The 47,761-nt window shown below is 42.7% G+C and carries 29 protein-coding genes and 2 pseudogenes; 10 read left to right on the top strand and 21 right to left on the bottom strand.

The window, feature by feature from the left end; all coding sequences use genetic code 11:
* Positions 1-455 precede the first annotated feature (455 nt).
* The 6 genes from NG821_RS07530 (at position 456) to NG821_RS07505 (ending at position 13,297) form a co-directional block, all read left to right on the top strand.
* Positions 456-923 carry a hypothetical protein gene (locus tag NG821_RS07530; RefSeq protein ID WP_252761043.1) on the top strand — a complete coding sequence of 156 codons (468 nt, stop codon included), beginning with the start codon at positions 456-458 and terminating at the stop codon, positions 921-923.
* A 904-nt stretch (positions 924-1,827) separates the two neighbouring features.
* A complete protein-coding gene (locus tag NG821_RS07525) occupies positions 1,828-5,016 on the top strand; it encodes a SusC/RagA family TonB-linked outer membrane protein (RefSeq protein ID WP_252761048.1) in 3,189 nt (1,062 codons plus the stop codon).
* Positions 5,017-5,046: 30 nt separating this feature from the next.
* The gene (locus NG821_RS07520; protein ID WP_252761047.1) at positions 5,047-6,669 is read left to right on the top strand and encodes a RagB/SusD family nutrient uptake outer membrane protein; all 1,623 of its coding nucleotides are present in this window, start codon (positions 5,047-5,049) and stop codon (positions 6,667-6,669) included.
* A gap of 312 nt (positions 6,670-6,981) precedes the next feature.
* The gene (locus NG821_RS07515; RefSeq protein ID WP_252761042.1) at positions 6,982-8,220 is read left to right on the top strand and encodes a GDSL-type esterase/lipase family protein; all 1,239 of its coding nucleotides are present in this window, start codon (positions 6,982-6,984) and stop codon (positions 8,218-8,220) included.
* A gap of 480 nt (positions 8,221-8,700) precedes the next feature.
* Positions 8,701-11,754, top strand: a complete 3,054-nt coding sequence (locus NG821_RS07510; protein WP_252761041.1) for a SusC/RagA family TonB-linked outer membrane protein — start codon at positions 8,701-8,703, stop codon at positions 11,752-11,754.
* 19 nt (positions 11,755-11,773) lie between these two features.
* On the top strand, positions 11,774-13,297 hold the full coding sequence (locus NG821_RS07505) for a RagB/SusD family nutrient uptake outer membrane protein (protein ID WP_252761040.1): 1,524 nt from the start codon (positions 11,774-11,776) through the stop codon (positions 13,295-13,297).
* 683 nt (positions 13,298-13,980) lie between these two features.
* Here the strand turns inward: NG821_RS07505 and NG821_RS07500 are convergent.
* The 14 genes from NG821_RS07500 to efp form a co-directional block, all read right to left on the bottom strand.
* Complete coding sequence (locus NG821_RS07500) at positions 13,981-14,709, bottom strand: thiamine diphosphokinase (protein ID WP_252761039.1); 729 nt, start codon at positions 14,707-14,709, stop codon at positions 13,981-13,983.
* Between the two features lie 24 nt (positions 14,710-14,733).
* Positions 14,734-15,348: a nicotinamide riboside transporter PnuC gene (pnuC, locus tag NG821_RS07495; protein ID WP_252761038.1), complete on the bottom strand. Its 615-nt coding sequence runs from the start codon at positions 15,346-15,348 to the stop codon at positions 14,734-14,736.
* 3 nt (positions 15,349-15,351) lie between these two features.
* On the bottom strand, positions 15,352-17,724 hold the full coding sequence (locus NG821_RS07490; protein ID WP_252761037.1) for a TonB-dependent receptor: 2,373 nt from the start codon (positions 17,722-17,724) through the stop codon (positions 15,352-15,354).
* Positions 17,725-18,044: 320 nt separating this feature from the next.
* Complete coding sequence (locus NG821_RS07485) at positions 18,045-19,703, bottom strand: fumarate hydratase (protein WP_252761036.1); 1,659 nt, start codon at positions 19,701-19,703, stop codon at positions 18,045-18,047.
* 117 nt (positions 19,704-19,820) lie between these two features.
* Positions 19,821-22,730, bottom strand: coding sequence for a M16 family metallopeptidase (locus NG821_RS07480; RefSeq protein ID WP_252761035.1), 2,910 nt, complete (start codon positions 22,728-22,730; stop codon positions 19,821-19,823).
* Positions 22,731-22,796: 66 nt separating this feature from the next.
* Entirely contained in the window at positions 22,797-24,623 is a 1,827-nt protein-coding gene (locus NG821_RS07475; protein WP_252761034.1) for a DUF4954 family protein, read from the bottom strand.
* 90 nt (positions 24,624-24,713) lie between these two features.
* Positions 24,714-25,970: a GTPase HflX gene (hflX, locus tag NG821_RS07470; RefSeq protein WP_252761033.1), complete on the bottom strand. Its 1,257-nt coding sequence runs from the start codon at positions 25,968-25,970 to the stop codon at positions 24,714-24,716.
* 102 nt (positions 25,971-26,072) lie between these two features.
* Entirely contained in the window at positions 26,073-26,324 is a 252-nt protein-coding gene (locus NG821_RS07465; protein WP_252761032.1) for a hypothetical protein, read from the bottom strand.
* 1,042 nt (positions 26,325-27,366) lie between these two features.
* The gene (locus NG821_RS07460) at positions 27,367-29,346 is read right to left on the bottom strand and encodes a glycoside hydrolase family 97 protein (RefSeq protein WP_252761031.1); all 1,980 of its coding nucleotides are present in this window, start codon (positions 29,344-29,346) and stop codon (positions 27,367-27,369) included.
* A 122-nt stretch (positions 29,347-29,468) separates the two neighbouring features.
* On the bottom strand, positions 29,469-30,236 hold the full coding sequence (locus tag NG821_RS07455) for a UDP-2,3-diacylglucosamine diphosphatase (protein WP_252761030.1): 768 nt from the start codon (positions 30,234-30,236) through the stop codon (positions 29,469-29,471).
* A gap of 91 nt (positions 30,237-30,327) precedes the next feature.
* On the bottom strand, positions 30,328-30,648 hold the full coding sequence (locus NG821_RS07450; RefSeq protein ID WP_252761029.1) for a metal-sulfur cluster assembly factor: 321 nt from the start codon (positions 30,646-30,648) through the stop codon (positions 30,328-30,330).
* Between the two features lie 179 nt (positions 30,649-30,827).
* Positions 30,828-31,514: a RadC family protein gene (gene radC / locus NG821_RS07445; RefSeq protein ID WP_252761028.1), complete on the bottom strand. Its 687-nt coding sequence runs from the start codon at positions 31,512-31,514 to the stop codon at positions 30,828-30,830.
* A gap of 62 nt (positions 31,515-31,576) precedes the next feature.
* A complete protein-coding gene (locus NG821_RS07440) occupies positions 31,577-32,614 on the bottom strand; it encodes a glycosyltransferase (protein ID WP_252761027.1) in 1,038 nt (345 codons plus the stop codon).
* Positions 32,615-32,790: 176 nt separating this feature from the next.
* Positions 32,791-33,357, bottom strand: coding sequence for an elongation factor P (efp, locus tag NG821_RS07435; RefSeq protein WP_252761026.1), 567 nt, complete (start codon positions 33,355-33,357; stop codon positions 32,791-32,793).
* A 238-nt stretch (positions 33,358-33,595) separates the two neighbouring features.
* Between efp and rpmH the strand changes: the two genes are divergently transcribed.
* The 4 genes from rpmH to NG821_RS07415 all read left to right on the top strand — a co-directional run bounded on the left by rpmH (position 33,596) and on the right by NG821_RS07415 (position 36,857).
* Entirely contained in the window at positions 33,596-33,751 is a 156-nt protein-coding gene (gene rpmH / locus NG821_RS07430; protein ID WP_016665496.1) for a 50S ribosomal protein L34, read from the top strand.
* 182 nt (positions 33,752-33,933) lie between these two features.
* The gene (locus tag NG821_RS07425; protein WP_252761025.1) at positions 33,934-34,650 is read left to right on the top strand and encodes a PASTA domain-containing protein; all 717 of its coding nucleotides are present in this window, start codon (positions 33,934-33,936) and stop codon (positions 34,648-34,650) included.
* 47 nt (positions 34,651-34,697) lie between these two features.
* Entirely contained in the window at positions 34,698-35,747 is a 1,050-nt protein-coding gene (locus tag NG821_RS07420) for an RluA family pseudouridine synthase (protein ID WP_252761046.1), read from the top strand.
* A gap of 114 nt (positions 35,748-35,861) precedes the next feature.
* Entirely contained in the window at positions 35,862-36,857 is a 996-nt protein-coding gene (locus NG821_RS07415; RefSeq protein ID WP_252761024.1) for a D-alanine--D-alanine ligase, read from the top strand.
* 297 nt (positions 36,858-37,154) lie between these two features.
* Here NG821_RS07415 and NG821_RS07410 read toward each other — a convergent pair.
* From NG821_RS07410 to NG821_RS07380, 7 genes and pseudogenes are all read right to left on the bottom strand, one after another.
* Positions 37,155-37,568 (bottom strand): annotated as a pseudogene (locus tag NG821_RS07410) (transposase); the annotation flags it as partial.
* Positions 37,569-37,678: 110 nt separating this feature from the next.
* Positions 37,679-38,443: a glycerophosphodiester phosphodiesterase gene (locus tag NG821_RS07405; RefSeq protein ID WP_252761023.1), complete on the bottom strand. Its 765-nt coding sequence runs from the start codon at positions 38,441-38,443 to the stop codon at positions 37,679-37,681.
* 558 nt (positions 38,444-39,001) lie between these two features.
* A complete protein-coding gene (locus NG821_RS07400) occupies positions 39,002-41,275 on the bottom strand; it encodes a TIM-barrel domain-containing protein (protein ID WP_252761022.1) in 2,274 nt (757 codons plus the stop codon).
* A 22-nt stretch (positions 41,276-41,297) separates the two neighbouring features.
* Positions 41,298-43,010 carry a RagB/SusD family nutrient uptake outer membrane protein gene (locus tag NG821_RS07395; RefSeq protein ID WP_252761021.1) on the bottom strand — a complete coding sequence of 571 codons (1,713 nt, stop codon included), beginning with the start codon at positions 43,008-43,010 and terminating at the stop codon, positions 41,298-41,300.
* 12 nt (positions 43,011-43,022) lie between these two features.
* Positions 43,023-45,983, bottom strand: a complete 2,961-nt coding sequence (locus tag NG821_RS07390) for a SusC/RagA family TonB-linked outer membrane protein (RefSeq protein WP_252761020.1) — start codon at positions 45,981-45,983, stop codon at positions 43,023-43,025.
* An 85-nt stretch (positions 45,984-46,068) separates the two neighbouring features.
* Positions 46,069-46,995, bottom strand: a complete 927-nt coding sequence (locus tag NG821_RS07385; protein ID WP_252761044.1) for an HAD family hydrolase — start codon at positions 46,993-46,995, stop codon at positions 46,069-46,071.
* A 53-nt stretch (positions 46,996-47,048) separates the two neighbouring features.
* Positions 47,049-47,633: pseudogene (locus NG821_RS07380) on the bottom strand (hypothetical protein); the annotation flags it as partial.
* Positions 47,634-47,761 lie beyond the last annotated feature (128 nt).

Here is a 47,761-nt window from a genome sequence, read left to right as displayed (position 1 = left end):
TTATTGAAATGATGGAAATCATCAGAATAATCCCGGAAAATACCGGGATCTTTAGAAATCAAAGCCTGGTGGCTGAGAAAACTCCCGTTCTCGCCATCGGCTGATGAAAATAAATCAGCGGACCCTATTTAATTTTGTCTTGTCTTATATGAATTAAAGTTGCATATAGATTATATTTTATCTAAAATGTTAACTTTTTGAAAGAATTATTTGGAAATTTGATAAATGTTCCTTAATTTTACATCCGAAATAAGAATTTAACCTAATTTCTTTTAGAGAAATTTAATTTTAAGGATAATTCAGGAACTGAAGAATTAAGATTTTTGTGAATACTGTTGATAAGCTCAAAGAAGTATTAGCGAGAATTTCGAATAAATAGTCTGAAAAATCTTTGGATTCTTATAGCAGTTTCAGTAGTATCCTCTAAGGCTACCCAGCAAGCATTTGATGCCAAGTTGGTTAAAGATAATGGTCAAGTACGTATTGAACTTCCGGATTTGGGACTTAGTATTCCTGCAAAGTTGGATGAATCTACTCTTTCCTTGCATATTTATGGGGGGCAGTACATGGGGCCTTTTGTAGATGAAACCTCTTCGACTGATGCAACACCTGTCACTCGTTATGTGTGGACGATGTTATGGGATGAGAACGATGGATACTACACCTGGTCGTCTGATTATGGACTGGTAGGTCAGTTCAATTATGATGAAACTGATAACCTGATTTATACAACCGTATTAAAGGATGATGGCGCATGGGGTGATCATAGTGCAACAAGTCTTATAATGGGTTATTTTACATCATCCTCAGTTTGCTCAGAATCTACTCTGGTTACAACAGATAAGACAGATCTCACTTCAATAGCCTATCCCAGACTTCTAAAAATTGCTGGTTCAGATGCAAAAAGTTTGAAGGCTAATTGAAATTCTTAAATTAGAATTTTATAGAAATTATAAGACCTGACCAGTACTTTGGCCAGGTCTTTTTCTATCCTTTTAATCTAACCTTTAAGAAGGATAGATTTTATGTCACTTTACATTTTCGGCAAACATTTATGTTTGCTTTTTCTTATTAATAACGGTCAGTCTTTACTAAATGCGATTATTAAAAAACTATCGTAGAAGATGGCTAACTATTGTTGTTGTCTTGATATATATTCTTTTTGTGGTTCAGATTCTTCAATTTTTTTTTCTAAAAAACTTTAAACTTAAGTTATATTTAGGAAAAGAATGCTTCTTTATGCGAAGCTAATGGGCTTGATTTAACGTTAGATGGGAGATTCTAAGAAATCTTTGGCCTGACAAACTGGTATTAATTGAGTCCATTATAGTTTCTTTTTGATTATTATATTGTTTGATATCATGACATATAGATTCGTTCTAATCGGTTATTCTTCTGTTCTGATTTCTTGTAAGATAGTTTTATCTTTTGTATTTACGTAAATCATGTTTTAATTTTATGCTTTTGTTAACCTGAATATGAATTAAAGCTGCATAAAACATACATTTTTGTGTTAAATCTTAACTTTTTGCAAGAAATATTTGGAAGTATACTGAATATTTCTTAATTTTGCTTCCTCAAACAGAAATTTACTTTAATTTCTTTTAGAGAGATTTAATAATAGAAAAGGGTAATTTCTGAATGAATATTCTGATGGTTTTGAGAGAGGCTGTCAGAGGTTTGAGAAAGCATTTCAGGTATATCAGAATTGAGCATTAAAAAGAGGGAGATGTTTTGGAGATGCGAAGATTCTGTGTTTGGAAATGAGTAACAAAAAAATTTGATAATTGTAAATTTTAGGTATTTAATCTTCTAATGAAAAAGATTATGGGAAAAAGACTAATGATGTTTTTAGCCTGCTTGTTCCTGAGCTTTGGAATGGCAATGGCACAAACCAATGTATCCGGTACAGTTTTGTCTCAGGAAGATGGGGGACCAATTGTGGGTGCCGCTGTCGTGGCTGTAGGTACCAAGATAGGAACAGTTACCGATGTTAATGGTAATTTTTCTTTATCAGTTCCTGCTAATTCAAGATTGGAGATTTCCTATATTGGTATGGTATCTCAGAAAGTAATAGCAAAAGGCAAATCGATTAATGTGGTTTTACAACCAGATAATAAAAATCTGGATGAAGTCGTTGTTGTCGCTTATGGAACTGCAAAGCGTCAGTCTATTACAGGTTCTGTAGCTGTAGTTGATTCTAAAAAAATTGAGGATCGTATTAGTACATCTGTAACAAGTGCTTTGGAAGGATCCGCTCCTGGCGTTCAGGTTAATAATTCTTATGGTGAACCGGGTACAGAGCCAACTATTCATATTCGAGGTGTTGGAACTTTGGTAAAGGATGCTGACCAACCTCTTTATGTAGTTGACGGAGTTCCGTATGAAGGAAATATCTCCGAGTTGAATCCTAACGATATTGAGAGTATGTCTGTCTTGAAGGATGCATCTTCTGCAGCCCTTTATGGTAACCGTGCTGCTAACGGCGTTATTCTGATTACTACAAAGCGTGCCAGGTATGCTTCCAAGCCTATTCTTACTTTGAATATTAACCAAGGTGTTTATGAACGTGGTATCGGGGAGTATGAGCGTCTTGGCGCGAACCAATGGATGGAAGCTTCTTGGAAAGCTATGAAGAATTATGCATTAAGCGGAGGCATTGTTTCAACAGAGTCAGATGCTGCCACTTATGCTACTCAGCATCTTATAGGTGACTATGCTCGTAAGAATATCTATAATGAGGCAGATAATCAGTTGTTTGATTCAAATGGTAACTTGACTGGTACTATGAATCCTAATTATAATGACCTTGATTGGGAAAAGGCTGTTGAGCGGACAGGTTATCGCCAGGAGTACAATGCTTCTGCAGGTGTATCTGGAGAAAAGTTTAATGTATATACTTCTGCTGGTTATTTGAAAGAGGATGGATATGCTGTAAATTCTGGCTTTGAGCGCTTTACGGGTCGTATTAACAGTAAGTTTAATGCTACCAATTGGCTGGAAGTAGGCTTGAACTTGTCAGGTGCATCTTCGGATTGTAACTTCAATTCAGATGCCAATGGTAGTCATTATTCTAATCCGTTCTATGTTACCCGTTATATGGCTCCTGTTTATTCTTATTACCTGCATAATGCTGACGGTACTTATGCTCTTGATACAAATGGTAACAAACAGTATGATACAACTTCTTCTTATTTGGACAATCGTAATATTGCTTATGAGATGCGTACAGATAAGGATAAGAACAGAAGAAATGTGTTAGATGGAATCGCTTATGCTAAAATTACTTTACCTTACGGTTTTGGCGTTACCTTGAATACAGATTTAAGCAATTCTACTTCAAATCGCGAACAATACAATAATCCCAATATTGGTGATGGTGCTACCAATAATGGTCGTCTTTCTGAATATAATTACCGGTATACAAACATTACAGGGCAGGAACTTCTTACTTGGAACCATAGTTTTGGACAGAATAATATTGATGTCCTGGCAGGTCATGAGAATCATAGTTGGAAACGTAAGTACTATTTTGTCCTGAATACGGATGCTACTGTTGATGGACTTCTGGCTTTAAGTAACTTTATCACAAATTCTGAGACGGAAGGTTACGACTATGATTACAAGACAGAGTCTTATCTTGGTCGTGTGCGTTATAATTATGCGGATAAATATTATGCAGATTTTTCTTATCGTCGTGATGGTTCTTCTAAGTTTAGTAAGGATAACCGTTGGGGTGATTTCTACTCTTTCGGTTTAAACTGGAATATCAAAAAGGAAAATTTTCTAAAGGATGTAAATTGGATTGATGCTCTTCGTGCACGTGCTTCTTATGGTGAAGTTGGTAATGACATGGCTGTAGACTATTATGGTTATCAGGCTTTGTATTATATTACAAAGAATGGAGGCAATCCTGCTTTAATAAAGGAAAAATTGGCTGCCAATGATATTAAATGGGAGACAACCCAGACACTGGACTTTGGTATTGAAGGTTCTCTTTTTAATCGTTTAAACTTTAGCATTGGCTATTTTGATAAACGTTCAAAGGATCTTTTGTTTCAGGTTCGTCTACCTTTATCCGCAGGTTCTTTCCCTAATGATGCCGATATTGCGAATCTGACTCAATATAAGAATATTGGTACAATTTCCAACCGTGGCTTTGAGTTTTCCTTTAATGGTGATGTTGTGCGTAGCAAAGATTGGACATGGAACCTTTCTCTTGATGCAACGACTTTAAGCAACAAGGTTATTAAGTTGCCTGATCATGCCGATATTCTTCATGGACAGCAGAACTATTCAGAAGGTCACTCTGCTTATGAGTGGTATACTTATCATTTTGCTGGTGTTGATCAAATGACAGGACGTTCTCTTTATGATTTAGATGAAACTAAAGAAAGTTCAGCATCATCTGCGGGTGACCTTGTAGAAATCAATGGAAAGAAGTATACGATGTCAACTTCTTATGCTAAGCGTGAATGGGCAGGTTCTGCTCTTCCTTCAGTATATGGTGCATTTGGCTCTAACCTCCGTTGGAAGGATCTTTCTTTGAATCTGTTATTTACCTATAGTTTGGGAGGTAAGACGTATGATGCATCTTATCAAAATCTAATGTCTACAGCTTCAGCTTCATCAGCTTCAGCTCTTCATAAAGATGTTTTAAAGTCATGGTCAAATGCTCCTGAAGGAATGACAGAAACTTCTACTAATCGCATTGATCCAAATGGTATTCCTATACTTGATTTCAATTTAAGTGATGATAACAATGCTGTTAGTGACCGTTGGCTGACGAGTTCTTCCTATTTGATTATGAAGAATATTACCTTGGGTTATAACCTTCCAAAAGCGTTAGTATCAAAATGGGGTCTTGGTGGTATCCGTGTGAAGGCTGGTGTGGAGAATCTCTTCACAATAACTTCTCGTAAAGGCCTGAATCCACAGTATAATTTTGCTGGTGGTAGTGATGATACTTATGTATCAGCTCGTGTCTTCAATTTCGGACTTCAATTTGATTTTTAAAAGGTCACAGGAAAATTAAAAATGAAAAATATGAAAAGTTATATAAATAAAATATTTTCTGGTGTTCTGTTTGTTTCTTTGGTGTCTCTGACCGCATGTAGCAGTGATTATCTGAATACATCACCTTCAGAATCTATAGAGACGAAGCAGGTCTTTGCAACAACTTCAAATGCTTATAATGCATTGAACGGTATCGCTAAGGAAATGACGACTCAGCAAGCATATTATGGTCAGGGATTCGCAGGAGAGAATGCTATTATGCGTCTCTATGAGAATCTACCAAGTCAGAATTATAATTATAATTATTATGCATCTGGTTGGGCTCCTATTCATAATCAGACATTTCACTTGCGCAATACTTCCGTTTATGATTCTTATGCATGGGCTTATTATTATCAGCTTATTGGTAGTGCAAACTCTATTATCTTGCATGTAGATCAAGCATCTGGTGCAGATGCTGATAAACAGTTTATTAAGGCTTCGGCTTTGACTTTTAGAGCTTATGCCTATGAAAAGTTGGTCCATTATTATTGCTATCGTTGGCAGGATAGCAACAATGGCGCATCTCGTGGTCTTCCGTTACGTTTAGATGAATCTACTGATAGTATTCCTGCCGCTACATTAGCAGGCACTTATAAACAGATTTATCAGGATTGCGATTCTGCAATTTTTTATTTTAATAAGAGTGGTAAGGATAGAAATAGTGGAGATGTTTGGATTCCTAATGTCAATGTTGCTCATGCTGTTTATGCTCGTGCAGCTCTTACTAAAGAGGACTATACCACAGCTTTATCCCAGGCTCAACTGGCACGTAATGGTTACCCTTTAATGAGTAATTCAGATTATCAGGCAGGTTTTTGTGATCCTACAAATGAGTGGCTTTTTGGTAGTTATGGTAGTGATGCAGAAAATAATTGGTATTGGTCTTATGGCGTCCAAGGGGCTTGCAATGGCTATTATGCCACTAATATGCCGACTGGTGCCGGTACTATTGGGCATGAATTGATTCAACGTATCCCTAATAATGATGTTCGTAAGCAATTGTTTATTACGGAAGATAAGTTTCCTGAGATTGATATTACAGATTCTAAACAGGTAGATCAGACTTATGGTATTTTAGGATTAGCTGATAAAACAATCCGCAATGAGGCTGATTCTATTATCAAGGCTCATACGGCAAATGGCAAAACAGCCGCTTATCAGTCTGGCTATTATTATCTTGATGGACAGTTGAAATTCTGGGTTAATGGCCAGCCAGGTGTTGGCTATATTCCATTTATCCGTTCTAGCGAAATGGTTCTTATCGAGGCAGAGGCTAATTATTTCTTAGGCAATACTTCTGCAGCTCAAGCCAATTTGGTAGAATTGAATAAGACTTCAGGTCGTAACCCTAATTATGAGTGTTCAAAAACCGGTACTTCTCTCTTTGACGAGATTAAAGATTATCGTGAACTTGAACTTTGGGGTGAAGGCTTTGCTTGGAGTGATTACAAGCGATGGGATATTCCTGTAGTTCGTCATAGTTTTGCTCAAGGTGGTAATGCGCATGCTTCTGTTGCTAAGACTATAGCACCGGCAGATGGAAATAAATGGACTTGGGTTATTCCTAATGATGAGGTTGATTACAATTCATATCTTACTAACCAAGAATAATAAGCAGCTTTTATGTTATATAAGAAGGGGTTTCCTTTATTGGAAACCTCTTTTTTTATCTTCTATGCCCATACGCTTGCGGACGGTTACTAATTTCCGTTAATTGACCAAATATTATATATCTCTTTGATGGATCAATGAAATAAATTCGGCGCTCCCTGTTTATGTTTTTTTGTCTTTGAAAAAACAATATCATTTTTTTTGTTATCTTTGCAAGGAGTATTTTTTTGATGTCAGTTTTTCGGTAAGAAGATTTCCTCTTTATGGAAATTTGTTTTAGTGTTTTTTGATGTATAGTAATAGTGTAAAGAGATGAAAAGATATTTGTTATTATTAATGTTCTTAGGTTGTTTGTCCATAAATCTGCAAGCGCAGCCGAAACAACCGGTAAAACTTTTGACAACTCATCATTGGGTGGGTACATGGGTCACCGCTCAACAGGTTCCTGTAAAGAGATTCATGCCCTATGATAATAATCTGACTAACCGCTCTATACGCCAAGTTGTGAAAGTCTCTATTGGAGGGAATACCCTTCGCCTGAAAATTTCCAATGAGTTGAGTTCTCAACCTCTTTATATCCGTTCTGTTTATATTGCATACACTACGGATGCCTTCGCCATTTACACTAAATCTGCTAAGTATCTTCAATTTAGTAAACAATATGCGGTTAAGATTCCTGCGGGTAAAGCTGTCTGGAGTGATGCCTTGCTCTTTGACTTAAGACCTCTTTCTCGCTTATCCATTACGATTAATTACTTGAAGGCTCCACGGATACCGACCGTTCACATGGGCTCCCGTACAACTTCTTATATCCTGCAGGGGGTCACAGATGCTCATACTGATTTTGCAAAGTCATTCAAAGAAAATCACTGGTTTAATATCGCCGGGATTGATGTCTGGGATGACAGTGCGCGATGCATTGCCATCATAGGTAATTCTATTACTGATGGGAAATGTTCTACAAATAATGCTCAGAACCGTTGGCCGGATATTATGGCTGAAACGTTACAGGATAAATATAAGGTTAAGGATCTGGGGGTATTGAATCTGGGCATCGGAAATAACCGTGTCGCGCTTCCGGGCGGTTTCGGCTATATGGCCAAGGAGCGTTTTGATCATGATATTCTTGGGCAGAACGGTGTGAAGTCTGTGATTATTTTCGAGGGGGTGAATGATATTGCTGCATCGAAAGGCAATGGCGAAACGGTTGTCCGTAAGCTCATAGAGGCTTATGGGGAAATGATAAAGAAAGCTAAAGATCGTCATCTGGAAGTGTATCTGGGGACGATAACTCCATTTCTGGGTTCCGGTGTATATTCAGTCCCTCATGAAGCTGCCCGGGAAAAGGTAAATGACTGGATCCGCTTGCAGAAAGATAAGGTAAATGGTATATTGGATTTCGACAAACTCCTCAGTAATCCTCTTGACCCTCACCGGATGAAAGAGAATGTGCAGGGAGGTGATTGGTTGCATCCAAATCCAGAGGGTTACTTGCAGATGGGTGAATATGCGGCTGAGATAATCTATGGTGATAATCATAAGAAAAAGTGAAGTATTTAATTCTATTTGAAGTATTTTTAATAGTTTTTCTTGTAAAAGGTAGGCGTTGAGATATATGTAATTTCTTGTTGCTTTCGTTTTTTTGTAATTATACTATTTTTATTTACTTTTTTCTATAAAATAATGAATTAAAGTCGCATATAGATTACTTTTTGATGTTAAATATTAACTTTTTGCAATAAATATTTGGAAATATGCTAAATGTTTCTTATTTTTGCTGTCCAATTAGAATTTACTTTAATTTCTTTTAGAGAGATTTAATAATAGAAAAGGGTAATTTCTGAATGAATATTCTGATGGTTTTGAGAGACGCTGTCAGAACTTAAATAAAGCATTTCAGGTATATCAGAATTGAACGTTAAAAAGAGGGAGATGTTTTGGAGATGTGAAGATTCTGGGTTTAGAAATGATTGACAAAAAAAATTTGATAATTGTAAATTTTAGGTATTTAATCTTCAAATGAAAAAGATTATGGGAAAAAGACTAATGATGTTTTTAGCCTGCGTCTTCCTTTTTGTAGGTATGGCAATGGCTCAAACTCAAGTCACGGGTACGGTCGTGTCCTCAGATGACGGGCAGCCTGTGATTGGAGCTTCAGTTCAAGTTCTAGGAACACAAGACGGTACAGTAACGGATACCGAAGGAAAATTTACTTTGTCTGTTCCAACTGGTAAAAAGTTAAAGGTTGATTATATTGGGATGAACTCTCAGATTGTTACTGCAAAACCTAATTTGAAAGTTATTCTCAAATCTGACAATAAATCTCTTGACGAGGTTATCGTAACCGGTTACGGTAACTTTAAGAAATCCACTTTTACAGGATCCGCTGCTACAATGGACGCAACACACTTGCAGGATGTTCCTGTCATGTCCGTTGAAGACAAGTTGGCAGGCGGAGTGTCTGGTGTCAGCGTCACTTCTTCATCGAGCTCTCCGGGTGCTGTATCTTCAATAAGGATCCGTGGTATGGGATCCATCAATGCCGGCAATGACCCATTGATCGTCATTGACGGCACACCTGTCAGTTCTGGGAATATGAGCGGATTTGCCGATGCTGCTTATAACTCTGCCGGTACGAATATTCTGTCTACAATAAATTCTGACGATATTGCGAGCATGACAGTCATAAAGGATGCCGCCGCAGCTTCCCTGTATGGATCAAGAGCCGCAAACGGTGTCATTGTCATTACGACAAAGAGCGGCAGCAAAGGTAAGACCCAAGTCAACTACCGCAGTGACTGGGGCTTTTCCAATATGGCCATTAACTACCGTCCTCAGCTGAACGGCGATGACCGCCGCGCCCTTTTGGAGACCGGACTTAAAAACTATTATGTATACGGTGAGAATATGTCCGCAAGCGATGCGGAAAAACAGGCTGCAAGCCAAATAGATGATTACGCAGCAAAGCCCAGTACGGGTTGGACGGATTGGAAGGACCTGCTGTTCCGGACCGGCCACCACTCCGACTATCAGGTTGACGTATCGGGAGGCGGAGAGACCACGAAGTTCTATACTTCCCTGGCCTATGCCAAACAAGATGGTATTATCGCCAATGAAGGCCTAAAGAGATATACGGGCAATGTCAACGTTACCCATACCTTCGGTCCGTTCACCTTGAATGTGACCACCTTGATTTCCAAGATGCGCCAGCAAATGGCCAATGAGGGTACGTCGTACGACGGAGCCGTAGCCAACTATGCCTTCTTCCAAAATCCATCAACGACAGCCTATAATTCTGACGGTTCCTTTACCCAGGGACCTGGCTATGCCAGTGTCAACCCGTTGTTCGAACGCCAGCATTCCAGCGATGTCAATACGGTGCACCGTTCCTACAGTACAATGAAACTCTCCTGGAACATCTGGGACGGTTTGGACCTGAGCGAAAAACTGGCCTATGATTATACGGACGGTACCGAGGACGTACTTTGGGACAGATATTCCAATAACGGCAGCCCTTCGGGTGTAATGCAGAGGGTGAAAAATAGTATAGAGCAAATCAATGCCCAGACCCAGCTCACATACGAGAAGAGCTTCGGCCTCCACAACATCGATGCCCTGTTGGGCTTTGAGACGGAGGATTACCGTTATGATTATAACTATATGAGTGGTCAGGATTATCCCGGTGACCTGTATGAATTTGAAAATGCCGGAACGACTTCTGCCGCCAGTGATAAGCAGAATTCCAAATTGGTATCCTATTTAGGGCGCATCAATTACAACTATAACAATACGTACTATCTGGGGGCAAGTTTCCGTACTGACGGCAGTTCCCGCCTTGCGCGCGATAACCGCTGGGGCAATTTCTGGTCCGTTTCCGGTGCGTGGCGTTTTACGAATGAGGGTTTCATGAAATCCATTAAGAGCATTCTTTCTGACGGTAAACTGCGTGTATCTTACGGTGTGAACGGTACTCAGCCTAATAATTATTATTCCTACATGGATCTTTATAGATACGGAGAGTATTATAATGGTCAGTCAGGCATGGGCATTGTCGGCGTTGGAAATAAGGATTTGAAATGGGAGAAAAACTATGCCTTCAATGTCGGCTTGGATTTGACCTTCCTGAACCGTTACAGTGCAGTATTTGATTTCTATACCCGTAAGACCAAAGACCTGATTTATGATATGCCGATCTCTGGCATCCCGGGTTATTACAACGATCTTACTCCTTTTATGCCGACAATTGCCAAGAACATCGGCTCTCTCCGGAATACGGGTTATGAGTTGACGCTTACAGCTAACTGGATTGAGAACAATGACTTCTCTTGGACAACATCTGTAAATATGGCCCATAACCATAATAAGGTCATCAAATTAAACGGAAGTTCGGATGTTATTATGGATGCGACATATAGTTATGTTCTGGCCCATAAAGTAGGTGAATCATACAATTCATACTATTGCTACGAGTATGCAGGCGTAGACCCCCAAACGGGAAATGAACTCTACTACATCAATGACGGGACTGCCAATGCACGTAAGACAACGACTGATGTGAATAAAGCACATAAGGTCATTGTCGGAAGTCCTGAAGCAAAACTTGAAGGGGGTATTTCTAATACGCTGAAATGGAAATTCATTGATTTCGGATTTAATTTCACCTATCAGATCGGTGGGCATGCCTACGATTATCCCCGCTGGCAGCATTCCAACGGTGGTACAGACTTGTACCAGGGTGCTACTCCTTCTTACTATAAACTTGCAGACATGTGGACAGGCCCTGGTGACACGAATGCCAAGTTGCCTAAGTTCCAATACGGGAATACTTTCGTCTATTCTTCCCGTTGGCTGATGCCATTGCATTATCTTCGCTTGAAGAGCCTCACTATCGGTTTCTCCGTGCCACGGCAATATCTGCAGAAACTGAACCTGAGTAAGGCGCGCATTTATTTCTCCGGCTTCAATCTGCTGACATGTAAATCTTCTAAGCTGTATGTTGATCCGGAGGTCCCTGTTAACGGTATCAGTAGCTTTGAGACACCGGCTATACGTACATTTACGTTCGGTGTGGAATTGGTTTTTTAATGAATAAAGAACTGTGAATATGAAAATATTTAAAAATATATATTTACTGGCTTTTGGAGCCTTTGTGTTGTCAGCAATGACTTCTTGTGGTGATAGCTGGCTTGACGTCTCTCCGGCTAATGGAGAGGATGCCGGTTCTGCGCTGTCTAAAACATCAGACCTTGGCACTGCACGTGTTGGTATGTATAAGGCACTGAAGGGCACCTCGGATTTTGTCGATTACTACGGCCGGAATATGTTCGTGTATGGAGATGTCCGCGGTGAGGACATACAGTATAACGCTAATTATGGAAGCAGCCGTGGCCAATTCTATTATACTATGGAGTATACGACAGCCGATGACTTTACACAGAGTACAGGCATCTGGCAGTCCCCATTGATTACCATAGGCCGTGCCAACCGCATTATAGCAGCCGTAGACAGTGGAAAGATCACAGATGCTGCAGCCAATGCGAGTACGGTTGCCCAATATAAGAATGAGGCCAAAGTCGTACGTGCCCTGTGTCTTTTTGACCTGACCCGTATTTACGGCAAGCCTTACCGGGAGGACAATGGCGCTTCCCTGGGGGCACCTATTGATACTATGGTTTATGACAATAATGTACAGGTAGGCAGAAATACGGTAGCCGAATGTTATACCCAGGTGATCAAAGACCTTACCGAGGCCATTGCCTCCGGTGCGCTGCCTGAAGACCAGACCCCCGGCTACGTCAACAAGTGGGCTGCAGAAGCTCTGCTTTCCCGTGTGTATCTGACCAAAGGGGATTATAAGGATGCGCTTTCGGTTTCGGAAGATGTCATTAACAAGTCTCCGTATAAGTTATGGACAAGGGACCAGTATGTTGGCGCCTGGTCCAATAATGACGCCAACCATAACAACGAGATGATCTTCGAATTCGTCATCACGAATACGAATGACTGGGTCGACCGTGAGGGATATGCCTATCTGACGATAGAAAATTCCACGGCTTTGGCTGATCCGGGATATGGAGACATTGTTATAACCAAATCTTTCTCAGACTTATTGCTGACGGATGCTTCGGATATCCGTAATGATATTGTCACTGAAGCAACTGCCGACGACAATAAGGTTTTCGGTGGGAGAAAGGTCTATTTGAAGAAGTTCCCTCTGGGACGTTATAACAATATTCCTATACTTCGCCTTTCAGAAGTTTATCTGAATGCTGCCGAAGCTGCTTTCGATGCGGGGGATAAAGCCACAGCAGCTACCTATCTGAATGCAATTGTCAAGAACAGGACGACAAATGCAAGTGAGTTGGTCACTGCAGCTAATATCACAGCTGACCGCATTTATATCGAGCGCCGCAAAGAGCTTGTAGGTGAGGGACACCGTTATTTCGATGCCTTGCGTCGGGGTGAGACGATTACTCGTTACACTTCTTCCGCTAACCAGGGCTGGCATTCTATCTTAAATAAGGATGCACAGGTTATCAATACATGGACATCCAAGAAGGCCCTTCCTTTGATCCCTGCTTATGAGATGAATGCTAATCCTGCCATGCAGCAAAATCCTCTCTATTAAACAGCGTATTTTAATCGTAAAAAAGGCAGCATCAATTTTTTGATGCCGCCTTTTTTCGTATCTTTTTTGTTAGAAGTGATTTTGTGATGTTTTGATATAATAAATATTGGCTTGGAGAAAATCAGTGTCTCTTTGCCTGAGAAATAGAGTGAAGATTAGAAACGGACGATGTCAATGAAATCAGCATGGGTTAATCTATTGTGTTCGGTTAATCTGCATGATCTAGGGGAATGTGTCTACAGATTTTAGGTTTAGTCATTCCGTAAAATAGCCCACTTTATAGTTTCTCGAAAGTCGGCGTCTTGTTTCTCGAAAGTCGAGGCTCTCTATCGAGAAACTATGACTTGCTCTTCCCGATGGGGGCAAAAGGTGTTTGTCATTACTGATTGACAATCATTTTTTACTGTTGACATAGACAGTTTTACTGGCTTTTCTTTTTGACGTGCAATCCCCCTTATCTTTTCTTTTTGGAGTGTAGCTGGAATTGGGAAAAAGGATCATTTGCAGAGAGAATATCATGGATGATCTAACGATGATTAGATAGTGAATTCTTCGGAATCAGATCATTATATTTTATTTTGGAATAAATTGCAGATGAAATGGCATCTGCCACTATCCGTCAGGTTGGAAAATAGTAAAATGGTGGAAAAACTTCCGACAAAAATGTTCGGATATGGAGGTTATTATGGTCTGTTCTTTTTAATCTCGAATGTACGATAGACCAAATAGTAGCCGTCTCCATTGAGTTCTATTTGTTTTCCGATGGCTTCATTCAAACTGCCCTGCCAGAGTTCTTTATAAGGATAAGCTGACCAGACGAGCCCTTTACTGTCCAAGCGTTTACAACTGAAATTGAAGATGCTGACTTGTTGTCTGGGCATGGTCCCGAAAGTGCAGTCTCCTTGTGCCGGCACAAACCAGCCATAGTCTGTAACCATAACGGGGTGAATATTCAGATGCTCTAAATAATGTATCATCAATCCTATATTGGAGAAGGTGTGGTCTTCACGTTTGCCTGTGGCTCCAAGATAGGCAAAAAGAGTCGGCTTTTCAGAAGAGTGCTGCCTGATGCCGTTGGATGCTTTATCAGGATTCTTGTCCTGGGTATTTCTTTCTAGCGATAGTGCATATTTCGTTGCCTTTGTCAGGTCGTTATCTTCTTGCTCTTTTATGTGATGGAAAAGTTGAGGGTATTGTTTCTTGAAATCTTCCGACAATGAATCACCGTCACCTACGATTGCGGCAGGGAGTCGTTTCAGCCGTTCCATAAATTGCGCTCCTGCACCGTCACAGCAAATGACAGACTTCGCATTCCCGAGGATTCCCAAAGGAATCTGATGACTCGGAAAATCTCCGTCAGCAAGGATAATATAGTCAAATCTGCTCTCGGCAGTTATCAGGGGATAGTTCATGAATTATGTATTTTTTCGTTCCTGTCAGGAATTTGTTCTTGCAGGATGTTGTGCTTCTTCCATCATTTTCTTCCATTTGAATAATCCGGCTATGCTGACGATGGTATAGAGAACGTTCAGTCCTGCCATGAACGGGATGCCTTTATAGACATAGAGTACGGCACTGACAGAGTCGACAGCCATCCATACGAACCATTGCTCGAGGTATTTCCTCGCCAATGCCCACAGTCCGATAAAACTCAGGGAATTGATGAATGAATCACATATAGGCACGTTGGAATTGGTAAAGCGGATGAGGATCCAGTAGATCCCAGCCCAGGCAATCAACCAGATGATAATGGAGGGAATGATCAACCGGACTTTATAATGCGTGATCGGCATTTCCTGTTCATCAGTTTGCTGTTTCTTCTTTCCGAATTTCCAGACCGCATAACCGTAGATTGCCGCCAGCGTATAATAGATATTCATACCGAAATCAGCGTACAGCCCGTGTTGCCAATAGAGCACGATACACATCACCGGCATGATGATACCGACAATCCAAAGCCAGATGCTTGCCTTATATTCAAGCCAGACATAGACGACCCCTACGAGGGTCGTCAGGATGTCCAGCCAGTGTACAGAGAAAAATTGTTCCATGCTTTAGAAACAGATGGTGAGATGTCCCATCATGTTGAATCCTGCCATAGGATTGAATCCGATCTGATAGTAGCGTTTGTCGAGTGTGTACCCACTTGATTTGCCTACTGCGGAGTAGACCCAACCCATGGGTGCATAGTGACGGTCGAAGATATTGTTCAGGTCCAGTCCCAAAATGATTTTCTTTATCGGTTTCCATATCTCCTGAAATTTCCAGGTATAGTTGAGCGATATGTCAGTTTGAGAATAGCAGGGCAGAGACCGGTCCTTGTTTTCCGTATTGTCCAGGTATTGCCGGCTCACGAAATTGGTGTGCCAGGTGCCCTCGAATCCTGCAAAGTGAGCAGTCAGGAATCCGTTCAGGATAGCGGAAGGAGAATAACTCAAAGTCGATTTGCTGTAATGGACATGCACAGGGTTGTCTTCATCGTCCCAGTTGTCTACCACTTCGGTAAAGTCTTTGATGCGGTTCTTGCTCAAAGCGGCATTTCCTTCGAGTGTCAGGAAGTTGAAGGGAGCGTAACCTGCAGTCAGTTCTGCACCGACACGATAGGATTTCTTGATGTTCGTCGTCAGGTTCTCACCGATGTCACTGAGTTCTCCGGTTTGGACGAACTGATTGTGATAGGCCATGTCATAGAGGTTGACACCTGCATGCCAGTTGGAACCCGTATATTCATAGCCGACTTCCCAGTCTGTGACTTTCTCGGCTTTAGGTGCAGGGTATTTGCCGTTGTCGGTGAAGTTGTTGCGCTCAGGTTCACGATGGCTGATGGCCACTGAAGCATAGGCGCGTTGCGTATCCCAGTGCAGGTTGATACCGGCCTTCGGATTGAAGAAGTTATAGTGCTTGTTGATGTCGAGGACCTGATTGTTATATTTCCCTTTCTGGTCATAGAAGTAATCATTGATACCATCCGTCTTATAGTCAATGTGACGGTATTGCAGATCCAAGAAAAGATCAAACCAGTTAGTCAACTTGCCCGTTGCCTTGATGAACCCGCTGTAATCTCCCTTGTGGGCGTCGGAGTCATAATAAGGGTAGTTGCTGCCGTTAGGCATGTATTTTGCAGCCAACTCCGGGTCTGCCATGTACGTCAGTCTGCCCCAGTGATTACAGGTAAAATACTGGAGGGCAAGTCCGCCTGTCACGTCCAGGTATTGACTTTTATAGTCTGTATCCCAGATGAACCCATACGTATTCTGGGTCAAACCTTTCTTCCGGATAAAGTCAGTCTTCTGAAGAACGGTACCGTCAGACTTCGTAAAGTCGGATATGCCGAACTTGGCGAGTTTGTTCTGATACCTGAATTCATTGTAATAGCCATAGCCATAGGTGTAGCGCAGGGATGCATTGGTCGTCCAATTGGGGTTGATTTGCCAAGCTGCAGAGAGGATATTGTGGTTCTGGTAGAAGTTGTCCGTTGTCCTTTTCCATAGAGAACCGTCTGAGAGTTGGTAGCGTTGGGTCATATAGTTCCCGTTCTTGTCTTTCTGGAAGGTCCAGTCCTTGCTGTCGAAAAGCAGGTATTCATAGAGGTTGTTGAACTTCCCCAGTCCGGCACGGTACATATCTTTGTACGTCCTGATGCCTTCATCCATCAGTGTCGCATCATCATTGCCGGCGACAACACCATTCCAGGCCTGACCGGTCTTCTCAAAGTTACCGATGTTCTTGTATTTGAGGATAAAGTTGTTTCCCAAATAGGTCAGTCCGCCGTAATAGGATCCGGAACGTCCGTCAGTGCCATGGATGTATCCGTCAGTGCGGGTCTCATGATATGCCCCGTCGAAGATAAAGTGCTTTCCCAACAGTCCTGTAGAGAAATTGGCTCCGATGTTGTAAGCATTGAAAAAGCCGTAGGAACCTGTCAGATCGAAATAAGGATGATAGGACGGATTGAGGGTGTTCAGGGAGACAGACCCTCCGAAAGCACCGTCACCATTTGTGGAAGTTCCTACACCCCGCTGAATCTGGGCTGACTGCAGAATAGCTGCATAAGAGTTCATGTTCACCCAGAAAACCGACTCATCTTCAGGGGAATTGAGAGGGACACCGTCGATGGTGACGTTGATCCTGCTGCCTGCAGCTCCACGAAGGCGCATGGAAACAGGTCCTGTACCGGTCCCGTTCTCACCCCATGCCAAAACACCCGGTGTATGGGAGAAAAGGAACGGAAGTTCCTGTCCTGTCTTGGAGAAAGTTGCCAGTTCGTTCTTGTCGATGTTAGCTACTGCAAATGGCGCGTCTTTCTTGGCACGGATAGCGTTGACGACTACCTCAGAAAGGTGTTGCGTCTTGGTCGTGTCAAGTTGTTGCGCTTGGATTGTGTTTATCCCAGCTAAGGCCAGAGACAACAATACAATCTTTTTCATTATACCTATAATATTAAAAAAATAATAAAGGGAGTCGTATTCCCTACGCCGGCATTGCCCGGATCAGGTTAATGGGTATATTCTCAGCTCCGTCAAATGCATTCTTTTCTTTCTGTCAGGAATGGAAAGAATACGACGGGCACCCCCTAAACGGCAGTTTGCCGTTCGTTTGCAAAGGTATAATAAAATATTGAATACGCCAAAAATACCCTTAAAATTATATAAAGACTTCAAAAAGGGGGTTGGCGGAGAGACATAAAAAAGTCCTTTTCCCCTGAGAGAAAAGGACTTGATAGTGGTTGATATAATCAGTATCTTAATTATTTCCCGCACTGATTGCAGGGGCTCCACGGCTTCAGTTGTTTGAAGAAGTCATTGCCTTTGTCATCCACGAGGATAAAGGCAGGGAAGTCCTTTACGACAATCTTCCAGATGGCTTCCATCCCTAACTCAGGGAAAGCGACACAGTCGATACTCTTGATGCATTCCTTGGACAGCAATGCAGCGATACCGCCGATCGTGCCGAGGTAGAAACCTCCGTATTTCTTGCAGGCATCAGTGACGACCTGAGTACGGTTGCCCTTGGCGATCATCACGAGGGATGCGCCGTGTGACTGGAATTCATCGACATAAGGATCCATACGGTTGGCTGTCGTCGGGCCCATGGAACCACAGGAATAACCTTCAGGTGTCTTGGCAGGCCCTGCATAAAGGATAGGATGATCCTTGAAATACTGTGGCAGATCCTGACCTTTGTCCAAAGCGGCTTTCAGTCTGGCATGTGCGATATCACGTGCTACAATGATCGTACCGGTGAGGCTGACACGTGTGGAAACAGGATACTTGGTGAGTTCTTTGCGGACACTGTCGATACCCTTGTCCAAGTCGATCTCGACTCCCTTAGGTCCTTCACCGGCTTTGCGGTATTCTTCAGGAATCAGTTCGGAAGGATTGGAATCCATCTTCTCGAGCCAGATCCCGTCGCGGTTGATCTTGCCTTTGATGTTCCGGTCTGCCGAGCAACTCACGCCGATGCCTACAGGGCAACTGGCGCCATGGCGGGGAAGACGTACTACACGGACGTCATGTGCGAAATACTTGCCGCCAAACTGTGCGCCAAGTCCGATGTGCTGGGCTTCCTTGAGAAGTTTGGCTTCCAGGTCTGTGTCCCTGAATGCACGACCGGTCTCGTCTCCTGTCGTCGGGAGATTATCATAGAATTTGATGGAAGCCAACTTGACCGTCAGCAAGTTTTTCTCTGCACTGGTGCCGCCGATAACGATGGCGATATGATAAGGCGGGCAAGCAGCGGTACCCAGACTCTTCATCTTCTCTACGAGGAACGGAATCAAGGTGCCTTCATTCTGGATCAGCGCTTTTGTCATTGGCCAATAATAGGTCTTGTTGGCAGAACCACCACCTTTGGCAACACAGATGAAGCGGTATTCTTCACCTTCTGTGGCCTCGATGTCGATCTGGGCAGGAAGGTTGCAGCGGGTGTTGACCTCGTCATACATGTTCAGGGGGGCATTCTGAGAATACCTCAGGTTGTCCTGCGTGAAAGTATTGAAAACACCCTGTGACAGTGCCTCGGCATCATCGAAACCGGTGTAGACCTGTTGTCCCTTTTCAGCGTGGATGATGGCAGTACCGGTATCCTGGCAGAAGGGCAGGACACCCTTGGCTGCGATGTCAGCATTGCGCAGAAACTGGAGTGCAACATATTTATCGTTTTCTGTAGCTTCCGGATCTTTCAGAATGGCAGCCACCTGCTCGTTGTGGGCGCGGCGGAGAGTAAACTCTGCATCGTGGAAAGATTGTTGTGCCAGTAGGGTCAAAGCTTCCTTGCTGACTTTCAAAATCTCTTTTCCTTCAAATTCGCCAGTGCTCACACCGTCTTTGGTCAGCAGGCGATACTCCGTGTCATCCTTTCCGGTCTGAAACATTGGAGCATACTTGAAATCTGGTATTTTTCCCATAGTAACAATGTTTTATATTAATTAAATATTCCCTTTTCTTTTCATATTCCTGGCTTTGGCCCCTTGATAGGGCCTTCCGCCTGATCTCGGTCGTAGCCTAAGATTATTTCCGGTATCTTAATAACCGAAGATCTCTTCAGTCGTCAGATTCCGGATCGGGGCAATTTTCGAGAGTCCGTTGACATCGATATTGTCTTTGTCTCCAAGGATTGCGTACCGATAGGGCTTGCGTGCGATATAGTTGTTTGCGAAGTCGACGATATCTTTCATTTGCAGTCCCGGCAGGTCTTCGAATGCCTTCTGGCGGGGATCAAATTGCAAATGGTAGTAGTGTGTCCAGTTGTAGTAGTTCACGAGGATGTCATTACGTGTAATGCGGCTGGTCCTGATGGCCTTGTCCAGACTTTGTTTGGATACGTCAAAGGTCCTTTGTGACTGCGGGATCGTGTCCATGATCTCATGGAATACCCTGATGCAGTCCATCATCTTGTCATTCTGGGAGATGATGTGGGTGAAGAAGTACTCGGGGTGGTCGTACCTTGGCATATAGTTATAACTAGCATAGGCGTTGTAGGCCAATCCGCGGGACTCGCGCAACTCCTGGAAGACGATGGCATTCATTCCTCCACCGAAATATTCGTTGAAGAGTTCTTTCCGGGCAAGTTGACTCGGATCGAACTTGACACCTTCTTCGTTGTACATTCTCATATAGATGTTCTTGGCCTGATACGGCGCGAGGAGAATCTCATTCTTGGGCGTAGGTTGCTCGGTATAGGGTTTCCCTACAGGGACAGGTTGCAGTTTGGCAGGAGTGGGATAGCCTTTGCCGAGGGCAAGGTCGAGTTGAGGCTCTGTCAGCGGACCGAAATAGAGGACAGTCTGCTGCATGTTCAATAAGTTCTTGAGGTGGCCAATCAATTTCTGCGGGTCGAAGTTGCGGAGTTGGTCTTGACTGTATTGATTGCGTGAGGGGTTGTAAGGACCGTAAATGGCATAGTCGCAAAGGGCGCGGAAATTACTGTTTTGTTTCTTCTTTGCATCCTCCCGATCTTTCAGGATCAGATCGACAAACTGGTTATAAGAGGATTTGTCTGCTTTGGCGTGGTTGATCAGGTCTGTCAACAGGTCCAAGGCTTTGGGCATATTCTCGGAAAGACCGGTCAGGGAGATGTGACTGGTACCGTTGCTGACACTGATATCATACTGGCAAGCCAAAGCATAGAAAGCCTGTTTGACTTGTGCAGGGGTCATCTTGTCGGTCCCCAGATAGGTGAGGTAATCAGCAGCAAGATCCATCTCCTTGTCATCCTCTGTCCCGAAATCATAGTAGAAAGAGAGATTGAAGAGTTTGTCAGTCGTATTTTGCTTATAGAGCAAGGACAGTCCCTTCTTTGTCTTGGTATCCTCGAGATCTTTGTGGAAATCCACGAAGACAGGAGCGATGGGCTGGACTTTGCTGCTTTCGACGTCCCTGAGGAACTGGCTCGAGTATTGGCGGTTGCTGGGGATCGGGGTAATCTGCGGCTTGTCGATCTTCTTCTGGGTCGTGTCTGTTCCGATACGTTTATAGACACAGACAAAATTGTTGTTGAGATAGGCTTTCGCAAAATTGACGATCTGCTCTTTTGTCATTTTCTCCTGACTGAGGAGTCTGCCGTAAACTTGCTCCCATTGTTTGCGGTTGATGAAAGCGTCGACCATGTTGTTGACACGGTTCTCATTGCTGAGCAACCCTTTCATATATTCGAGTTTCTTGTTGTTGATGACAGAAGGCAGGAGATTGTCAGAGAACTCCCCGCGTTTGAGTTTGTCAAGTTGCTCCAGTAATAAGGTGCGGACTTGCTCCAAGGTCTGTCCCTGTTTGGGCATTCCCTCCATAATAAAGGCAGAGTAGTCGGTCAGTTCTTCCGTCTCAGCGCCGGCGCCTTGAACCTTCATCGGTTGGTTGAGGTTGAGGTCGAGGAGTCCTGCCGTTCCATTGGAGAGCAGGTCACTGATGATATCCAGCGTGTCGCAGGCTGCTTCTTGTGCTGCGGGGAACCGCCATCCCAGCATGACATTCTCTGCTTCCAGACCTAATACAGCCGTATCTTTTGGGGCAGTGATGGCAGGTTGCGGTGCAAACTCAGGGCGGGAGAGTTGATCGCTCTTCTTCCATGTTCCGAAATATTTGTCGAGAATGGCGACGGTCTGGTCAGGGTCGAAATCTCCGGCCATGCAAATTGCCACGTTGTTCGGGACATAATAGCGCTGGAAATACTGTTTGATGCGAGTGATGGAAGGATTCTTGAGGTGTTGCTGTGTCCCTATAGTGGTCTGTGTGCCATAGGGGTGCGTGGGGAAGAGTTTTTTCATCAAGGCATCCCATTCCTTGTTGCCGTCACTGGCGAGTCCTATATTATACTCTTCATAGACGGCTTCAAGTTCGGTGTGAAAACCTCTGATGACCATATTCTGAAACCGGTCTCCCTGAACTTTTGCCCAGTTTTCGATTTCATTGCTTGGAATGTTTTCCGTATAGCAGGTGACTTCATTGCTGGTGAATGCATTACTGCCTTCAGAACCGATGGAAGCCATCATCTTGTCGTATTCGTTGGGGATGTTGTACTTGGCTGCCAGTTGAGACACGGAGTCGATCTCGTGGTAGGCTTTCTTGCGTGCAGCAGGATCTGTGAGTTTGCGGTAACTTTCGTAGCGTGCTTCGATGTCATCGAGATACGGCTTTTCCTTGGCATAATCAGTCGTACCGAATTTGTCCGTGCCCTTGAACATCAGATGCTCCAGGTAGTGTGCCAGTCCGGTTGTCTCATGAGGGTCATTCCTCGAACCTGTCCTCACGGCAATATCGGCCTGGATCCTCGGCTTCTCCTTGTTGACAGACAGATAGATCTTCAGTCCATTGTCCAGAGTGTAGATGCGAGTGTGCATCGGATCATTCTCGATGGTCTGATAATTGTAGGTCTTTTGGGCTAGGCATCCTGTCGTTATCAACAGGAAGATTAGGGTAAGTTTAAAATTTAATTTCATAATGATCGTTCTTCTATATTTTCATAATCGTCCTCAATAAGTCCCAAGGAGGTGTGCCGGGGAATATCAGTTTTCCATTTTCTCGAGGAAATCCTCAAGTTCGGATTCTTCTACGTCACCTAATTTGAATTCTTTCTTGGCATCGTTCTTGATGGTGCTGAGCCATTCTGCATGTGAAGGCTCATATTCGCTGATCAGTCTTTGGACATCATCGGCCGTGAGAGTGTCCAGATGTTCCCGACTGAGAATGAACTGATAAGTCCACGCCCACTTGTAGTTCTCATAATTGAGATGCATGTCCAGAAAACGGTCATGGATAGTGCCCAGATCATCGATCTCGCCGGTCTTGATGTCACTCAACAGATGTTGTATTTCCTCTTCCGGCGCCAGAAGTCCGCATAGGTCGCACCATTTTCCGGTACCGGTATTGCTCTCCGGAACTTCCAGAGGGTGCTTCTTCAATTCGCTTTCCAGAAAGAGCCGGATGATCATATCGTATGATTTGATACCTTTGTCCATAGAGGAATTGCGGATGTAGCACCCGCCGTAATTGTATTTCTCGATATTCTGTCCCTGGTCTTTCCGGAGTCCTTCCAGAATGGCCTTGCCTCTCACGCACTCAGAGACGACGAAAGGAGACAACCAGTCAAAGTTGACCAAACTCCTGGTGGCTGAATCTGACGCGGGTCTCATGTCCCGCTTCGGCCACTTGTGAATATCCCGGTAAGTTCCCACGGTCATGACGTTGTGTCCGGGAGCGATGCAGGTCTCCAAGCCATCGCCGAAGAGATAACTGAAGGGGAGGTCCTGAACGGTAGGATGGGTCTGTATCCAACCCATGCACATAGAAAAGGCTCCGATATGTGCAGGCCAGAAGATCTGGGAACCGCTGGAGGTCTTGTCACCTCTTTCCATGACACCCCAATGGATAGGCCCCATCTTATAGGCATGGTTGGAGAAATTGGTATTGGCACCGGCATTGTAAAACGAGAATTCGCCGGCAATGAGGAGACTGTTCTTGTGGTGGCTTACGGTAAAGGGCCCACATAGGGCTGCGCAAGTCTCGCCGTTTCCTATAAAACTGTTGGCAAAGAACAGACTGCTTTCCGTCGAAGCATTGACGATGTGACAGGCTTCCCCGATAAAACAGTTGTTGACATGTGCCCCGTCAAGGATAGAACTGCCGGCCTGGATGATGCTGTCATCCAATATGACGTTGTTGCCGATATAGGTGCTGGATTCAGGGGTGCTGAGGATGGAACATTCGCTGATCCTGCTGGCACCTGAGATCTCGCAGTCATCATTGATGATGGTATTCGTGATCTCTGTCGTATTGACGATCTTCACCCGATAGCCCAAGACACCCCGTTCCGGCTTCTTCTCTTTCAGATAGTTGTAGATAATCGTCCTGAAAGCTTTCCTGAATCCCTTGTCTTCTGCATACCGGATCTGAAAGGCCGCGATCTGGGTATTGAGGGTGTCGAAGAGAATCACGTTGCCGTCTCCACTTTCATTCTTGACACTGATGACATTGCCTTCTCCAAAGGTGGCATCAGACGTGGTATTCATCTTTCCGATATTGGAGATATAGCATTCTTCCCCGATATCATAGTTGTTGATATAGTTGCCCGTCCGTTCTATCAGGCAGTTGTCCCCGATAGTCACGTCCTTGAGCACTGCATCGTAGATGCCGGCATGCTTGGAAAAACCTTCATCTACGTTGATGTTCTTCTCGAAAACACCGAGGTTCACCTCTCCATAGAACTTGACGTTCTGGATGTACGTTGTGGAAAAATTCTCTGAGACATTAATAGCTGTCCAATCTTCTGCCTGGCATCCTTGATTCTCAAGGGTGCTGATCTCTTCTTCGGTTAAACTTCTGTAATCGTCCATATTCTTTGGTTGGAGTCTCCGATAACAATCGGGAATTCTTTCTGTTTATCTCATTATTGTTCTGTGCTTCCTTCTGCCTGCCTGAACGGTTCAGTCTATTTCAGGATAGAGGAAATCATTGTAGGGATACTTCTGAACATGAAGTTCGCGGACTTTCTTGTAGAGGATGTTGCGCAACTCATCAATGTTCTCTTTGTCCTTCGCGGAGATAAAGATGCAGTTCTCGTTCAACTTTGCCATCCAGGTCCGTCTCAATTCATCTAGGGTGACATTGGAACGGTTTGAAGGGGTGAGGTCATCCTGATCTTTCTCTACCCAGTGGTAATTGTCGATCTTGTTGAAAATGATCATCTCCGGTTTGTCCGTGCATCCCAATTCTTTCAGGGTCTGTTGCACGACGTTCATCTGCTCTTCGAAGTCGGGGTGTGAGATATCGACGACATGCAGGAGGAAGTCAGCTTCCCGGACCTCATCCAGTGTCGATTTGAAGGAATCGACGAGGTCTGTAGGTAATTTCCGGATAAATCCGACAGTATCAGCCAGCAGAAAGGGGAGATTCCTGATGACAACTTTCCTGACGGTCGTATCCAATGTGGCAAAGAGTTTGTTCTCAGCAAAGACATCACTTTTTGCCAATAGATTCATGATCGTGGATTTCCCGACATTCGTGTAACCCACAAGGGCGACCCTAATCAGTCTTCCTCGGTTCTTGCGCTGGGTGTTCTTTTGCTTTTCGATTTCAGCAAGGCGACTCTTCAGAAGACTGATTCTGTTGGTGATGATACGGCGGTCCATTTCCAACTGTGTCTCACCTGGTCCACGAAGACCTACGGTACCTTTGCCTCCGCCACCGCCGGAACCTCCGCCCTGGCGCTCCAAGTGTGTCCACATCCTTTGCAGGCGAGGCAACAGATAGCGGTCTTGGGCAAGTTCTACCTGCGTCTTTGCCGTAGCTGTCTTGGCTCGCATCGCAAAGATGTCGAGGATAAGACTGGTCCTGTCCAGAATCTTCACATCCAATACATTCTGGATGTTCTTGATCTGTTTTGCGGAGAGTTCATCGTCGAATATGACCATGCCAATAGGCCTGTCATTGTCTTCTTCCTCCTTGATATAGTCGCGGATCTCTTCCAATTTGCCTTTCCCCACGTATGAGGTCTGACTGGGACCGTTGATTTTCTGGGTGAATCTCTTCACGGTTTTCGTTCCTGCCGTGTCTGCAAGAAATTCCAGTTCATCAAGATATTCCTTTGTCTTCTCCTCATCTTGGTCTTTCGTGACCAGACCTACGAGTACAGATGTCTCCGGTACATTTCTTTCACCTGTGGAATCTTCGAATTCGTTCATCTTTTATTTAGTTTCTATTGCAAAGATAATCAATTTAATGACTTTACGTGCTAAAGTTCCACGATAATTAGACATAAATAACGTGAGTTTGGCGAATTCTTCTCAAAAAGTGTCTTGGCTTTCGGTGCCCCACTGTTTATCAATGACAGTTTTTCTTTGGAAGTAGTGACCCTGCACGAAAATGAGCGCTGGGGTGTCGAACAGTCCTGAACATCCTTTGAAAGTCGTGGCGTCAATCTTCGGAAATAGAGCCTCCGGTCTTCTGAAGAAGGGAGAGGCATTGTAATCCGGATGAGGTGAGGCTTGAGTTGCCCTAGCCGCACCATTTGTGACGGGAGGAGAGCGGACTATCATATATCGAATGAAGGCGATTCCGATTCGGGTGAGATGGCGTTCATGGACTACTGAAAACGGTCGTGTTTTCAGGTCGGGAAAGACTGAAATACTCGTAAACGTTTACGTGGTTTTTTTCGTAAAAAGGAGGTTATTATTTGATTTAAATCAATTTTCTCTATAACTTTGCAATAGTTGAAAGAGTCAAAGATATTCAAACTGATTTTCAATTACAATAATTATTACTACTACATTATTGAACGAACTACTAAACATTCGAAGATGAAGAAATGTGCTCCGACGAGATGTCGGAGCATTATTCTTTTATGGGGTGTTCTGCCTCTTTGCCGAGATTGGTTTTGCTCTCTCGGAGAGAAACTTGAATCTGCCGGATAGGGGAGGTGATGCCTCTGGAAATAAGAAAATTTGAAAATAGAAAATTGATGGGGATTGACAGGAGAAAATAGTCCGCTTTTTCATGTCGGTGTGAGTCGGATAGATTTGAAAACAAGTGGTTTAAAAAATGAGATTCCCGGAAACCTTTGTCTCAAAGAATTCCGGGAAGAGAGAAATTTCTTAGTTCGCTAACTAGTCTTTTTACTCTAATAACCTAATAACCTAATCTAATAACCTAATAACCTAATTTAATAATCTAATAACCTAATCGAATAACGATTTCTTGTTTTCTATATGAAAAGTGAATCTTTTTTTCTTTTGTTCAATTGCAAAGGTACAAACTAATTCTTTCGTTTGATAAAATTTTCAGTTAATTCCCATAAATGTTCAGTAATAAGATTAAACATACAATTATGAATGTTAATTTGAATCCGAATTAACACAAATTTATTAAACGAATTTTTAATAGTTTTAATTTATAGAACTACTTAATAATATTTTGTTAGTAACTAAACCGGTATAAAGAATATATAAGCCTAATAGTCTTTCCTTTTTTATCTTTATCTAAACATTGATCTTTAATTACGAAAAAATAATAGGAAAAGGGGAGGGTAAGAATCAACTTTCTTTTTTCTTCTTTCTCCCTCTTCCTGTTTCTGTATTTCTCTTATTTGTCATGTATTTTCATGGCATAACCACCGCCTGGGGCGAGGTGGATCTTGAGTACGCCATCAGCTGGAATCGTGATCTCTTTTTTCACGTAATCTTCAGCGAAACGGTCAGCATTGGCTCCGTCTTGGAAGACTGTAGCTGTCCTGCCTGCAAGAAATGGGAGGTTCAGCGTCAGGTCGCGGGCGGTCCAGTTGTTGATGGCACCGACATACCAGTTGTTGTCCTTGCATCTTGCCACGGCAGCGTATTCCCCGATCTTGCCGGTTAAAGGCAGTGTCTTGTCCCAAGTCGTAGGTATTCCGGCAATGAAGTCCGTAGATTCCTGTTCTTTCTCGTAATGTGTAGGACTGTCGCACAGCATGTTCAGAGGGGAGAAGAAGACAACGTATTCTGCCAGTTGATGGCAACGTGTGCCTTGACTCATCGGATTACTGTTGGATGGGTAGAATGTCTCTTTCGTCCCGTTTCGCATGGCGCCTTGCGTGTAATCCATCTGTCCCTGCAGTTGACGGGCATAAGGCAGGATGACATCATAGTTGACTTGGTTGTATTTCTTGATAGTGGACCATTTGTCCTGTTCTTGCCCTGCCACGCCTTCAAAGTTGAGGACATTCGGGTAAGTGCGGTTTAAACCTGTGGGTTTGTAAGTGCCGTGAAAGTCGAGCATCAGATGATATTTGGCAGCCATCGCCGCAGCACGGTAGTGGAAGTTGACGCATGCGGCGTCATCCCGGTTGAAGAAATCGATCTTGAAACCTTTGACACCCATTTCAGAATAGTGCTTGCACACTTCCTCCATATCTCTGTCGAAAGCATAGTATCCTGCCCAGAGGATGATGCCTACACCTTTCTGTTTGCCATAGCTGATGATTTCTGATAGGTTGATCTCCGGCACGATCTGCATCAGGTCTGCTTTTCCGTTGACTGCCCAACCTTCATCGAGGATGACATATTCTATCTTGTTCTTGGCGGCGAAGTCGATATAGGCTTTATACGTTGCCGTGTTGACCCCTGACTTGAACGGCACATTGTAAAGTCCCCAGTCATTCCACCAATCCCAGGCAACTTTCCCGGGGTGAATCCAGGAAGTATCCTTCAGTCTGGAGGGAGACGCCAGGCAATAGACCATGTCGTTATTCATCAGGTCCTTGTCCTGGTGAGAGATGCAGAGCACTCGCCAGGGGAAACGGGTCTGCCCTTTGCACCGTACGAGATAGTCCTCACGTGATTTTACCAGCTCCTGAAGATTGTTGTGACCACCCTGTTCTATCGTCTTCGGGTATCCGGCAAAATAACCTTTGAGGGTTGTGTCTTGCCGGTCGTTAATGACGAACATTCCAGGATAATTTTCCAGGTCTGCTTCTGACACTCCGATCTTTATACCTTTGTCTGCCTCGATGATAACCGGTATGAAGGCGAGATGCGAGGGATTCAACTGGGACAGACGCGCATGGGTGTACGTGTTCTCAAACGAGTTGTCGGTCTGTTGCTCCAGTGTCCCTTCTGAATTCGTGTAGGGGACGAAAGCATTCCAGTCTTTCGGGAAACGGAATTCAGCTTGCTCTCCTTTGACATCAAAGGTGCCTTTCTTTAAGGCGACAAACCGATATGCAATACCTTCATTGTAAGCCCGGAATATCAGTTGGAAGTTTTCCTTGAAAGTCAGGGCCAGTTCGTTGTAATGGTCTTCTACAAGGTCTTTCTTGTAGGCAAAGGCTTTGATGGTGCCCTGATGAGAGGTGATGGCAGAGGATTTGAGTTTCGAGTTCTTGCCGAAATTACCATTGGTGGTAGCCATCGAAATCGTCGAAGGGGACAGAACCGGAATCTTGTCGACAGAGACGGCATAAGATATGGTCTTGTCGATATTGACGTTGACCGCGATGGATTTGTCAGGTGAAAGGAGTAGAAATGATTTTGCGTGAATAGCCAGGCATGCAGCCAGCATTAATAACAAGCAGAGTTTCTTTTTCATGTGTAATAGGTTGATGAATGATAATATAATAATGTGTGCCCGTTCACAGGAGAGACAACTGTTTCAGAAGTGTGGAGCACTCTAAAGTCGGTAGTACGGTAGAGGGGGCGAGGAAAGTCAGGTCAAGGTTGGGTCTCACCTTCTACATAATCTTCCAGATAGAGGTGTTCGCCGTCGAAGACAGCGTAAGTAAACTGCCATATCCAGTCGCCCAGGATGATCATACGTGTCTTTTCATTCAGTTTCAGATCGAGTTTGATATGTCTGTGCCCGTAGATGAAATAGTCGATGTCGCTATGGGTCTTCAGATAATCTTTGGTGAAAAGGACCAGATATTCCTTGTCTTCTCCCAGATAAGGCATCTCTTTACCATCAGCCCTTTTCAGGCGACTGTGCTTGGCCCAATCCAGACCCAGAGCCATTCCCCAACGGGGGTGGATGGCATTGAGGATGATCTGACAGGTTCTGTTGTGGAACATCTTCCGAAGCAATTTGAACTGGTTGTCAGGGTCTCCTAATCCATCTCCGTGAGCGAGGAAAAAGACCTTACCGTAGATCTCTGTCGTAAGAGGTTTGCGATGGACGATCAGTCCACATTCCTGCTCCAGATAGCCATAGGTCCAGATGTCATGATTGCCCGTGAAGAAATGAATCTCTATACCCATATCCGTCAATTCGGAGAGTTTACCCAGAAAACGGGTATAGCCTTTGGGTACGACATACTTATACTCATCCCAGAAATCGAACATGTCTCCTAGGAGGTAGATAGCCGCTGCCTTGTCTTTGATGCTGTCCAGAAAACTGACCAACCGCCGCTCTTGGGTACGGCCGTGCGGTATGGCGAGTGATCCTAAATGGGCATCAGATAGAAAATAGACATTTTTTCTCATTTGGCAATATATTGAAATTACGATTCATTCCGGGGGAGAAAAGCTTCGGATTCGTCCGTCTCGTCTCGGATGAGGCGATCGGGTATCTTACTCAATTGAATCCCAGTTCTTCTTTGGCCTCTTCGGACATCATGCTCTGGTCCCAAGCCGGTTCAAAGACGAGGTTGACATTGGCAGACTTGACACCTTCTACGCTCTCTACCTTTGTCCTCACATCTTCCAGAATGAAATCTGCTGCAGGACAGGAAGGTGCGGTGAAAGTCATGTCGATGTTCACAGTCGCATCATCCTTGACATCTATTTTATAGATCATTCCAAGATCCCAGATGTTTACGGGGATCTCCGGATCGTAAACCGTTTTGAGGATATCCACGATCCGCTCTTCTATTTTAGTCTTTTCCTCTTGTGTCATTTGAGTTCCTTTCCTTTGTAGGACAGAATCTTACGAGATTAGCTGCCTGATTATTGCAAAGATATGAATAAATTTTGAAATACCAATGCAAGAGTCTGAAAAACATCAGACGGCAATGAAACTCACAATGTGGGTGGCCGTGAAAATATCGTCTTCCGTTCGGTCCTGAAAGGGGGAGACTATAACCTGCCCATTTCGCGATAGGAATAGTAGCGTCCGTCACAGATGATGATATGGTCCATGAAATAGATCCTCATGATCTCGCACGCTTTCTTTATTCTGTTTGTCAGACGGTCATCGGCGCTGCTTGGCGTGGCATTGTTGCTGGGATGGTTGTGGCAGAAACCGAGGATGGTGGCATGATTGAGAAGCGCTTCCCTCAGGATGATCCGGATGTCTACGGCGGTCTCTGTCATACCTCCGTGACTGATGGCTTCGGCTTTGATCAATTTGTAATTCTGATTCATCAGCAGGATCCAGGCTTCTTCTATATCCAGATCCTGCATGCGGGGGTGCATATAGTTGTAAACTGCTGTAGCAGATCCGAGATCCTGCCGTTCTTCGGCCTTTTCTTCCTGCCGTCTTTTTCCTAATTCACACGCTGCGAGGATCGTAATGGCCTTCGCATTCCCAATGCCTTTGTACGCAAGCAACTCATGTACTGATTTCTTGCCGAGTGTGTTCAGATTGTTGTTGCAGTCATTCAGGAGTCTTTTCATCAGATCTACGGCGCTCTCCTTTACGGTTCCTGAACCGATCAGGATGGCAAGAAGTTCTGCGTCAGACAGGTTTTCCGCCCCTCGCAGGAGAAGTTTTTCTCTCGGGCGGTCTTCTTTCGCCCATTGGCTGATAGATAGTTTTTCCATGTTTAGTGTATTAGATTAAAATGTGTCGTTCAAAAGGTCTTGTGCCGGTGCTGCTGATTCAGCTATTTGTAGAAGGTCTTGCTGAAGGCGGAGAACTCATCATGCCCCAGGATGCAACGCTTCCACCAGGCCTCCAGGAAGCCGATGCCATAACCGAAAAGTTGTATGAATGCGGCAAGGATCGACAAGGCTCCGATCTTGAGACTCTTGTTGTGCCTTGCAGAATCGATGAATATGAGAAGGGCGTAGATGACCAGCGGGAGGAGTGGCACGACTGCAATAAAATGGGACGTGTCCATTTGTCCACATGAGGAGAGCACTCCAAACAGAATTGCCAGGAGCACCAGGAATGTGGAGCCTAGGGTAAAGACCATAGGCAGCAGATGGACGATCTTGAGAGATTCGGGATATTTCTTGTAAAGGTTGATTCGTGCGATTCCACTGTTGAAAACCTGACGGTAGAATTTTCGGAAGTCTGTGCGGCGCTTATGCCACACCCATGCCTCGGGAAACAATCTGCATTTGTATCCGCTTTTATAGATCCGGATGGAGAAGTCGATGTCTTCGCCGAAACGCATCTTGGAGAAACCTCCAAGGCGGCTGTAGACATCACGGCGTATTCCCATGTTGAAGGATCTGGGATAGAACTTATCCAGTTTTTTCTTTCCTCCTCGTATCCCTCCTGTAGTAAAGAAGGAGGTCATGGAATAGGAAATGGCTTTCTGCGTGTCCGTAAACGAGGCATGTGCCCGGTCCGGTCCGCCGAAGGCATCTGCAGGTTGTCGCTGCAGCTCATCTTTTATGGCTTTCAAATAGCCGGAGGGCAGGATGACATCACTGTCCAGAATGATCAGGTAAGTCCCCGAGGCTCTTTGAGCCCCATAGTTCCGGCTTTGTCCGGGACCTGAATTTGCCTTTGCGTAATAGTGGAGGTCGAGTTGGTCTTCATACGCTTCGCAGATCTTCTGACAAGGAATGCGGGAACCGTCTTCCACGATTATCACTTCAAAGTCCCTGACAGACTGGGTCGTCAGGCTCTCCAAAAGTTCCCTGACTTCATCCGGTCGATTGTATACGGGTACGATGATGGAAAATTGCATGCAGAAGAAACGTATGAAATATAAATAAGGTGTAACCGCTGCTATCTTGCCCCGTACGATAATTGTACGCCGGCAACAGAAAGCGCTTATAGAGAAATAAAACAACAAAGGATGGCATTAGCTGTGCTCTGCATGAACAGAGACAGATATTGCCATCCTGCTATTTATAAGGATTCTTATGAGTTGACGCGACCTAAATAACTGCCGTCACGCGTATCGATCTGAATGGTGTCACCCTCATTGATAAAAAGAGGTACACGAACTTCAGCTCCAGTTTCCAATTTTGCTGGTTTCGTGGCATTTGTAGCTGTATTGCCCTTTACACCCGGCTCTGATTCCACTACTTTCAGATTTGTCTTTACCGGCATTTCACCCAAGAGGATAGTGCCGTCGGAAGTGTCTGTAACAACCTCTACCACGTCACCTTCTTTCATGTATTCAACACCAGTGATCTGATGCTCTGGTATAGGAATCTGTTCGAAAGTTTCCTGATTCATGAAGATATAGCCAGTGCCGTCTTTGTAAAGATACTGGTACGGGCGACGCTCTACACGCACGTCATCCAATTTGAAACCAACCTGGAATGTGCGTTCCAATACACGACCATCGGCAATGTTTTTCAGTTTGGTGTTCATGACGGTATTACCCTTGCCAGGTTTCCTGTGTTGAAAGTCTATGCAAGTCCAAATTTTGCCATCCAACCGGATGCAAGTCCCGATTTTTATTTCCTGTGAATTAATCATTGCTGTATAGTATATTTATTTATAAAATTCTTAAGTGCCTGCAAAGTTACTTCTTTTTAAGGAACAAACAAAGTAAAAATAAAAAAAATACTAATAATATAGCTAAAAGCAGGTGAAAACTTTGCCATTTCGAAAAATATCTGTACTTTTGCAGCCCAAAGCGGTGAGGATCGTACGAATTGAGAAAGTCGTATGGTGCTATTTCGTATTTGAATTATAAATTAATATATAAATAAAGATGAAAAGAACATTCCAGCCTCACAATCGTCGCCGCGTGAATAAGCATGGCTTCCGCGAGCGTATGGCTACAAAGAATGGCCGTCGTGTTTTGGCTTCCCGCCGTGCCCGTGGTCGTAAAAAATTAACAGTTTCTGATGAGAATCACGGAAAATAATCCGTTTTCCTCAAATGAACAATTAGCCATTTTAGGTTAAAAAGAAAGAAGTAGAGACGATTCTTTGCTTCTTTCTTTTTTTTGTCTATCTTTGCAGGGTGGATGAAAAGGCAAAGATCTCAGGGATGTGACTTCCTATATTTGCAACATCCTCAAAGTTGGAAATACGAGTAAGAACAATTATGAAGTCAAAGAAATTCTTCAGTAAATTCTTAAGCCGCTATCTGTGTGGAAACCTGGCTGCTATGGCTATGGTCGTTTTCCTGCTTTGCGTAGGTGTGAAATATGGGATAGATATCTATACTCATCATGGTGAGGCTATCCCCGTCCCGAATTTGCTGCACAAGAATTTTAATGATGCACAATATATCCTCAATGAATTGGGCTTGAATATAGAGGTCAGTGATACGGGTTATGTGCGTTCTCTCCCTCCCGGGTGCATCCTCATGCAGAACCCGCCTGCCGGAGAGCATGTGAAGTCGGGACATATCATCTATGTGACGATAAATGCCTCGGATTCCCCGATGATACCTATTCCTGACGTCATAGACAACTGTTCGTTGAGGGAGGCGATGGCCAAGCTTACTGCCATGGGCTTCAGACTCGGACAACCTAAATATATCCCCGGTGAACAGGATTGGGTCTACGGACTTCTCGTCAACGGCAGGCAAGTGCATGCGGGAGATAAGGTCAGTGTAGACTCGCCGCTGATCATTGAGGTCGGCAATGGCAAACTTCCGGCTTCCGATTCTGTCAATTTCGTCGACCCTTCAGAAGATGAACAGGATCAGACGGATGAGGGGGGAGAGGATCCTTTCCAGGAAGTCCAGGGGACGGATCCCAACGCACCTTCATCAGAAGATAATTCGTCTTCAAATCAGGCCAATCCAGACAACTGATGGCTTTCGGCGAGAAGGGTACCTTAACACGGAAATTGAAGGAGATGATGATGGAACAGTGTGACAGCGACGAGGTCGAACAGACTGAAGACCGGCAATTTGAGCATTGGAAAATAGAAGTGGATGCAGGACAGCAACCTGTCCGCATAGATAAATTCCTGAGTGAGCGCAATCCCTACCAGAGTAGGAACAGAATACAGAATGCAGCCGATGCCGGTTATATCCGGGTCAATGGGACTGCCGTAAAAAGCAGTTATAAAGTCCGCCCGCATGATCAGATCACATTGGTACTGGACTATCCTAAACACGATACCAGTATCGTCGCTGAGGATATTCCCATAGATGTGGTCTACGAGGACGATGACGTAATGGTCGTCAACAAACCTGCCGGTATGGTGGTTCATCCGGGAGCCGGCAATTTTACGGGTACCCTGATCAATGCTATCGCCTGGCACTTGAGAGATATGACAAACTTTGATGCCAATGACCCTGATGTGGGTCTGGTGCATCGTATCGATAAGAATACCAGTGGATTGCTGGTGGTGGCTAAGACACCTGAGGCAAAGACTTTACTGGGAAAACAGTTCTTTAACAAGACGACTCACCGCAGCTACAATGCTTTGGTGTGGGGCAACTTTACAGAGGATGAAGGTCGGATAGAAGGCAATATTGCCAGAGATCCCAGAGACCGTCTCAGAATGAAGGTCTTTGCACCAGACAGTGGCGTGGGTAAGAGTGCGGTCACCCACTATAGGGTGTTGGAGCGCTACGGCTATACCACTCTTGTGGAGTGTGTTCTCGAGACAGGCCGGACACATCAGATCCGTGCCCACATGAAGAGTATCGGCCATCCCCTGTTCGCTGATGAGACTTATGGAGGGATGGAAATCCTTCGCGGTCAACGCAGTTCTACTTATAAGGCGTTCGTGCAACATTGCTTTAAGATCTGCCCACGCCAAGCCCTTCATGCCAGAACACTCGGATTCGTGCACCCACGGACAGGCAAGCAAATGGACTTCAGTTGTCCTTGGCCTGATGATTTCAGACAATTAATAGAGAAGTGGCGGAAATATATCCGGGGGAATGCCGGTATCTGACAAGTGCCACGGGGATATGAAAGAAGATGTTGATAAAACTGAAAATAAACTTGGTAGGCAAAAGCCTTCAGACTATTGTCCATTGAGGACGATCTATTAAATAATATATAAGTTATGGAAAATTTAAAGAGAACGATTGCCATTGTGTGTGGCGGAGATTCATCTGAGCACGATGTGTCCCTGCGTTCAGCTCAGGGACTGTACTCTTTCTTTGACAAAGAGAAATACACTATTTATATTGTGGATGTCAAGGGAATGGATTGGCACGTTAATTTTGAAAATGGAGAGACGGCTAAGATCAATATGAATGATTTCTCATTTAAAAAAGACGGTAAGACCATATTCTTTGATTATGCCTATATTACCATTCATGGCCAACCGGGAGAGAACGGCGTCATGCAGGGGTATTTCGATCTGATCAATATGCCTTATTCTACAAGTGGTGTGCTCGTTGAGGCTTTGACCTTTAATAAATATGTCCTCAACCGCTATCTCCGGACTTTCGGCGTACATGTCGCTGACAGTATTCTGTTGCGCCGTGGTGAAGAATATGATGAAGATGAGGTCGCCAAACGTATAGGGATGCCTTGTTTCGTCAAACCTGCTGCCGATGGCAGTAGTTTCGGAGTCTCCAAGGTCAAGAATGCAGACCGTCTTGCTCCTGCTCTCCGTGTTGCCTTTATGGAAAGCAATGAGGTGATGATCGAAGGTCTTCTTTCAGGTGTTGAAATTTCACAAGGTATCTATAAAACCAGAGAAAAATCAGTTGTCCTCCCTGCTACGGAAGTAGTGAGTGAAGATGAGTTCTTTGATTATGCTGCCAAATACAACGGTAGGGTCAAAGAGATTACGCCGGCACGCCTGAGTCCTGAAACGACGAAAGCTGTAGCTGAAGAGAGTTCTCGCATTTATGATCTTCTTCGTGCTAACGGCATTATTCGAATCGATTATATTATTTCCAAAGATAAAGACGGTAAAGATCAGGTCAACATGCTGGAAGTCAATACCACTCCGGGCATGACAGCCACGAGTTTTATACCTCAGCAAGTGAAAGCTGCAGGACTCGATATCAAGGATGTTTTGAGTGATATTGTAGAGAATCAGTTCTGAACGTCTGATCCGTCAGGTACAAGTAGTCAATAAGTATCTGGAAATAAAATTTTAAAGCGGCATTTCGGAAAAGTATTCCGGGATGCCGCTTTTTATAGTAGGAGAGAAGAGAGGTGCATTATACTCCAGTGGTTCAGAATGGATAGGTGAGATGTATTTTCTCATAGATATATAGCTCGTGGATCTCATGAGTATAGCCTTCATCTGTAAAAGGACCTTGGGGCATCCCCAGTAAGATCTGTGTACCGCGGTTGTTTAGTACAACGAGGTCATCATTTGTCGGATCAATAGCTAATCTGCGTCCATCCAGACTGTGAGATAAACTTCGTCCAGGGTGCGGGTGCGCCATGACCGGATCTCGTCCCACACCTTGTCCGTAATATTGCTGATGGTCTCCTTCGAGATCCTGCTGCCGTAGTTCTCCTCAATGAAATCACTGATCTGCTGCATGCTCTGCCCCGTAGCATAAAGGCTGATGATTTTGTCTGACAGGCCCTCGGCCAATATCGTCTGACGCTTCTTTACGGTCTCGGGGGAGAAACTGCCGTCACGGTCCCTTGGAGTTTCCAGCTCTACCGGACCGTATTCGGTCTGCAGTGCCTTGTGCATCTTTCCGTTACGGCGGTTGCCCGTTGACGGCTTCGTCGCTGAGATGTGGCTTCCCATCTCGCCTTCCATTGCCTTTGAACTTGACACAGTTTCTAAATTCATGAAGAGGGCCTCTTTATTCACATCGTTATAATGACCCCCGAAAGTTAGGTAAAAAACCTTTCGGGGTTCACTTTATATTAATATACCTTTATGTGATTTATGGGAGCTTTTTATTTGCATAATTTTAAGGCTTCAACTGGCTTGTTTGTTGTAATGAAATCGACACCAGCCTTAATAAATTCATTTATTTGGTTAAGGTCATCAACAGTCCATACATTTACTTCCATATTTAGTTTATGAGCATCAGAGATATAAGTAGGATGTTTAGCATAAGTTGTTTCATCGAAATCTATGCCGGTACATCCAAGGGCCTTGCATTGATCAGGAGAGAGATCGTTGCTCAAATATGAAATTTTTGTTCCTGTGGGCGCATGTTGGGCAAGATACTGACAGGCATTTTTACTAAAAGAAATGTATTCAACTTGATTTTCCATATTCTCTTTTTTTACATCTTTGAGCACGGAATCAATACAACGATCTTCTCCTTCGTTTGTAATATGTGCTTTAATTTCACAAATTAATTGTGTTCCTTTTAATTTTTTACCAGCGTGTAGATACTGTTTAAATGTTGGAAGTTTTTCCCCATTAGATAACGTTTCTTTTTTAATTTTTTTGAAAGTAGTTTTTTCAATGTTTATACCATCAGGTAAAGTTCGATCATGATTGATCATAACAACACCATCTACTGTGATATGGACATCAAATTCTGATCCATAAACACCTATCCTGTTTGCTCCCATAAGAGATGTAATTGAATTCTGGGAAGAGCCGGCAGGTGTCCAATAACCTCGATGGGCAATGACTTTCGTTTGTGCTGAGGCAGCTAGAGTCATAAAAATAATAACAATTAGAATAAATAATTTCTTTTTTTTCATAAAAATAATTTTATAATTGTTTAACAACTTTTATATTATCAATAAGAATGCGATTTCCCCTTGGGCAACACCTTTTACACGAATAGATAGAACGTAATCAATAGCTTGGAGAGATATAATGAATATTTAGAGTAGCTAATATCGTACTTAGAGCTAGTGATGTTTATTCTCTATCGTAATTGGTCCTTATAAGTTTTGTATAGTCGATATCTTCATAAAGCTATCTTTTAAGTGTCGTCCAACTGTTTTTAGTATTATTCCATTTTGAATGGGCGATTTCTGAATATTGATTATAGGTTTTGTTCTATTTAGTTGAAGTTCTTTTTTGTTAGCCCCCAACCCTGGGCTAATTACGGTATACGGAACTTAAATTTGTATATTCGCTTTCTTTCTATACTGTTAGGATCACGTACGAGAGTTATCGTAGTTGGTCGGAAGATATATTCCGTGTCAGATTCATAGGAATTTATGCAAAACCAATTTACAGTTCTAAGTGATGCACTTTATTATTGATATATATTTATCTAATACGATGTAGTGATTATCATCAATATTAAATTATTTCATTGAGAACTTAATGATAACGTCTTTGTCAATTGGCTCTTTTTTTATAAATATACGATTTATACCATTATCTCTATCAGTAATAACAATTGCCTTACCAGTATTTGTCATTACCTTTCCCTGAATTTTAGTAGCCGGCAATTCTATTAGATAGCTCCGTTGTTTCACTTGTCCATTATAGCTCCCTTTTGCACCCGAAATAATGATTTTTACTCGTTTCCCCAACTGTCGATAACAAAGTTCAGTCAAGGAGTATTTTCCACGTTCATAATCCCGACTTATTCCATCGTCCTCGTATAAAGTGTAAATATTGTTGCATCCATCTTCTCCTGGATAACACCTTAGAATCAGCTCCTTCAGTGGAGTCGAAGCGGGTCTTTGTGTATAGGGTTGTAACGGTAGTAAATACCCACCTTTTACAAATAGGGGGAATTCATTAATATCCTTCTCCATTGAAATTTCAGTTCCTCCTTTATAAGCCTTACTATCAAAATAGTCATACCAGATTTCCTTTCCAGGAAACCATACTTTTTGACTTGCAATTTTGCGCTCACCTTTTCCTGGAGAAGTAATTGGTGCCACTAACAATAAATCACCAAGCATAAATTCTTGAGGATTATTATAAGCTCGTTGATCATCATTGTAATCTATATACATAGCCCTATTTAATGGCACCATCGTACAGTGCGTTTCCCAGACACTCGAATAAATATAAGGCATTAATTGGGAACGTAAATGATAAGATTTTCGTAAAGATGGAAGAACTGCATTTCCCCAAAGCCAAGGGCGGCGATCAATATTAGAACTTTTGGCAGAATGGACTCTCAAGGCTGCCGATACAGAGCCAAATTGTGTCCACCTTGCATACATTTCCGGATCCTTTCCTCCATAGAATCCTCCAATATCATGTGCCCAATAATAACATCCAGCATTTCCGCTCGTAGAAGTTAACTTGACTTCAAATGCGAGCATATTCCAGTTAGCGACTGCATCGCCAGAGAATTGAATGGGATAGCGTTGGCTTCCAAATCCTGCCCAACGACTATAATTTGCTCCACGACGATTTGCACTTACAGAATGATCATAATAAAGTTTATTGATCCATGCTAGACTTTTTGTATGTGTACCACGAACATAATCATATAGGTAATTTTGTTGCCAATCTAACCACCAAAAATCTACCCCTATTTTTTCACTACCACCATGGGCTGCTTTGAAAAAATTTTTCATATATATAGAATCGCCCATATTAAAAAGAATATTTTTTCCTCTCGCAATATCTTGTGGTGTTGCATGCATATTCTCCATAAACTCTGTATACATTGACTCGTTAGGACGAATACCATCGTGTGGATGGTCATTCAATGAAATTGTCACGTGATGGTCATGAAATATCTTGATTAGTTTTTGGGGATCCGAAATTAACTTGGTATTCCAAGTATACCCTGTCCAACTCCTGCTACCAGCATGTCCAGTACCGATTTTAGCATTTTTTGTATGCCAGCCCATATCGAAAACCATATTATCTAAAGGAAAATCATGTACTTTATAACCATTAAGCAAATCGATATAATCTTGAGATGTGTAATCCCAATAGCGGCAGTACCATATGCCGTGCATATACTTACGGGTCATAGGTACGTTACCGCTGATAGCTCCAAGATCTCTAAGGGCTGCATGGTAATCATTCCCATACACAAAACAGTACTGGTCTTGTACATGTGTAGAAGGACGTTGCGATAACCAGTCATTGATCAGTAAGTCTTGCCCTTCGTCATCTATAATATACCATCCGTCTTGACTTAAAATTCCTTCATTAAGCGGTATCTCATGATCTACCCGATCAAGAGTTGAAATAGCTCCACCCAAGTTTCCTTTTTGTATATTACGATTAGTAAACTTTTTTTCCTTTCCATCACATTGATAGAACACGTTGAAATTATGGATTCCGAAAGGAAAATCATCATGATCATAAACCATCCTTAAGGCAGAAGTGGTGATCTCATAACGACCATTTCCTAGGTCCCTTACTTGAAAGTCCTTCAATAAATGTTTGCTACGATCATTGTAGGCGAACATTGTAGGGGCATCTATAAATTTTCCGTCCTCCGCATACTCTAAACGAAAAAGCGTAGGCGTAATCAGAGTGATACGATTATTTCCAAAAACGATTGGGTTGGAAAAGGTTTTTGCTTGCACGCTGCTGCAAGCAAAAACTATTACGAGTAAGAATACAATTCTTTTAATCCTTATTCTTTTTATGACCATTTTTAAATCTGATTATAAGTTATTAATTGTTTCCATCATAGCCAGGGTTTTGCTTTAATAAGGGGTTTGCCGAAATTGCAGAATTCGGAATCGGAAAACGATTCTTAGTCTCATCCTTATCTGCTTTGTGATCCCACCATGTTCCCTTTGTGAATTCTCCCCAGCGAATTAAGTCCGTACGGCGCCTCCCAGGCCCTTCACCAAGAAATTCTATCATCCACTCATCCAACATGCGATATTCATCCAAATTGGCAGCAGTAACTGGGTTTGGATCCACTCCATTTTTAAAATTACGTATTCGAACTTGGTTGATTAATTGGGCCGCACCCTGTTTGTCGCCGGCTCTCAATTTACACTCGGCTAACATGTAGTATATTTCTGTAAGACGGATCACAGGGCAATCCGGATTATAACGGAGATTGATGTCTGTCTCATCTGGTTGTGGGGCTTTTACCAGCCTTATTCCGGAATTTTCCTCACCATCCGCCATAGTGGATGGAAGTTGATCTATCGAGGCATATTTTTTGCCCGAACCAACTTCTGAAAAACGAGCAACCTGATCGACTAAAGTTATAACTTTGCCTTTATATTCTTTCTGTCCTGTGCAAGAACCATATTTACTCGTCTGTTTCCCAACTAAAAACATACCGGTATATTTGCCGTTACCTTCATATTCATAAGGTTGTTTACGTAAATCAGTATCCTCAAATTTAGAATATGGGCATCCTAACTTATCATTGTAGTTTTTTCCTAGTGGATTCAGAGAGGGAGATAGCATGAAACCATTATACCCTTGCGTCTCAGAACCGAAATATTTATAACTGTTCATGTGATAGAAGTATTTAAAATACCAGTCCCATTGCATCTTTACATATTCTGATGGTACATTCCAGATAGCTTCTGGTGATTTATCATTATCAAATCCATGAGGTCCCCACCAAGTAGGATCTAATTGGTAGGCGCCATACTTGCCATTGATAATATCCTGACAAATAGTAGCACATTCAGCAAAATGGTCTTCCTTTACATACGCTTCGGCATTAAAGTACAAACGTGCCAGCAGAGCTGCAGCTGCAGCTTGTTTTAAATAACCGTCCTCGGATTCCCCTAACTTTTTTTTAGGATACAACTTGGGAATTGAATTCTTCAGAAGTCCTTCGATATAAGTAAAAGTCTCCTTATCCGTGCTTCTTGCCTTCAATGGATCATCACTCCTATTGTAAATAGGAAGTCCTCCGAAATAATCTAGACCACTTAAATAAAAATAAGCTTGAAGAGCGTCTAACTGGGCCAAATGATCAGCCTTGACAGAATCTGATAATCCCATTTTCTGGTAGTCTACATTCTCCAAATCTTCTCGAGCTGCCAGAATCTTGGAGATTCCTTGGCCCCACCCATTATAGGTGTTAACAATAAAACGATCCTCTGCAGTCCATGTATGATAATGCAACCGAAAATATTCTCCCCCGTTATACCAATCGGCTCCTCGTTGAGGACATACCATTTCATCTGTCGTCAATTCTTGCAAATACCACCGGTCATTACTTATATACCATTTCCAATGTGTAAAAGGACGAGCTAATATTTCATACGCACTCTTCGGTGAAGTAAAGAAATTATCAGGGGTGACTTCCGAATAGAATTTTTCATCTAGGTTACAACTAGTAAGTAATATGAAACCGGTCAGAATTCCTAGTAATAAATTCACTTTTTTATAATGATGTATATAATTCATACTTATTTGTTTTTATAGATTAACTTGTACTCCTAATGTAAAATGAATCGTTTGAGGATAGGTCCCATCTGTAGTTTTTATCCTCTCAAAACCAGGGGTTAATCCATTAATATCCACTTCTGGGTTTAGACCATTGTACCCCGTTATTGTAGCTACATTATGCGCCGTGCCATAAACACGGATATTATCTATATATTTAAGTGTCTTTTTAGTATTAAATTTATAACCTATCGTAATGGCATCAATCTTTAAAAATGAGGCATTGTCCAACCAATAATCGCTGAGAATCTTGTCCTGTGTGACGTTTTTATTCTTTTCGTAAATCTTTTTTAAAACGTTAGACTGTGAGTTGGTCTTCAATCCGTAATACATATTCGGTTGACTAAAGGCATCAAAATCCAACCAACTACGTAAATAAATTCCAAGGTCCCAATTCTTATAGGAAACGGTATTATCCCATGATAGGATCAATTTTGGAATCGCATTTCCGATAAAGCGCTTGTTTGCGGAGATTAAAGTCTTATCATTCGCCTGTACGATCTGATTATTTTTATCATAAATTAGCCATTTTCCGTCCTTGTCAATACCGGCATTCTTGAACAGAAAATACTTACCGATGACCTGATTGTTCATCAAACGTATTGCAGAACCTGGATTTCCGGGTGAAGGAAAGGTCTCCTGTTCGATGTACTGACCTTCTCCTAAACCGATATTCAGTAATTTTGTTGTATTATGTGCAAACCGGAGCGTAGAGGAGTATTTGAGATCTTTGTTTCTAATGACATCAGCACCTACTTCAAATTCCCAACCACGATTCATTAAGTTACCGATATTTTTCATAATCGTCGTGTAAGACATCGGAGGCACAGGTGCATTCACCTCATATAATAAGTCCTTAACTCTACGATAATACCAATCAAATTTACCATAAATGCGATTATTCAGAATCGAATAATCCAATCCTATATTCCATTCTCCGTTTTGTTCCCATTTTAAGTCAGGATTAATATTGCGCTGTTGTCCATATGCAGGAGTCCATGTGCCAAGAATAGGCCACATATCATTGGATGTATACATCTTGATTGTATAGCCGCTACCAAAATCATTGTTCCCAGTAATTCCATAACCGACTCTCAATTTCAAGTCATTAATCCATTTCATGTTCTGCATGAACTTTTCACTGCTAATACGCCATCCCCCTGAGACAGCCCAGAAGTTTCCCCAACGATGATCTGGCCCAAATTTAGAAGACCCCTCATGGCGAATACTTGCCATTAATATATATTTATCTGCATACGAGTAATTTGCACGAACAAAGAATGCCAACAAACGTTCACGAGGTTCTTTTGCAGAATTCATCTCTGCACGTCCATCTGTCAAATAACTTCCAGAGGCCATATTCCAAGGGCCAACACCATTTACAGGGAAATCATAGTTAGTCATATTAAAACTTTCCCCATTAGATTCCCAAAAACTCATACCACCAACAGCTTGGAATGAATGTTTTTCTCCAAACGTCTTGCGGTAAGTAGCATAAGTCTCGGCTGAAACATAATCATCTTTACTATAAGCCTGATAAGCCTTTCCAGCTCTTGTGTTATCTAAAGACTCTCGATGATTAGCAGATACCCAAGATGTCTTTATCCATTGTGATTTCTGATAGCCTAAAGTTCCTTGCACATTTAAGTCGTTGGTAATATTAATTTTCAATGTTGCGTTGGCTAACAACCACTGATCTGTTGCTTTGACAGTACGCAACATGACATCTGCAACAGGATTAAAGTCTGTTCCCGATATCCCATCTGACTCCAAGTTATATCCTGAAGGATCATTCGGGTCATACAAAGGTGAAGTAGGATTTAATGTCATAGCCATGTTAAACAGTCCATCAGAATTACGTTGGTCACGAACGGCCTCACGATACTCTACATTTCCGATAAATTTTACTTTCCCGTCAAACATACTATATTGGGCATTCATACGACCGGAATAATCCTTTCTGTTGTCCCCAATTACAATGCCCTCCTGGTCCTGATAGGTCAAGGTCGTATATAGTAACAATTTATCACTTCCACCTGAGATATTTAAGACATGCCGATTGGAAAAATTACCCTTGTGGAGCAAAGCATCATACCAGTTAGTATGAGAACCATAATCTTGTCCGATTCCATCAGACACATATTCTGAAGCAGAAAGGAGCTCTGGTTTGTTTCTGGCAATATCTTTAGATAGTTCCACAGTATAAGAGGCGCTGACTTTTCCTTCCTTAGCGTGTTTAGTAGTCACTAAAATAACCCCTCCGGCAGCACGAGTTCCGTAAATAGCCCCAGCAGAAGCATCTTTCAATACATCAATAGAAGCGATATCTTCCTGATTTAAAGCTCTAAGGTCTCCACCTGGAATTCCATCAATGACAACTAATGGACCTTTTCCAGCATTCACAGAAGCGACACCCCTCAACTGGAATCCGTTGCTGCTATTAGGACTGGATGTGCCAGAAATAGTCAAACCAGATACTTTACCTTGAAGAGCCGTTGCAATGGTAGATCCCCCTAAACCAGGAACTAACTCGTCTCCTTTTACGGAAGTAATAGAACTGGTCACTTCTCTTTTTTGCATACTTCCATACCCAACTACAACAACCTCATTTAATTGGTGGTTATTTTCTTGTAATACTATACTCTTATATTTTCCATCACGTATTGGAATATCCAAAGTCTCAAAACCAATGTAAGAGCATTGTAGGATATCATCAGGAGAAGCATCAATGACGTATTTCCCATTGAGGTCAGTAACGGTTCCTTTGGATGTGCCTTTTATCCTAATATTTGCTCCTATTACAGGGTCTCCCGTGTTATCCATTACGACACCACTAATAGATACTTTCTGATTTTGTGCATAAATTCCAATACTTCCTATGAATAAGAATAGCAGTAGGCAGATATGCCATTTTTTCTTTAAATGATTTTCCATGTAGACTTATTTTAATTATTATTTATTAAGGTCCTTATAATGTCTTTCAACATCTTGCTTATTTTGAGGAATAAGAGTGTTGTAACTATTTGGGGTTTGATTTATTCGTCCTAATATGCCAAGATCTTGTATGGAATTTTATATGGGGCTCTGTAATATCATTACATTTTACAATTATGGCTCCTTCTTTTTCCCAGTATTGTTTAACTGTGTAACCATTCATTGGGCCATCATTTTTGCCTCGAACTGTTGAATCATCTGGATTTACAATAATTTTTAATCCGCATGATTGATTTAACATATCTAAATCTCCCCTACTATTTCCTGCAACAATTAGTGGGCGTGCTTTTATGAAAGTTGGGATAACGTTGGCTTTTCCATCATCTTGAGGAATGGGCATGATGATTTCATCGGTCAATACTCCATTTGCTACCACTGCTTTTACGCCTAAAATATGCGTGTCTGGAACTCCCAGTTCTTCTGTTAAAAATTTCTGGTAAAGAAATTCTGGTGATGCGGTTAATATCCATATTTCAAATCCATATTCTTTTAAATTAGCTATCAATTGTTTCATTTCGGGATAAAATTTCCCTTGATAAGAATTAAGATAACAGGTATACCCCATATCCATGATCTCATTTGGGGTCATCCCTGATAAGAAATGGACTCGATTTTCAACATAAGCCTTTCCTACGTTATTGCCATCTTTTACCATTCGCTGTAGAATAGAGAGCTTCTTGATAGAATTAGGATCTTTTGATCCTTTATAATGCTTGTCGGCATATTGATATAGTGCTTCATCTGCAAGATAATAAGGCACTTGCCCTATAACTGTTCCATCACCATCAAATACTGCCACTTTACGTGTTTTCATAGTAATTGTGGCATTTAAGAATCCTTCTATTCTATTGTTAATTTCATCCGACCAACCTGATATCTTTCGGAAAGTTTGTGAGAATGTTAGAGTTGCATGACAGCTTAAGAATATGAGCAATATGAAAAGCCTATACATTCTAGATGTCCTATTGTCCCATTTGTGACTCTTATAATATGTATTGTTCATTTTTATTTTATTTTTTGATAAACGTAGAGTTCGTGGATTTCTTTGGTATAGCCTTCATTGGTAAATGGTCCCTGAGACATCCCTAATAGAATCTGGGTGCCGCGATTGTTCAATACTACAAGATCATCATTTGTAGGATCAATAGAGATTCCCTCTATTTCTCCTGCACGACGAAAATCTTTCATTTCACGAAATAATCGTAATCTCCCTGCCATTGCTCCTGCTGCTATTAATCCTGGTTTTTTTACAGGTAGATTATCAACTACTGAGAATTGTGTTCCTTCTTTTAACCCGGTAAAAGGAACTCCCGAAATATCAGCTATATAAATGTTGTCAGGAATATTAAATGTAGATTCACCATCATCAGCTGTAAATAACATTCTTCCGTCAGCAATGAAAATGCCTTGACACCAATAAGGACAGGGTCGGCATTGCATCTTCGTGTAATATTTACCTGTCTCAAGGCTGTAGCAGTACACATATCTACTGTCTACCCAGTCTGACATCCAAACCATATTCTTTTCACGATCTACGGCTAAACCAGAAACTTCTTCTTGACCAGATGCTGGTTCGAATTGAATATCTCGTTATAATACTCCCCAATTTTAGTACAGGTGCTAAAGTTAAAGAATATTGTTTATCTTTGCACTAAGTAAGAAAGGAACAGAAATGGGAAGAAGAAGTAAGTTTGAACCAAGTTTTAAGGCAAAGGTAG

Source organism: Segatella cerevisiae, assembly GCF_024054555.1.
In the GTDB taxonomy this organism is placed as follows: Bacteria; Bacteroidota; Bacteroidia; order Bacteroidales; family Bacteroidaceae; genus Prevotella; species Prevotella cerevisiae.
Note: the sequence above shows the minus strand (reverse complement) of the source record. Positions and strands in the feature narration are given on the sequence as shown.

Excerpts from the sequence above, each read along its gene's own strand:
- NG821_RS07465 (WP_252761032.1), bottom strand. The coding sequence starts at position 26,324 with ATGATAGTCCGCTCTCCTCCCGTCACAAATGGTGCGGCTAGGGCAACT.
- NG821_RS07440 (WP_252761027.1), bottom strand. The coding sequence starts at position 32,614 with ATGCAATTTTCCATCATCGTACCCGTATACAATCGACCGGATGAAGTC.
- NG821_RS07460 (WP_252761031.1), bottom strand. The coding sequence starts at position 29,346 with ATGAAAAAGAAACTCTGCTTGTTATTAATGCTGGCTGCATGCCTGGCT.
- NG821_RS07420 (WP_252761046.1), top strand. The coding sequence starts at position 34,698 with ATGATGGAACAGTGTGACAGCGACGAGGTCGAACAGACTGAAGACCGG.
- NG821_RS07395 (WP_252761021.1), bottom strand. The coding sequence starts at position 43,010 with ATGAATTATATACATCATTATAAAAAAGTGAATTTATTACTAGGAATT.
- NG821_RS07455 (WP_252761030.1), bottom strand. The coding sequence starts at position 30,236 with ATGAGAAAAAATGTCTATTTTCTATCTGATGCCCATTTAGGATCACTC.
- NG821_RS07500 (WP_252761039.1), bottom strand. The coding sequence starts at position 14,709 with ATGAACTATCCCCTGATAACTGCCGAGAGCAGATTTGACTATATTATC.
- NG821_RS07485 (WP_252761036.1), bottom strand. The coding sequence starts at position 19,703 with ATGGGAAAAATACCAGATTTCAAGTATGCTCCAATGTTTCAGACCGGA.
- pnuC (WP_252761038.1), bottom strand. The coding sequence starts at position 15,348 with ATGGAACAATTTTTCTCTGTACACTGGCTGGACATCCTGACGACCCTC.
- NG821_RS07510 (WP_252761041.1), top strand. The coding sequence starts at position 8,701 with ATGGGAAAAAGACTAATGATGTTTTTAGCCTGCGTCTTCCTTTTTGTA.
- radC (WP_252761028.1), bottom strand. The coding sequence starts at position 31,514 with ATGGAAAAACTATCTATCAGCCAATGGGCGAAAGAAGACCGCCCGAGA.
- NG821_RS07385 (WP_252761044.1), bottom strand. The coding sequence starts at position 46,995 with ATGTATAGGCTTTTCATATTGCTCATATTCTTAAGCTGTCATGCAACT.
- NG821_RS07505 (WP_252761040.1), top strand. The coding sequence starts at position 11,774 with ATGAAAATATTTAAAAATATATATTTACTGGCTTTTGGAGCCTTTGTG.
- NG821_RS07490 (WP_252761037.1), bottom strand. The coding sequence starts at position 17,724 with ATGAAAAAGATTGTATTGTTGTCTCTGGCCTTAGCTGGGATAAACACA.
- hflX (WP_252761033.1), bottom strand. The coding sequence starts at position 25,970 with ATGAACGAATTCGAAGATTCCACAGGTGAAAGAAATGTACCGGAGACA.
- NG821_RS07390 (WP_252761020.1), bottom strand. The coding sequence starts at position 45,983 with ATGGAAAATCATTTAAAGAAAAAATGGCATATCTGCCTACTGCTATTC.
- NG821_RS07475 (WP_252761034.1), bottom strand. The coding sequence starts at position 24,623 with ATGGACGATTACAGAAGTTTAACCGAAGAAGAGATCAGCACCCTTGAG.
- NG821_RS07520 (WP_252761047.1), top strand. The coding sequence starts at position 5,047 with ATGAAAAGTTATATAAATAAAATATTTTCTGGTGTTCTGTTTGTTTCT.
- NG821_RS07525 (WP_252761048.1), top strand. The coding sequence starts at position 1,828 with ATGGGAAAAAGACTAATGATGTTTTTAGCCTGCTTGTTCCTGAGCTTT.
- NG821_RS07450 (WP_252761029.1), bottom strand. The coding sequence starts at position 30,648 with ATGACACAAGAGGAAAAGACTAAAATAGAAGAGCGGATCGTGGATATC.
- NG821_RS07405 (WP_252761023.1), bottom strand. The coding sequence starts at position 38,443 with ATGAAAAAAAAGAAATTATTTATTCTAATTGTTATTATTTTTATGACT.
- NG821_RS07515 (WP_252761042.1), top strand. The coding sequence starts at position 6,982 with ATGAAAAGATATTTGTTATTATTAATGTTCTTAGGTTGTTTGTCCATA.
- efp (WP_252761026.1), bottom strand. The coding sequence starts at position 33,357 with ATGATTAATTCACAGGAAATAAAAATCGGGACTTGCATCCGGTTGGAT.
- NG821_RS07480 (WP_252761035.1), bottom strand. The coding sequence starts at position 22,730 with ATGAAATTAAATTTTAAACTTACCCTAATCTTCCTGTTGATAACGACA.
- NG821_RS07415 (WP_252761024.1), top strand. The coding sequence starts at position 35,862 with ATGGAAAATTTAAAGAGAACGATTGCCATTGTGTGTGGCGGAGATTCA.
- rpmH (WP_016665496.1), top strand. The coding sequence starts at position 33,596 with ATGAAAAGAACATTCCAGCCTCACAATCGTCGCCGCGTGAATAAGCAT.
- NG821_RS07400 (WP_252761022.1), bottom strand. The coding sequence starts at position 41,275 with ATGGTCATAAAAAGAATAAGGATTAAAAGAATTGTATTCTTACTCGTA.
- NG821_RS07425 (WP_252761025.1), top strand. The coding sequence starts at position 33,934 with ATGAAGTCAAAGAAATTCTTCAGTAAATTCTTAAGCCGCTATCTGTGT.